Origin of the sequence: Caldicellulosiruptor sp. DIB 104C, assembly GCF_028198085.1 — a bacterium.
GTDB classification, from domain to species: Bacteria; Bacillota; Thermoanaerobacteria; order Caldicellulosiruptorales; family Caldicellulosiruptoraceae; genus Caldicellulosiruptor; species Caldicellulosiruptor saccharolyticus.
Genome location: NZ_CP116337.1, coordinates 2598552 through 2656222, shown reverse-complemented (window position 1 = coordinate 2656222; position 57671 = coordinate 2598552). Strand labels below are relative to the sequence as shown.

59 protein-coding genes, 4 pseudogenes and 1 riboswitch are annotated in these 57671 nt (G+C 35.7%); of the genes and pseudogenes, 18 read left to right on the top strand and 45 right to left on the bottom strand.

Annotated elements, in window-relative coordinates:
- Positions 1-154: 154 nt before the first annotated feature.
- Genes PGC14_RS13030 through PGC14_RS13020 form a run of 3 tightly spaced genes read left to right on the top strand, consistent with a single transcriptional unit; the run spans position 155 to position 2416 of the window.
- The gene (locus tag PGC14_RS13030; protein WP_039767408.1) at positions 155-934 is read left to right on the top strand and encodes a DeoR/GlpR family DNA-binding transcription regulator; all 780 of its coding nucleotides are present in this window, start codon (positions 155-157) and stop codon (positions 932-934) included.
- A gap of 7 nt (positions 935-941) precedes the next feature.
- Complete coding sequence (locus tag PGC14_RS13025; RefSeq protein WP_271629164.1) at positions 942-1496, top strand: ATP-binding cassette domain-containing protein; 555 nt, start codon at positions 942-944, stop codon at positions 1494-1496.
- 35 nt (positions 1497-1531) lie between these two features.
- Entirely contained in the window at positions 1532-2416 is an 885-nt protein-coding gene (locus PGC14_RS13020; protein ID WP_271629163.1) for an ATP-binding cassette domain-containing protein, read from the top strand.
- 117 nt (positions 2417-2533) lie between these two features.
- On the opposite strand, the gene PGC14_RS13015 is transcribed toward PGC14_RS13020, so the two are convergent.
- From PGC14_RS13015 to PGC14_RS13005, 3 genes and pseudogenes are all read right to left on the bottom strand, one after another.
- Positions 2534-3385 (bottom strand): DNRLRE domain-containing protein, encoded by an 852-nt coding sequence (locus tag PGC14_RS13015; protein WP_271629162.1) that lies wholly within the window; start codon positions 3383-3385, stop codon positions 2534-2536.
- Positions 3386-3445: 60 nt separating this feature from the next.
- A complete protein-coding gene (locus PGC14_RS13010; RefSeq protein WP_271629161.1) occupies positions 3446-4198 on the bottom strand; it encodes a DUF6385 domain-containing protein in 753 nt (250 codons plus the stop codon).
- 494 nt (positions 4199-4692) lie between these two features.
- Positions 4693-5193 (bottom strand): annotated as a pseudogene (locus tag PGC14_RS13005) (VanZ family protein).
- A 333-nt stretch (positions 5194-5526) separates the two neighbouring features.
- On the opposite strand from PGC14_RS13005, the pseudogene PGC14_RS13000 reads away from it, so the two are divergent.
- A pseudogene (locus PGC14_RS13000) lies at positions 5527-5700 on the top strand (IS256 family transposase); the annotation flags it as partial.
- Between the two features lie 320 nt (positions 5701-6020).
- Here the strand turns inward: PGC14_RS13000 and PGC14_RS12995 are convergent.
- From PGC14_RS12995 to PGC14_RS12975, 5 genes are all read right to left on the bottom strand, one after another.
- Positions 6021-6971, bottom strand: a complete 951-nt coding sequence (locus PGC14_RS12995; RefSeq protein WP_271629160.1) for a transposase — start codon at positions 6969-6971, stop codon at positions 6021-6023.
- An 89-nt stretch (positions 6972-7060) separates the two neighbouring features.
- The gene (locus PGC14_RS12990; protein WP_271629159.1) at positions 7061-7384 is read right to left on the bottom strand and encodes a YveK family protein; all 324 of its coding nucleotides are present in this window, start codon (positions 7382-7384) and stop codon (positions 7061-7063) included.
- Positions 7385-7586: 202 nt separating this feature from the next.
- Positions 7587-8807, bottom strand: a complete 1221-nt coding sequence (eam, locus tag PGC14_RS12985; protein ID WP_271629158.1) for a glutamate 2,3-aminomutase — start codon at positions 8805-8807, stop codon at positions 7587-7589.
- A 152-nt stretch (positions 8808-8959) separates the two neighbouring features.
- A riboswitch (cyclic di-AMP (ydaO/yuaA leader) is annotated at positions 8960-9111 on the bottom strand.
- Between the two features lie 38 nt (positions 9112-9149).
- On the bottom strand, positions 9150-9431 hold the full coding sequence (locus tag PGC14_RS12980; RefSeq protein ID WP_039767422.1) for a type II toxin-antitoxin system RelE family toxin: 282 nt from the start codon (positions 9429-9431) through the stop codon (positions 9150-9152).
- Positions 9404-9724 carry a hypothetical protein gene (locus PGC14_RS12975; RefSeq protein WP_039767424.1) on the bottom strand — a complete coding sequence of 107 codons (321 nt, stop codon included), beginning with the start codon at positions 9722-9724 and terminating at the stop codon, positions 9404-9406. Before PGC14_RS12975 ends, PGC14_RS12980 begins: the two co-directional genes overlap by 28 nt.
- Before the next feature lie 183 nt (positions 9725-9907).
- Here PGC14_RS12975 and mntA point away from each other — a divergent pair, with 183 nt between their 5' ends.
- Genes mntA through PGC14_RS12960 form a run of 3 tightly spaced genes read left to right on the top strand, consistent with a single transcriptional unit; the run spans position 9908 to position 11571 of the window.
- A complete protein-coding gene (gene mntA / locus PGC14_RS12970; protein ID WP_039767426.1) occupies positions 9908-10318 on the top strand; it encodes a type VII toxin-antitoxin system MntA family adenylyltransferase antitoxin in 411 nt (136 codons plus the stop codon).
- 15 nt (positions 10319-10333) lie between these two features.
- Entirely contained in the window at positions 10334-10447 is a 114-nt protein-coding gene (locus PGC14_RS12965; RefSeq protein WP_307189060.1) for a HepT-like ribonuclease domain-containing protein, read from the top strand.
- Between the two features lie 44 nt (positions 10448-10491).
- Positions 10492-11571 carry a DUF1646 family protein gene (locus tag PGC14_RS12960; RefSeq protein ID WP_271629890.1) on the top strand — a complete coding sequence of 360 codons (1080 nt, stop codon included), beginning with the start codon at positions 10492-10494 and terminating at the stop codon, positions 11569-11571.
- Positions 11572-11622: 51 nt separating this feature from the next.
- On the opposite strand, the gene PGC14_RS12955 is transcribed toward PGC14_RS12960, so the two are convergent.
- From PGC14_RS12955 to PGC14_RS12920, 8 genes are all read right to left on the bottom strand, one after another.
- Entirely contained in the window at positions 11623-11832 is a 210-nt protein-coding gene (locus PGC14_RS12955; RefSeq protein WP_039767428.1) for a heavy-metal-associated domain-containing protein, read from the bottom strand.
- A gap of 105 nt (positions 11833-11937) precedes the next feature.
- On the bottom strand, positions 11938-12147 hold the full coding sequence (locus tag PGC14_RS12950; RefSeq protein WP_011915840.1) for a heavy-metal-associated domain-containing protein: 210 nt from the start codon (positions 12145-12147) through the stop codon (positions 11938-11940).
- 29 nt (positions 12148-12176) lie between these two features.
- Entirely contained in the window at positions 12177-14636 is a 2460-nt protein-coding gene (locus PGC14_RS12945; RefSeq protein ID WP_271629157.1) for a heavy metal translocating P-type ATPase, read from the bottom strand.
- A 110-nt stretch (positions 14637-14746) separates the two neighbouring features.
- Positions 14747-15166, bottom strand: coding sequence for a DUF134 domain-containing protein (locus tag PGC14_RS12940; protein WP_271629156.1), 420 nt, complete (start codon positions 15164-15166; stop codon positions 14747-14749).
- A gap of 160 nt (positions 15167-15326) precedes the next feature.
- Entirely contained in the window at positions 15327-15713 is a 387-nt protein-coding gene (locus PGC14_RS12935; RefSeq protein WP_271629155.1) for a NifB/NifX family molybdenum-iron cluster-binding protein, read from the bottom strand.
- A 19-nt stretch (positions 15714-15732) separates the two neighbouring features.
- Complete coding sequence (locus PGC14_RS12930) at positions 15733-16167, bottom strand: hypothetical protein (protein WP_271629154.1); 435 nt, start codon at positions 16165-16167, stop codon at positions 15733-15735.
- Between the two features lie 122 nt (positions 16168-16289).
- Entirely contained in the window at positions 16290-16526 is a 237-nt protein-coding gene (locus tag PGC14_RS12925; RefSeq protein WP_271629153.1) for a DUF5320 family protein, read from the bottom strand.
- 207 nt (positions 16527-16733) lie between these two features.
- A complete protein-coding gene (locus tag PGC14_RS12920) occupies positions 16734-17516 on the bottom strand; it encodes an Mrp/NBP35 family ATP-binding protein (protein WP_271629152.1) in 783 nt (260 codons plus the stop codon).
- Between the two features lie 158 nt (positions 17517-17674).
- Between PGC14_RS12920 and PGC14_RS12915 the strand changes: the two genes are divergently transcribed.
- From PGC14_RS12915 to PGC14_RS12905, 3 genes are read left to right on the top strand one after another with little or no spacing between them, the layout of a single operon-like run.
- Complete coding sequence (locus tag PGC14_RS12915; protein WP_271629151.1) at positions 17675-19324, top strand: putative bifunctional diguanylate cyclase/phosphodiesterase; 1650 nt, start codon at positions 17675-17677, stop codon at positions 19322-19324.
- 56 nt (positions 19325-19380) lie between these two features.
- The gene (locus tag PGC14_RS12910) at positions 19381-19704 is read left to right on the top strand and encodes a nucleotidyltransferase domain-containing protein (protein WP_039767445.1); all 324 of its coding nucleotides are present in this window, start codon (positions 19381-19383) and stop codon (positions 19702-19704) included.
- Positions 19691-20086, top strand: coding sequence for a HEPN domain-containing protein (locus PGC14_RS12905; protein ID WP_039767446.1), 396 nt, complete (start codon positions 19691-19693; stop codon positions 20084-20086). The genes PGC14_RS12910 and PGC14_RS12905 overlap by 14 nt, the downstream gene beginning before the upstream one ends.
- Positions 20087-20102: 16 nt before the next feature.
- Here the strand turns inward: PGC14_RS12905 and rimI are convergent, their stop codons facing one another.
- The 10 genes from rimI to PGC14_RS12855 all read right to left on the bottom strand — a co-directional run bounded on the left by rimI (position 20103) and on the right by PGC14_RS12855 (position 29840).
- Complete coding sequence (gene rimI / locus PGC14_RS12900) at positions 20103-20564, bottom strand: ribosomal protein S18-alanine N-acetyltransferase (protein ID WP_039767448.1); 462 nt, start codon at positions 20562-20564, stop codon at positions 20103-20105.
- 2 nt (positions 20565-20566) lie between these two features.
- Positions 20567-21223, bottom strand: a complete 657-nt coding sequence (gene tsaB, locus PGC14_RS12895; protein ID WP_039767450.1) for a tRNA (adenosine(37)-N6)-threonylcarbamoyltransferase complex dimerization subunit type 1 TsaB — start codon at positions 21221-21223, stop codon at positions 20567-20569.
- Positions 21204-21671 (bottom strand): tRNA (adenosine(37)-N6)-threonylcarbamoyltransferase complex ATPase subunit type 1 TsaE, encoded by a 468-nt coding sequence (gene tsaE, locus PGC14_RS12890; RefSeq protein ID WP_039767452.1) that lies wholly within the window; start codon positions 21669-21671, stop codon positions 21204-21206. Before tsaE ends, tsaB begins: the two co-directional genes overlap by 20 nt.
- Before the next feature lie 48 nt (positions 21672-21719).
- Positions 21720-22886, bottom strand: coding sequence for an amidohydrolase (locus PGC14_RS12885; protein ID WP_271629150.1), 1167 nt, complete (start codon positions 22884-22886; stop codon positions 21720-21722).
- Between the two features lie 29 nt (positions 22887-22915).
- Positions 22916-24355, bottom strand: a complete 1440-nt coding sequence (locus tag PGC14_RS12880; protein WP_039767457.1) for a hypothetical protein — start codon at positions 24353-24355, stop codon at positions 22916-22918.
- Between the two features lie 64 nt (positions 24356-24419).
- Positions 24420-25190 (bottom strand): GTP cyclohydrolase FolE2, encoded by a 771-nt coding sequence (gene folE2 / locus PGC14_RS12875; RefSeq protein ID WP_271629149.1) that lies wholly within the window; start codon positions 25188-25190, stop codon positions 24420-24422.
- Complete coding sequence (gene queD, locus PGC14_RS12870) at positions 25183-25548, bottom strand: 6-carboxytetrahydropterin synthase QueD (RefSeq protein ID WP_127351017.1); 366 nt, start codon at positions 25546-25548, stop codon at positions 25183-25185. Before queD ends, folE2 begins: the two co-directional genes overlap by 8 nt.
- Positions 25549-25724: 176 nt before the next feature.
- Positions 25725-25979 carry a hypothetical protein gene (locus PGC14_RS12865; RefSeq protein WP_271629148.1) on the bottom strand — a complete coding sequence of 85 codons (255 nt, stop codon included), beginning with the start codon at positions 25977-25979 and terminating at the stop codon, positions 25725-25727.
- Between the two features lie 73 nt (positions 25980-26052).
- A complete protein-coding gene (locus tag PGC14_RS12860) occupies positions 26053-26301 on the bottom strand; it encodes a hypothetical protein (RefSeq protein ID WP_271629147.1) in 249 nt (82 codons plus the stop codon).
- A 68-nt stretch (positions 26302-26369) separates the two neighbouring features.
- Entirely contained in the window at positions 26370-29840 is a 3471-nt protein-coding gene (locus PGC14_RS12855) for an Ig-like domain-containing protein (protein WP_039767463.1), read from the bottom strand.
- Positions 29841-30751: 911 nt separating this feature from the next.
- Between PGC14_RS12855 and PGC14_RS12850 the strand changes: the two genes are divergently transcribed.
- Genes PGC14_RS12850 through PGC14_RS12840 form a run of 3 tightly spaced genes read left to right on the top strand, consistent with a single transcriptional unit; the run spans position 30752 to position 34751 of the window.
- Complete coding sequence (locus PGC14_RS12850) at positions 30752-32641, top strand: sialate O-acetylesterase (RefSeq protein WP_271629146.1); 1890 nt, start codon at positions 30752-30754, stop codon at positions 32639-32641.
- Positions 32642-32669: 28 nt separating this feature from the next.
- A complete protein-coding gene (locus PGC14_RS12845) occupies positions 32670-33467 on the top strand; it encodes a polysaccharide deacetylase family protein (protein WP_271629145.1) in 798 nt (265 codons plus the stop codon).
- 57 nt (positions 33468-33524) lie between these two features.
- Entirely contained in the window at positions 33525-34751 is a 1227-nt protein-coding gene (locus PGC14_RS12840; RefSeq protein WP_271629144.1) for an endo-1,4-beta-xylanase, read from the top strand.
- A gap of 86 nt (positions 34752-34837) precedes the next feature.
- Here PGC14_RS12840 and PGC14_RS12835 read toward each other — a convergent pair whose 3' ends face one another.
- The 4 genes from PGC14_RS12835 to PGC14_RS12820 form a co-directional block, all read right to left on the bottom strand.
- Positions 34838-36916 (bottom strand): alpha-amylase family glycosyl hydrolase, encoded by a 2079-nt coding sequence (locus PGC14_RS12835; protein ID WP_271629143.1) that lies wholly within the window; start codon positions 36914-36916, stop codon positions 34838-34840.
- Positions 36917-37087: 171 nt separating this feature from the next.
- On the bottom strand, positions 37088-37543 hold the full coding sequence (locus PGC14_RS12830) for a hypothetical protein (protein ID WP_271629142.1): 456 nt from the start codon (positions 37541-37543) through the stop codon (positions 37088-37090).
- Position 37544: 1 nt separating this feature from the next.
- Positions 37545-37859 (bottom strand): toxin-antitoxin system HicB family antitoxin, encoded by a 315-nt coding sequence (locus PGC14_RS12825; protein ID WP_271629141.1) that lies wholly within the window; start codon positions 37857-37859, stop codon positions 37545-37547.
- A gap of 179 nt (positions 37860-38038) precedes the next feature.
- Positions 38039-38575, bottom strand: a complete 537-nt coding sequence (locus tag PGC14_RS12820; RefSeq protein ID WP_271629140.1) for a WG repeat-containing protein — start codon at positions 38573-38575, stop codon at positions 38039-38041.
- 302 nt (positions 38576-38877) lie between these two features.
- Here PGC14_RS12820 and PGC14_RS12815 point away from each other — a divergent pair, with 302 nt between their 5' ends.
- Entirely contained in the window at positions 38878-39432 is a 555-nt protein-coding gene (locus tag PGC14_RS12815) for a biotin transporter BioY (protein WP_127351006.1), read from the top strand.
- Here the strand turns inward: PGC14_RS12815 and PGC14_RS12810 are convergent.
- Positions 39362-41587: an ATP-dependent RecD-like DNA helicase gene (locus tag PGC14_RS12810; RefSeq protein ID WP_271629139.1), complete on the bottom strand. Its 2226-nt coding sequence runs from the start codon at positions 41585-41587 to the stop codon at positions 39362-39364. The two genes, PGC14_RS12815 and PGC14_RS12810, sit on opposite strands and share 71 nt — an antisense overlap.
- 358 nt (positions 41588-41945) lie before the next feature.
- On the opposite strand from PGC14_RS12810, the pseudogene PGC14_RS13530 reads away from it, so the two are divergent.
- Positions 41946-42071, top strand: a pseudogene (locus tag PGC14_RS13530) (stage V sporulation protein AE); the annotation flags it as partial.
- Between the two features lie 68 nt (positions 42072-42139).
- On the opposite strand, the gene PGC14_RS12805 reads toward PGC14_RS13530, so the two are convergent.
- The 3 genes from PGC14_RS12805 to PGC14_RS12795 are packed head-to-tail and all read right to left on the bottom strand — an operon-like array spanning position 42140 to position 44877.
- Entirely contained in the window at positions 42140-42769 is a 630-nt protein-coding gene (locus tag PGC14_RS12805; protein ID WP_039767482.1) for an SOS response-associated peptidase, read from the bottom strand.
- A 1-nt stretch (position 42770) separates the two neighbouring features.
- The gene (locus tag PGC14_RS12800) at positions 42771-43610 is read right to left on the bottom strand and encodes an HAD-IIA family hydrolase (RefSeq protein WP_271629138.1); all 840 of its coding nucleotides are present in this window, start codon (positions 43608-43610) and stop codon (positions 42771-42773) included.
- Positions 43600-44877 (bottom strand): glycosyltransferase, encoded by a 1278-nt coding sequence (locus PGC14_RS12795; RefSeq protein ID WP_271629137.1) that lies wholly within the window; start codon positions 44875-44877, stop codon positions 43600-43602. The genes PGC14_RS12800 and PGC14_RS12795 overlap by 11 nt, the downstream gene beginning before the upstream one ends.
- Before the next feature lie 242 nt (positions 44878-45119).
- Here PGC14_RS12795 and PGC14_RS12790 point away from each other — a divergent pair, with 242 nt between their 5' ends.
- From PGC14_RS12790 to PGC14_RS12780, 3 genes are all read left to right on the top strand, one after another.
- A complete protein-coding gene (locus PGC14_RS12790) occupies positions 45120-45482 on the top strand; it encodes an ArsR/SmtB family transcription factor (RefSeq protein ID WP_127351000.1) in 363 nt (120 codons plus the stop codon).
- Between the two features lie 42 nt (positions 45483-45524).
- On the top strand, positions 45525-47612 hold the full coding sequence (locus PGC14_RS12785) for a heavy metal translocating P-type ATPase (protein ID WP_271629136.1): 2088 nt from the start codon (positions 45525-45527) through the stop codon (positions 47610-47612).
- 108 nt (positions 47613-47720) lie between these two features.
- Positions 47721-48137 carry a bifunctional nuclease family protein gene (locus PGC14_RS12780; protein ID WP_271629135.1) on the top strand — a complete coding sequence of 139 codons (417 nt, stop codon included), beginning with the start codon at positions 47721-47723 and terminating at the stop codon, positions 48135-48137.
- A gap of 5 nt (positions 48138-48142) precedes the next feature.
- On the opposite strand, the gene PGC14_RS12775 is transcribed toward PGC14_RS12780, so the two are convergent.
- The 11 genes and pseudogenes from PGC14_RS12775 to PGC14_RS12725 all read right to left on the bottom strand — a co-directional run bounded on the left by PGC14_RS12775 (position 48143) and on the right by PGC14_RS12725 (position 57551).
- Complete coding sequence (locus tag PGC14_RS12775; protein WP_271629134.1) at positions 48143-49609, bottom strand: PIG-L deacetylase family protein; 1467 nt, start codon at positions 49607-49609, stop codon at positions 48143-48145.
- A gap of 186 nt (positions 49610-49795) precedes the next feature.
- Complete coding sequence (locus PGC14_RS12770) at positions 49796-50947, bottom strand: RNA-guided endonuclease TnpB family protein (protein WP_271629133.1); 1152 nt, start codon at positions 50945-50947, stop codon at positions 49796-49798.
- Positions 50941-51347 (bottom strand): annotated as a pseudogene (gene tnpA, locus PGC14_RS12765) (IS200/IS605 family transposase). Before tnpA ends, PGC14_RS12770 begins: the two are co-directional and overlap by 7 nt.
- Before the next feature lie 485 nt (positions 51348-51832).
- Positions 51833-52429 (bottom strand): TatD family nuclease-associated radical SAM protein, encoded by a 597-nt coding sequence (locus PGC14_RS12760; protein ID WP_011915800.1) that lies wholly within the window; start codon positions 52427-52429, stop codon positions 51833-51835.
- Positions 52430-52471: 42 nt separating this feature from the next.
- Entirely contained in the window at positions 52472-53236 is a 765-nt protein-coding gene (locus tag PGC14_RS12755) for a TatD family hydrolase (protein ID WP_271629132.1), read from the bottom strand.
- Positions 53233-55200: a methionine--tRNA ligase gene (metG, locus tag PGC14_RS12750; RefSeq protein WP_271629131.1), complete on the bottom strand. Its 1968-nt coding sequence runs from the start codon at positions 55198-55200 to the stop codon at positions 53233-53235. The genes PGC14_RS12755 and metG overlap by 4 nt, the downstream gene beginning before the upstream one ends.
- Before the next feature lie 58 nt (positions 55201-55258).
- Positions 55259-55819, bottom strand: coding sequence for a DUF6512 family protein (locus PGC14_RS12745; protein WP_271629130.1), 561 nt, complete (start codon positions 55817-55819; stop codon positions 55259-55261).
- Between the two features lie 2 nt (positions 55820-55821).
- Positions 55822-56550, bottom strand: a complete 729-nt coding sequence (locus tag PGC14_RS12740) for a 2-phosphosulfolactate phosphatase family protein (RefSeq protein ID WP_271629129.1) — start codon at positions 56548-56550, stop codon at positions 55822-55824.
- A gap of 25 nt (positions 56551-56575) precedes the next feature.
- The gene (locus PGC14_RS12735) at positions 56576-57004 is read right to left on the bottom strand and encodes a nucleotidyl transferase AbiEii/AbiGii toxin family protein (protein ID WP_271629128.1); all 429 of its coding nucleotides are present in this window, start codon (positions 57002-57004) and stop codon (positions 56576-56578) included.
- Positions 57005-57032: 28 nt separating this feature from the next.
- A complete protein-coding gene (locus tag PGC14_RS12730; RefSeq protein WP_271629127.1) occupies positions 57033-57215 on the bottom strand; it encodes a nucleotidyl transferase AbiEii/AbiGii toxin family protein in 183 nt (60 codons plus the stop codon).
- A 30-nt stretch (positions 57216-57245) separates the two neighbouring features.
- Positions 57246-57551, bottom strand: coding sequence for a DUF6922 domain-containing protein (locus PGC14_RS12725; RefSeq protein WP_011915794.1), 306 nt, complete (start codon positions 57549-57551; stop codon positions 57246-57248).
- Positions 57552-57671: the final 120 nt, after the last annotated feature.

Below are 57671 nucleotides of genomic sequence, written 5' to 3'. Positions count from 1 at the left end.
TATTTTTTTGAACGTTGTTATCAAAAGTGTTCACCATGTTGACAGACTTGATAAAATATAATACACTGATGGAAAGAAGGATATATAAAAGTTGTACGTGTACAACTTTTTTCAAAACCAAAAATGATACAATCGTAAAAGTGGTGAATATTAAATGCTTGTTGCTGAGAGGTTAAAGAAAATAAAAGAGATCCTGCTGCAAAAAAAACATGTTGACGTTGCAACACTTGCTGAGCTTTTGAATGTTTCTGAGGTGACAATAAGGCGGGATTTAGACAAGCTTGAGAGTGAAGGTTTTCTGATAAAAACCTATGGCGGTGCAATCTTGAAAGAAGAGGCAACAAAGCTCCTATCACCAATTATAGAAGAAAACTCAGAAAAAGAAGCAATTGCAAAGGTCTGTTCATACATGATTGAAGACAATCAGGCAATAATCTTAACAGGTGGTAATATATGTCGCCTTGTACCAAAGTATATAAAAGATAAAAAGAACATAATAGTTTTAACAAATGATCTTCTGGTGGCGTTGGAGTGTGGAAAACTTTCAATCCAAACAATTGTGACAGGCGGATACATTATTGGTAATACATTTATGTTAGCAGGGCCAATGCTTGTAAATCCTAATATGGACATATTTGTGGACAAGGCATTTATTGAGGTTGACGGAGTATCTTTAGAGCGCGGTTTTACCGTCAACAATGTTGAGTTTGCAAATGCATATAAGTATTTTAAGTCAATTGCCAAAGAAACAATTATTGTTGCTGACTCCTCCAAGTTTGATAAAATTTCACTTTTCCAAATTGCAAAGGTTGATGAAATCAAAAAGGTAATAAGCGACACAAATGTGCCTGATGAATATAAATCATTTTTCTTTGAAAACGGCACTCAGATATTTTGCAGTTTTGACTTTTCTGACCTTGAAAGAGAGGTTTGAAGCTGTTATGTCAATTGTTTTAGAAAATGTATCAAAAAAGTTTGATGATTTCTATGCTTTAAAGAGAATAAACCTTGAGTTTTTGGAAGGAGAGGTACATGTAATTCTTGGAAAAAACGGTTCCGGCAAAACGACATTGACAAAGATAATCAACGGAACATATCTGCCCTCTGAAGGAAAAGTTATAGTAAACGGCAAGGTTTTTTCACACCTCAATCCCCTTTTGGCAAAGTCGCTTGGGATTTTCACTGTTCATCAGGAGCTTTTGTACTTCCCGCACCTTTCTGTTGCAGAAAATATCTTCATTGAAAACAAGCCAAAAAATAGCCTTGGATTTATCAGCACTAAAAAGATGATAAAGCTCTCTTCAGAAATTCTTGCTAAAATGGGTGTTAGCATAAATCCAGAGGCAAGTTGCAAAAACCTTGGCACATCTCAACTTCAGGTGATAGAGATTTGTCGTGCACTTGTGCAAGATGCAAAGGCTATTATATTCGATGAGCCAACAGCTGGCCTAACTTCCTATGAGATAGAAAACCTTTTAGAATTATCAAGGATCTAAAGCAAAAAGGAATCATCATAATATTTGTCACAAATATGGTAGAGGAAGCACTCTCCATTGCTGATAGAATAACAATACTGCGCGACGGCGAGGTTGTGGCATCTGATAAGGTAACAAGTTTTAATCTAAACAGGGCAATTTCTCTCATTTTTGGAAAAATAAATAGAACATATCCAAAGCTAAAAGTAGAAAAGGGACCGGTTATTTTTAGCGTCAAAAATTTAACAAAGTCTGGGATAATAGAGGATATATCGTTTGAAGTAAGAAGCGGTGAGGTGTACGGAATAGCAGGGCTTGTTGGCTCTGGAAGAAGTTTCTTGGCAAAAGCACTTTTTGGTGCTGAAAAGATAGACTCGGGAGAGATTTTTATTAAAGGAAATCTTTTGAAGCTTTCAAGCCCATCTGATGCAATCAAAAACGGCATTGCATTTATGAGCGAAGATAGGATTGGCACAGGACTTTTTAAGACTTTAAACATTGCAGATAACATCATCTCGTCTAATATTTGGAATATTGTAAATGGGTTTTTCATTGACTCATCACGTCAAGAGAAGATTGCAAATTTTTTTATAAAGCGGCTTGGGATAAAGCCAAAGGAAATTTCTCAAAAGATAGCAACTCTATCTGGAGGTAATCAGCAAAAGGTCTTGATTGCCAAGTGGTTATTTTCCCAGTCTTTAGTATTTATTCTTGATGAGCCAACAAAGGGTTTGGATTTGGCATCTAAGGTTGAGGTATATAACATCATAAACGAGCTTGCGCGAATTGGCTGTGCAATCATTTTCATCTCCTCTGAATTTTCAGAGCTAATTGGCATGTGCGATAGGATTTTGGTCTTGAGAGAAGGTAAAATGGTTCATGAATTTTCTAAGAAGGAAATGGATTATGATAAAATTCTAAAAAGTGCGATGGGAGTGTAGAACATAGAATAAAAAAAAAGACTGATGAGATACAAAATATAAAAAAGGCAAGGTGCATGAAGAGATTACAAATCAAAGAAAAGAGTTTTGTTTCAATGATAAAAGTTTACATTTAATTTAATGCATGAATTCTTTGTATATATATCTTATCTTAATATTGATATTGCCAATGGCATTTGCCTTAAATCTGATAAATTTGCTATAGTATTTTGGTACAATTATTTTGGTTTGCCCTGCTTCTAAAATCACTGATACATCTTCAATCCAATTCAAATTATCATTACTACATTCCAAAGTTAATTTAGTCAGATTTGCCCCTTCATTTTTAGCAACTACTGTCCCATCCAAAATATAGCTTGTATCGTAACTATTGCTTATAGCTTCTGTGTTTCCTATTAAAATAGCCTCTTCTTCTTTAACTTGAACAGTCTGATTAGATACTATAATATCAGGGATTTGTGGCATAGCATATTCAACCCGCAGTATGGGTCTTAAATAGCTAATTGGAAATCCAAACGATGTAAAAGCCATTAGCGATCTTTTATCTTCATTTAAAAAAAGTATAATACCTTTGTTCTTTAAACTCCCATCTACCCATCTTGCAACAATATCTTTAACATTAACTTCAGCTGTAATTTTACTATTGTCAATTGGTGCTTCAACAAAAAAATTTTCATAAGTTGGTATATTGTCATATGTTGTTTTGAAGCTAAAATAGTCTAACAAAGCATGTATTTTTATTATTTTATCTTGGGTTGGATAAAAATCTTTTACTTTAAACAAAACCAGTTCAGCTTTTGTAATTGTACAGCTTGCTGGTATTGAGGATGTGTCAAAAAACATAAGACTTCTGAAATTGTGTCTACCATCTCTTCCTATGAATATTATCTTCTTATCCACTTTGTTATTTTCATTTTCGTAGTTCGTAACTGATAATGCTAATTTTGCTCTAAGAATAATCTCTGACATTATTTTTTCCTCCTTTTTTAGAAAAAAAGAGTAGCTATGTGCTACTCTGTAAATTCACCCTTACACATGAGCCTGGAAGTATATATTAAGAGTAGTTGATAATAAAGATACAGTGCTTTTATAGCCTAAACGGACATAACGTAAAAATTTATTTGGAACTAAAACATCTTTATCTCCTGCAGGTAATGAAGCCAGCAGTAAAAGATCTACCGTATCATCGGGATTTGTTGTTGGACTAATTTGAAGAACTAAATCAGCTGCGTTTGTTGTTCCAGTATTCTTCACATAGAATGAATATGTGCTATAATTCGAAACATCAATAAAGTCAGTGTATTGGTAACTATCTCCAGTTGTAACATTCAACAATGATAACTCAAAAAATTTTCTCCCGCTATGATTAATATTAATATCCCCACTGGTTGTTGTTGAAATCGCAGTATTTCCTGAATCGCTCAGGCCATATATTAGAATGTTATCTTGAGTATTATTGAGATTGCGAATATCAAGGTCTGTTGCCTGAACTGATAGTACCCCCGTTGAACTTATCACTATTTTGCCATCTGTATCGGTGAGAATGGGTTTGTTTGTTGTACCGTCTGTTCCGTATATCTGTACGCTATCCTGAGTATTGACCAAATTTCTAATATCCAAATCTGTGGCTGTAATTGTGCCTGTTATATTCACAATATCTTCAACTGACTTTATGAATATCTTTCCGTCACTGTTCACAGCAAGGGGGGTATTCAAATCTGAGCCAAACATCTGTACCTTCAGTTCTTCAGGTTTGTTAGTAAATACTGAATAATTAGGCATACAAAAAACCTCCTTTATAGAATAATGTTTGAAGTTTTCAGTTCATTATCATTATATTCTGGTTGACAATTTGATGTGATTATTTTTTTATTACTTATGTATACCAAAAAGTAATTTATTCAAAAGCAGGTGAGTTTTGCCTTTTCATGGTTTATATTAGTAATACAAAACGATCGATGTTTAGCATCTCTTTGATACTGACAAAGTTTAAGCATCAAAGCACCATCTCTGTCTTTATTGTAGTTTACATAAGTATGACATGAGGTAAAGCAAGAAAACGTGTGATAGGAATTTTAGAAAAAAGACAGGGCAGAATGGCATAAAAAACGAAGGGATGAAAGGTTAAGATATTTGAAAAATGAGTATAAACTGCTAAAAGAAGATGAATAATATGTATTAAAGAAAAGTAAGAGGAACAATTCCAGTAATGCCATCGCCCAATTTTTTTAGAGGGTTAAAAAATGGGTTGATAATAAGCATTTTACTGTGGATGGTTATAATTGTTTTGGTAAAGGTTTTGTTTTTACTGCGCAATATATTTTGAAGATGAATTTATAAAGTCCAATTCCTATTAAGGCTCCAATGCCATCAATCAAAACATCAGTAACCTCTGTACCTCTGCCCGGTACAAATAGCTGGTGTATTTCATCAGTTATAGCATAAAGGATGCAAAATATGAGAGAAAAAACAAAAGCTTTATAACCTTTAACTCCACTCATTATAAATGCATTCATCACTAATACGCCCAACACCAACTATACTGCGGCATGGGCATATTCTCGTACAACATCATTGAGTTTGTTGACCAAGTTTGTTTTTGGTTTATTAGAATCATTTAGCATAACTACCTTTTCTGTTGTTTTAATAATCTGTTTGGTTACCTTTTTACTTAGTTCGTTGGACTTTGTACCTGGCTGAGAGGATAAGGAAAATATAACGAGCAACCATAAGATTACGGTTGCCCAGGAAAGGAGTGAAATTATTTTATTATTCATGCTCCTGTAGTACCTCTTTTCTTGTTTAGTTGGATATTAGTCAGAATGTTTAATTTCCTTATTTTTCAAAATATACTTTTAATCCTTGTCAAAAAACTGGATTAAATATTTTTGCCCCATTTAAATGTTTATTTAATTGCTCTCATGCTCATTAGTATATAACTTCTTAGTATTATAAAGATAACTCTATTACTAATACTTTGGCTATTACATTCTATTTATATCCTTTGTATTCCTTTCTCGTTGTATTCATAACTACTTTTATTTAACTCTCATCTATACTGCTTCTCAGAGGTACTAAATCACTTGCACATAGAATTAATAATGTGCTGAATAAACTCTGGTGGATATTTTCAGTCTTTAGATGTTTTAGAAATAAATATTTACTTACAACGTGAGAACCTGCGTCGTACAAAATGGAAAAAAGGAGTACCTAGCATTAAAAAATGTACTAACAATATAATACAGTTCTACAACTTACGTTATAAATTGGAAACACAAAATTCTTGTCAAGTCTGCCTATCTTATTCGTTGATAATGTTTATTATACCACACTATCGATTTTTAAAAAACTATATTTTGTTTTCTCCTCCATTCTAGCATCCTAAAACTAAATATCCTCTATCACACTTTATAAATTAAATAATTAACCATAGCTTATCTCTAAATTTCTCCAGACTATTTCACTTCTTATATATACCTTCATTACTTCAAATATCTTATCAACAACATCATACATTTTTTAGTGGCTATTCTTCTTATCTATCATAATGAAATATAATTGAGCTTGTTGAATAAATATTTTTGCCATAAAAGTATGTATAAGGTTAGCAAAATTGATTCCATACATAAGCAAGAGTAAATTTACGTTTTTCTAATTTCCTAATAAATTCTTCAAATAAGTAAGTTATCAATATCCATTCCACGTGCCTTTTATAAGTTCTAAAGCCTCTTAATCTCACATTTTCTAATTTATATTCCCCTTTAAGTTTACTGAAAAGCTTCTCTATCATCGTTCTTTTTCTGTATACCTTTTTGCCTTCCTCTGTTTCTAAATACTTCATATTCTCTGCCCTCAATTCACTTCTTACATTATCTTTGTTTTTCATATTCCTTTTGTTTATCCCTGCAACAAATTTTATCTCAAGTTCTTGAGCTGCCTTGAACCATTTTTCGCTGTCATATCCTGCATCCGCTATTAAAATCTTCGCTCCATAAATCCATGCCCTGTACAAAAGCTCTATCTTTTGACTATCATGCTCATTCGCACAGGAAAATTCCCACGCCAAAGGTATTATCTCGTCTTTCCCTGTAACAAGTAAGTGTAGTTTATATCCATTGTAAAAACCCAAAACTGCACATACACCTGTTGCTGCTTGTCTGTCATTTTTGCTACTTCTCAATGGTGTTGAATCCACCACACAAATACTTGTGTCTGGATTTATTGCACTTATCAGTATTTCTTTTATATCAGCTAAATATTTTTCTTCTATCATTGCTGCATACTTCGCAAAATAAGAATGATCCGGGCTTTTTTCTATCCCTATCGCTCTTCTAAATTCCCTATCCTCATTTATCTTATACTCAAGTTCTCTAAAACTTGCAATACTATTTTTTACTTTGTAAACCAAACACGCTATTATTTGAGATAGTCCAAATTTTCTCGGCCTTCCTCTTTTATTTGATTTTCTTGAGACTCTTAAGATTTGAGCTATTTTTTCAATAGCAAAAAGGATCTTTAAAAATTTTCTCTTTTGTGGTTTAATATCATTAGTCATGTTTTGTATCCCCCTTGTGGTTGTTGTGTTATTGCACTTTAAAATTTTATCACAAGGGGGATATTTTTTTATTTCTCCTGTGGATATTTTTACTTACAATGGTTATATCTTTTATTCAACAACCTCTTAAGTTCTTTTATTACTCTTTCTAAAACAGTTCGGCTGACAGCAATTTCTCTGTAGTCTTTGACAAGCTGCTGCCCAAGCAAAACATCGCTGTATAGTGCTTGAATGTTATCATTTGAACCATCGCTGTTAGTTGAACGCCCCGCAAAAAGTGTAACAGTTGCTTTGTAAATTGGTGGGAGAATGTAAAAACTTAAAATTGCAGCGATAAGAGTGGATATTAGAGTGGTTGTAACAATAAGTGGTAACCTTCTTCTAATTATAAGTATGTATTCTTTTATTTCCAATCTTAATCATCCCCTGCTTCGAATATTTATGCCAAAAATAATTGCCACCTTTTGGGAGGGTGTACATTGACCATTTATTATTATACTCCCAAAAGCGGCAATTTTTCAACTCATTTTAAGCTTATTCAGCATGTGTGTTAAAAAATTTTCATATTTCAGTAACATTTTTGTAATAATATTTACACAGAATTACAAAATACTATTAATTCTCTACTTCAAAAATCTCACCTTCCCAGTTTCTAAAAACCACTTTGTCTTTGCCAAAGTAAAGAAGATAATTTGGCAAAATTGGGGTTTTTCCTTTGCCTTTTGGAGCATTTATGATGTATGTGGGAATTGCCATGCCTGAGGTTCTTCCTCTGAGGCTCTCAATAATCTCCATGCCTTCCTCAATTGTCACCCAAAAGTGCGAGGTTCCTTTTACTCTTTTTGGATGAAAGATATAATATGGCTTTACTCTGATTTTTAAAAGCTCTTGATTGAGCTTTCGAACAACAAACTTGTCGTTGTTAACTCCATTTAGCAGTACCATTTGGTTGCCAAGGGGAACTCCTGCGTCTGAGAGCATCTCGCAAGCTCTTTTCGACTCTTTTGTTATCTCACGTGGGTGGTTAAAGTGGGTGTTTATATAAATTGGATGATACTTCTTTAGCATATCAACAAGATCTTTTGTAACTCTTTGTGGCAATGTCACAGGTGCTCGTGTGCCAATTCTGATTATCTCAACATGAGGTATTTGCCTAAGTAGCCTTAAAATCCACTCCAAAATCTCATCAGAAAGCATCAGGGCATCGCCACCTGTGATAAGTACATCTCGAATGTGCGGGTTATGTGCCACATACTCTATTGCATCTGTAATATCGTCTAAGGATGCGTGTGTGTCAATCTCTCCAATGAGCCTTCTTCGCTGGCAAAATCTGCAAAACATCCCACATATGTTTGTGACTTTTATTATCAGCCTGTCTGGATAGCGCTGTGTAATAATCTTTGTAGGTGATGTGTGCTCTTCGTCCATTGGGTCAAGCTCGCCTTTTTCTATAAGCTCTGAACTGCTTGGAACAGACTGTCTTTTTATTGGGCAGTTTGGGTCATTTGGGTCAATTAGCGACAAATAGTAAGGTGAGATTGCAAAGCGATAAATCTTTGCTACTTCTTCTATTTGCTGTGCTTCTTTTTCATCAAGGTTTAGAAGATCTTTTAATATTTTGGCTGAGGTAATTCTGTTTTTCAGCTGCCATTTATAATTTTCCCAGTCCTTTTCACTTGCACCAAAGTAAGAAAGTATCTTTTTCTTTTGATATTCAATCTTTTTCTCATCCTCTATACCAGTTTTGATTGTGTCTTTGACATCTAAGTAGTCTTGAATTGCTTCTTTTAGCTTTTCAAACCTTTCCTTGTTGTTAACAACATCTAACCTTTCCATTTGCTTGATACCTCCTTTCAAAATCTTGACACACAGGTTTATCAGCAAAAATAAAAGCAGCCAAACTCCATAACCTCGGAATTTGGCTGCTTTGAAATCAAAGGCAAAAGAACGCCTTCTTTTGCGCCTATTAAAAGGCGTAAAACCTCTTTTGCCTCCCCTTTCAAAGCTTCCGAGGTTAGCTGACGGGTTCGGGCCGAAAGGGTTAGCCCTACAGAAGCCTTTGGCTTCTGATTCACCCCGAGAAAAATTGGGTCCCCCGTATCCCAGGTCTTTTCCCCTGGGAATTCAGCTTTTTAAAAGGAGTGCTATATTTTATATTTATTTTTATATTTTCGGTCTCTACTTTTTATAAATATCCCCTCTTGGACCTATCTCATAGATGTAAACTGTAAGCTGCTCTTTTTCCACCCTATATATTATCCTTAAATCACCTTCTTTGTATCTGTAAAACCCTTCTAATTTGCCATGCAATGGTCTGATTTTAGAGGAACAAAATGGATTCTGTGATAATTCTTCTTCTAAAATAGTTACAATCCTTTTTTTGATATTTTGAGGTAACTTCTGCAGATATTTATATGCATTTTTAGAAAGAATTATGTTGAATTTGTCGGATATTCCCATTTAATACCGCCACCTGATTTAAACTCTTCCTCTGCTTCTTTTAATCTATCCATAAGTTCATCATCAAGACAGATTTCAGCAGTTTCTGCCCATTCAATTAATATATCTTTTAATCTTGCAGGGAATAAATCAAAAGGTATATCTTTTAAGGCATCTAACAAGGAAATAACAAAGGAGAGGAGATTTTCCTTTGTTTCAGTTTCTAAATATTTTTTAATCAATTCTATTTTTGCTTCAATATTTTGCACGTCTGATTCTACAATGTGAATTTTCATTTTTTTTCTTGAAATCAATTTTATACACCTCAAAGAACTAAATTAAATTCTCTTGGTTTTAATTATACCACATTTGAAGCTCTATTAACAATCTTTTAAAGTTTAAAGTTTTTCAACATAAGCTTTGCTGTAAATATCTTGAAATATGTGGTTTTTTCATGGTATTATTAAATAAGATTTTTATGTGGAGTTGAAGCGGCAGTGTTGAATGTAGATAATAAACTCCCTGAGCTTATTAATTTTTTTAAAGCGCGAGATGATATAGTAGCTGTTTGGATAGTAGGTTCGTATGGTACAAAATATCAAACAGAAAATAGTGATATTGACCTTGCGATTTTATTTTCTAAAGAAATTAGCTTTTTTGATGAACTTGATTTAGAAGTGCAGATATCTGACATTCTTCAAACAGACAAAGTGGACATTATAAACCTTAACAAAGCACCGTTAACCTTACAGTTTAAAACTATCAGTGAAGGAAAAGAAATAATTAAAAAAGACCCCGTCAAAGTAGCAGATTTTGAGGAGATAGTTCTGGATTTGTATCAAGATCATGAGTACTTTTACAGGAAATTCTACGAAGAATTAAAGGAAAGAAATCATCATGCTATTTAATATAGATGAAATAGAATTGTTCATTTGTATTTTGAGGTTGATAATTTAGCCCTGTTTGAGATACTTCAAAACAATCTTAGTGACTTTGATAAATTTATAGATGAAATCACTGAAAAGCTTATGTTATAAAATGGAGCGCTATTAAAAATTGTTTAAAGGAGGATCTATTTATGGTGGTTGACATATTGCTGATAATAATCCTGTTGCTTGTCTTCATATTACCTTTCATTTTTCGTAAAATTGAGCACAATTTGGAGTTATTTTTGCTTGTAATGGGTATCTTAGCAACTGTGGTTTCTAAAACTTTATCATTTCACCTTCTGGGACATGTATTTAGCAATTATCTTCTTTATCTTGTTACCGGTGTTGTTCTTGTTATGGGTTTTGTGTTTAACCTCACAGTCAGCAAACTTAAAACTGTAATAAATTCTATTTTGAGTAGAATTAAAATAGAGGCCTTTGTATCTCTTGTAATTTTATTTCTTGGGCTTATATCAAGCATTATCACTGCAATTGTTGCCACACTGATACTTGTTGAAATAATACACCTTCTGCCCATGAAACACAAAACAAAGGTTAAAGTAGCAATAATAGGCTGCTTTTCTATTGGATTTGGTGCAGCTTTAATTCCAGTTGGAGAGCCACTTTCAACAATTGTTGTAAGTTCGTTGAATGCCGAATTTTTGTATATACTTAAAAATCTTGGAATTTATATAATACCCACAATAATTATCTTATCACTTTTAAGCTATTTTATCCTGCTTTATGAAAGAAAAAAAGGGTGTATTCTATCAACCTATGAAGAGCTTCTCACAGAAGAAAAGGCTATTGTGAAAGCCGAAGAGAGAGCCATTTTAGATCTTGAGGCAAGGAAGGATATAATGCTGCGTGCTGGCAAAATTTTTATGTTTATAGTTGCATTGGAACTGTGGGGCAGTGGTTTTAAGCCTTTCATTGATAAATATGTTGTAAAACTAGGAGACAAACTCCTATTTTGGATAAACATCATCTCAGCAGCCCTCGACAATGCAACCGTTGCAGCTGCTGAGATCACACCAAGCCTTTCAACTGGCCAAATTAAAGCAATACTTTTAAGCCTTCTTGCAAGTGGCGGTATTTTAATTCAAGGTGATATTCCAAACATAATTGCGGCAAATAAACTTGAAATAAAGAGTAAGGAATGGGTAAAGCTGGGACTGCCACTGGGATTAATTTCCCTTCTTGCATTCTACCTACTTCTTTTTGTAGTTTAAATGGAAAAAGAAATAGTTTAAAAAACATAGGGGCTGGTAATATCCCAGCCCCTATTCTATTCTTACAACTTCATACCCTGCATCATCAATTGCTCGAACAAACTCGTCGTCCTTCACATCTTTGTGAAGTTCAACAGTAGCAACCTTTTCTTTCAAATCCACTTTAACAGAATGAACGCCATCTAAGGATTTTAAAGTGTTCTCAACTATTTTTGCACAGTGTTCACTTCCCATTCCCTTGATATAAATCTTTTTTGTCATTTCAAAACAACTCCTTTCTTAATTAAATTTTTTATTTTCTTTGATAATTCTTCACAGATGCAACCAAAGTGGTTAGCTCAAAATGCTAATTAGCTTGCCAACTTTTTACTCAATCTTTACTACTTTATAGCCTGCATCATCCACAGCAGCAACAAACTTCTCATCTTCGATGGGGTGGTGAAGTTCAACAATTGCATACTTTTCTGCCAGGTTTACACTTGCTGACATTACCCCATGAAGTTCCTTGAGAGCATTCTCAACAGCTTTCGCACAATGGTCACATGTCATGCCTTCAATATAAATCTTTTTTGTCATTGTAAAGCCCTCCTCTTCAAATAAATTTTTTATTTTGCAGGTCTATATCTTCGCAAACGCAGAGCGTTTGTGACAACCGACACAGACGAGAACGCCATTGCCAAAGCTGCTATTACCGGGTTCAAAAGCGGGCCGCCAAATATGTGCAAAACTCCAGCAGCAATTGGAATACCAGCAGTGTTGTAGAAAAATGCCCAGAAGAGATTCTGTTTTATGTTCCTTATTGCTTTCTTGCTAAGATCAATAGCTGTCACCACATCCATTATATCGCTCTTCATTAGCACAACATCAGCAGATTCAATTGCAACATCTGTACCAGACCCAATTGCAATTCCAACGTCAGCCTGAGTCAATGCTGGAGCATCATTGATTCCATCGCCAACCATTACAACCTTTTTCCCTTCTGTCTGGAGCTTTTTTACTTCTTCAGCCTTATTTTGAGGCAAAACTTCAGCAATAACTTTATCTATGCCAACCTGTTTTGCTATTGCCAGAGCAGTTTGCCTGTTGTCACCTGTTAACATAACAGTGTTAATGCCCATCTTATGCAAAATCTCTATCGCTTTTTTACTTGTAGGTTTGATAACATCAGCAACAGCAATTATTCCAGCAAACTTACCATCAATTGCAATGAACATAGCAGTCTTTCCTTCTTGTGACAATCTCTGAACCTCGTCTGTCAACCAAATGCTTACGTTTCTCTGTTCCATCAACCTCCTATTGCCAAGCAAGATATTTTTGCCATCCACTGTAGCTTCAATTCCAAACCCTGGAATAGCCTCAAACTCTTGTGCATCAACAAGGTCTAAGTTCTTTTCTTTCGCATAGTTTACTATTGCCTCAGCCAAAGGATGTTCTGATGTTTTTTCTGCCGAGGCAGCAAGTCTTAGGACTTCTAATTCATCAAATCCTTCGGCAGTTATGATGTCTGTAACTTTTGGTTTTCCTTCGGTAATTGTCCCTGTCTTGTCGAAAACAATAGTATCAATTTTATGCAATGTCTCAAGCGCTTCACCGCTTTTGAACAGCACTCCAAATTCAGCACCCTTACCTGTTGCAACCATTACTGCAGTCGGTGTTGCTAACCCCAGTGCGCACGGGCATGCAATGATGAGCACAGTTATAAATACTTTCAAGGCAAAGCTACCTGGTTTGCCCCATACATACCAAAGCGTTCCCGAGATTATTGCAATTGCTATCACCGCAGGGACAAAATAGCCAGAAATAATGTCTGCAAGTCGTGCAATTGGTGGTTTTGAAGCTTGCGCTTCCTCTATTAGCTTTATTATCTGCGACAGCACAGTATCTTTACCAACTTTTGTTGCTCTGACTTTTATAGTACCGTTTTTGTTAATTGTGCCACCATATACAGGGCTTCCAACTGTTTTTTCAACTGGAATGCTTTCGCCGGTTAGCATTGACTCATCAACAGAAGTTCTTCCGTCTATTACTTCACCATCAGTTGGAATTTTCTCACCAGGTTTTATTATCAAAATATCTCCAACTTCTATCTCTTCAATTGGAATAACCGTTTCCTGACCGTCACGCAAAATAGTTGCTGTTTTTGGAGCAAGTCCCATCAGTTTTTTGATTGCATCAGATGCTCTTCCTTTTGAAACCACCTCAAAGTATCTGCCAAGAAGAATGAGCGTAATTATTACTCCTGCTGTCTCAAAATACGACTCTTCAACAAAGCTTGTATCACCAGCAGCGATTTTAAACATTCCATAGATTCCATATATATATGCTGCAGCAGTACCAATAGCAATCAACGAATCCATATTTGGGTGGCGTTGTATAAGCCTACTAAACCCCACTGTGTAAAATCGTATACCTGCTATAAAGATTGGTATTGACAGTATCAATTGGATAAAAACAAAGTTGAAAGGATTTTTATCAGGGTCAATTATCTGAGGGAGGGGCAAACCGATAATATTGCCCATCGCAATATACAGTACTGGTACAGCAAAAATAGCTGAAATTACAAATCTTTTGAACCAGTATTGCTCTTCAAGCTTTTTACGATCTGCTTGGCTTTCTGCAGCAGTAGTTTCTTCTACCTCAAGTGGAGTATAACCTGCTTTTTTGATTGCTTCTTTAATCTCTGAAAGCCTTACTTTGGAAGGATCATAAACAACTCTTGCTTTTTCTGTTGCAAAATTAACACTCACTTCTTTAATGCCCGGCAACTTCGAGATAGATTTTTCAATAGCCCTTGCACATGATGCACATGACATACCACTAATTGGTATTATAACATCTTTTGCCGTGTCATCTGGAATGTCTTTTACATCATAACCTGCCTTCTTTACAGCTTCTTTTATCTTCTCCAGGTTAGTTTTGGTTTCGTCATACTCTACAACAAGCTTTTCTGTGGCGAAATTTACAGAAGCCGAATTTACACCTTCTACTTTGCTTACACTCTTTTCAATAGCTCTTGCACATGAAGCACAGCTCATACCCATAACATCTAATATTTTTCTTTCCACTTTATTTCATCCCCCTTTTGGCATATGCCATTTTCAATCATATTATATACTCTACTATTCCTATATGTCAAGTGGGAATTAAAAATAAATAAAAAAATTTTCATCATCAATTATCTTCTTCCATGTCCAAAGCAATAGCATCTTCCTCTGCCTCTTGTGCAACCAATGTCTTTCGAATGGCAATCTGGACATTCATGGTAATCTGAGTCGAAGACTTTTCCACAGTTTAGGCATATATATGAACACTTTCCATATACATAATTCCCGCCTTCTATCCTTATAGCCTTGCCATGGACAAGCGCATCTGCAATCTTTTTCCTTGCCTCTTCTAAAATGAGTTGAAAGGTCTGACGCGAGACTTGCATCTTCTGGGCACACTCTTCCTGCATCAGCCCTTCCAGATCTTTTAGCCTGATTGCCTCTAATTCTTCTACCTTTAATGTTACTTCATCACTGGTCCCTTGAGCAGGAGAAAAATACTTAAATTTTGGTAAAAACTCAACCCTTCGGCACCTAATTGGTCTTGGCAAAACTCAGGCCCCCTTTTTTGTTCTCACCTTTGCTTGAAATTTTTGCGCCAACTTAAATTCTCTCTTTATATAGTTTATTATACCACTATATTTCATTTTTTTAACGCAAAATAGTTTGGCAAGTAAGCATTGTGGGTTTACACATCTTAGAAAAATGGTATCAGGAAGGCATGCCTCGACCATGCCTGTGATGGTGCAACCCCTCTTCATGGTCATGAATTTCTCTTGCAAGCATTTCATCTGATTTTAGCTCACCTTTTAATAGCTTTTCAACTGCTTCATCTGGAGAGCCCAAAACACCGATGAAATACTTAATACCAAGATTGTCAAATATATATCTTGCCCGCTCACCAATTGACCCTGCAATTACAACGTCTGCACCTTTTTCTTTTATAAACTTTGTAAAAAGGCCAGCTCTGTGCTCTGGCATGTCAAAATATTCTTTTCCTACAATAGCACCATTTTCAACTGTATATATGCAAACTTTTTCGCTGCCACCAAAATGAAGGCTTATTTTGTCACCTATTAGCATAACTGCTATTTTCATTGTTTATCTCCTCCTTTTTTTAACTCAATGGATTTGAACTTTTGGACAGCAAGCAATTTTTGCAAACCCCGTGAAATTCGTACAATACAAATTTTGAATCAAAATCATACAGTTTTTTTATCTCTCTTTTAACCTTTTCAAGTGTTGTGTTTCTCAGCTTTAGCCAGAATCTCTGATTACATATATCACATACAAAGAAGGTTAAATTCAAGCTCTTATTGGACCTGTCACCGATATAGGCAATGTATTTATCATTAGCTACATCAAATGCTACTATTAATCCTTTTTTCTCTAATCTGGCTACACCTCTATAGATAGTACTCAAACTTGCAAAGCTTATTAGTTTTTTAACCAAGTCTTCTTTTTTCGCAATGTTGCCATTTTCTTTTAAATTGTCAAGTATCATTTCACATATTTGATTATTTCTTAAAACCCTCTTTTTATACACCACCATATCATTTCACCATATTTTGAAACTGAAGCTCATTCCTTTTCAATCTACACCTAAAAAGGTATTTTAGGGGGGCAACGAGAATTTACCTTTTTGAAAGCCCCCCTTCAAAAAATTTTTAGCTTTTACTCTTGTTTTTGATCCTTTGAAAGAAGCTTGTCAATTAGTTTTAACCTTTGCTCTAAAACCTGCTTTTCATACTCCAAAGCTTCTTTAGCAAAAGGAACTTCACTTGAGCCTGTCAAATATAGCCATTTGCAAATTCCAAGGCCTCTGCCAAAACCAAAACCGCCGCCAAAACCTCTGCCAAAGCCTCTTGCAAATCCTCCTCCTGCCCACGCAGGTCCAAAACCCCAAGGCATCATTTTTCACCTCCGAAGCTGTTTTTGTCTTATTATTGGCATATGCCAATTATAATTATACTCTGTTTTTGGCATATGTCAATAACTTTTTTGAAAAAATTTTACCCTTGTTTTTTCACAAGGGCACTGATCAGCCAAGATAAATTGTTTTGACGCTTAAAAAGCTCTCAAGTTTTTAAAACAAAAAGCCACCTAAAAGCCTTTTCTTTATGCAATCTCTTTCTTCAAAACTTCAATGCAAGAATCCAGGTACAAGTTCCTTGCCTTTTCAATTTCACCTTCATCACAAAGTTTAGTAAGTTCTGGGTCTATTGGAACCTTGCCCAAAATTTTTAAATCTAACTCCTGGGCTATGCTCTCTAATTTGCTTTTGCCAAAGATTTCAATCTCTTTTCCGCAATGAGGACATATTGCATAGCTCATATTCTCTACAATCCCCACAATTGGTATATCCATCTGTTTTGCCATGTTATAGGCTTTTTTGACTATTAAAGATACAAGGTCTTGAGGAGATGTTACAATTATTATCCCATCAATTGGAATTGACTGAAAAACTGTGAGAACAACATCACCAGTTCCAGGTGGCATGTCAATAAGAAGATAGTCCAGTACACCCCAGCCAACCTCTGTCCAAAACTGTTCTATTGTTTTTGCAATGAGCGGTCCTCTCCAAATAACAGGAGCATCCTCTTTATTTAAAAGCAGATTCATTGACATTATTCTTATATCATTATGAGTCCTCACAGGATAAATTGCTTTAGAGTCAGAATCAATCTTTGCGCCAGTTACACCAAAAATCTTTGGAATGGAAGGGCCTGTAATATCAGCATCAAACACCCCTACATCAAACCCTTCTCTTCTCAGTCCCACCGCTAAAAGGGATGTAACAAGGCTTTTTCCAACTCCGCCTTTGCCACTGACAATTGCATAAATCTTTTTAACATCAGTAAATTCATTTTTGGGAATTGGGTGCATTACATTTTCTCTCAACTCAAATCTCTCCTTATCATAAAGTTTTCTTGTGCTTTCATATTTTATATTCATTTTTGGCATATGTCAATAACTTTTAAATTTTAATGTTAATTATTTTTACAAACCGGGTATAAATATTTTTAAAGGTTATGTAAAGTAAATAGTGGAGTAAAAAAATGAAAGAAAAGAACAAAGGTGCGGGTCGAAAAGCGAGTAGTTATGCTGCAAAAATAGCTGGAATTTACATGCTTGTGGGTAGTGTGTGGATTATTTCATCTGACTACATAGCAAGTAAGATGTTTGAAAGCAAACAGCTTTTTTCATTGATTTCTATCTTGAAGGGCTGGATGTTTGTTGTAATCACTGGAATTCTTTTGTACTTTTTAATACGTGGTAAGTTATACACTTTACATCTTTCCGAAAGCAAATTGCAAAATACCTTAGAAGAACTGCAAAAGACAAATGCAGAGCTTTCACAAACACAAGAGAAGTTAGCTGTTCAGTACAAAAAGCTTGCAAAAAATCAAGCAAAGATAAGAGAGCTTTCTTTTTTCGACAGTTTAACAGGACTTCCGAACAAAAACCATTTTCAGCTTGTGCTTGAAAAGGCTGTAAAAGAAGCTTATTTGAAAAATCAGCAGCTTGCTATTATCTATATAGACATTGATAACCTTAACAAAGTCAACAACACTTTAGGACATATAGCAGGAGATTCGGTTTTGAAAAAGATTGCTAATAGACTAAAATCAGTAGTAGCCGACAAAGGTTTTGTTGCCCGTCTTACAGGCGATGAGTTTGCAATAATTTTGTATAACTTTATTGATATCCATTTACTTGACTATTTTATACACAAATTTACCAGCATATTTAACAAACTTTGGAAAATTATGGATTATGAATTCTATATAACAGCCAGCATTGGAATTGCTATATTTCCTAATGATGGCAATGATGCAACAACACTTTTGGAAAATGCTCACAAAGCTTTGAATAGTGCAAAAGAGAAAGGGAAAAACACTTTTTGTTTTTACAATAAAGAAATGGACAAAGCTTTGCAGGAGCAATTTGAATTAGAATGGTCTTTGAGAAAGGCAATTGAACAAAATCAATTTGAATTGTTTTATCAGCCTATTATTGACCTTAAAAGAATGAAAATCTGTGGAGCAGAGGCATTAATTCGCTGGATTCATCCAGAAAAAGGATTTATTCCACCTCTTTCCTTTATTCCAATTGCTGAACAAACAGGTCTGATTTCTAAGATTGGTGAGTGGGTCATTTCAAGGTCGGTTTCCGACTTGAAAGAAATCAAAATGGCGATAAATGACAGTTTCTATGTTTCTGTAAATGTTTCATTGAAGGAGTTTTCAACCTCAAATTTTGTAGACAATGTTCTATATTCTATAAACAGTTTGAAGATCGAACCAACAGCATTTGGCATTGAAATCACAGAATCAGTTGCAATGGTTGACCCCCGAAAGACAATTGAGATTTTGAACTTTTTAAAAGAAAGAGGCATAAAGATCTTGCTTGACGATTTTGGAACAGGTTATTCATCTTTGAACTACCTAAAACAGCTTCCAATTGACATTGTCAAGATTGATAGAAGCTTTATACAAAATATGACCTATGACCAAAAAGAGCAAAAATTAGCAAAAAGCCTGATTAACCTTTCTCATATTTTAGATCTGAAAGTTGTTGCAGAAGGTATAGAAGATAAAAGACAGGCAGAACTTCTAAAAACCTTCTCATGTGACTTTGGGCAAGGGTATCTTTTTGGAAAGCCTATGCCAAAAGAAGAGCTTTTGGAGCTTGCAAAGAGATTTTAAAAGCCGGATAGAATTTGATATAATTAAATAACAAGAAAAATTAAGGGAGATAGCAAATGGAAAAGAACATGACTATATATGAAGAAGTTGAGTACTTAAAAGAACAGATTCTTAAAAAGTATCCTGTTGAGGATATAATTGTATTTGGTTCTGTTGCAAAAAGGGCTGTTAGAAAAAACAGTGATATTGACCTTTGCTTGATTATAGATACATCTGACAAAAGAAAGCTTGTTCAAGAAATCCTACTTAATTTAGACTACTCAAGAGATGTTGACATTATAGTATACACACCGGAAGAGTGGGAAAGACTTAAAAACGACACAACAACGTTTGCAAATTTAATTTATAGAACAGGAGTGAGTCTTCTTGGTAGATTCTAAGAAATTTACAGATTGGATTGAAATGGGAAAAAAAGACTTAAGAGCTGCTCAGATTCTTTATGAGCATGAAGGAGATAATGGCCTTGTTTGTTTTCATTGTCAACAGGCAGTCGAAAAATATTTGAAAGCATTTTTGCTACGTAAGACAGGAATAATTCATGAAGGTCACAATTTGCTTAAACTCTGCAAAAAAGCGATGGAATTTGAACCTTCTTTAAAAGAGTTTATAAAGGACGTTTCTTTTATAAATATGTTCTACATTGAAGTCAGATACCCACCTGATGAACCCATGTATGTAAGCGAGGAAGATACAATTGAGTGTTTAGAAGCAACAAAAAAAATATTAAAGAAAATAGAAGAAGCATTGGAATTTCAAAATTAGCAGTTTTATTGCTTCTTTAGGACTTGAGATTTCTAAAATAAAGCCACATTATTATGGCATCATCGGGCGGATTTGTATAGTAGTTTTTGCGAAGGCCTGCCTCTTTGAATCCAAAGCTTTTGTAAAGCGAGATTGCAGGGATGTTTTTGCTTCTCACCTCAAGTGTAAGGGCAATTATGCCATTTTCTTTTGCATACGAGATCAGAGCAGAAAGAAGCGCTTTGCCAATGCCCTGTCTTCGTTTTTGTGGATGCACTGCGATGTTTGTAATATGCCCCTCATCAACTATATGGTGCATTCCGGCAAATCCCCACACTTTTGCGTCCTCTTCGTATACAAAATAGATAGCATAATCATTTTCGGTCTCTGCCAAAAAGCTTTCTTTGCTCCATGGCACAGAAAAAGAAAGCTTTTCTATCTCATAAACGCTATCAATATCTTCCTTTGTCATACGTCTTACAATACCTTTTTGAGTCATTCTCATTTCCCTTCTGCATACGATTTTTTGAGATACAGCGGGACAAGTTCAAAGTGAGAAAGTAACTTGCCTTTTTCTGCAAGCCTTTTTGCTACAATTGCCACATTTGAAGCTCTTTGATACTGTAAAAACTTTGGTGCTAATCTAAAAGATGAAAAGTCATATACATCTAACCCCTCGCCAAAAAGAATAGGGTTGTATTTTTTGGCCATTTCTTTTGCTCTATCAACATCATAAACTGAGGTTTCTTCATAAGTCACAAGTTCTCCATCCTCAAACCTGAAAACCCCTGCAAATACTTTCTGAGACTTTGCATCCAAAATTGGCATTAAAAAATCTGATGATGAATAAAAGTTGTAACAAAGTGCTTCTAAAGTGTTTACACCAATGCAAGGTTTGTTTAGAGCAAAACAAAATCCTTTTATGGTTGAAACACCGATTCTGAGCCCTGTAAAAGAACCAGGGCCTATTGAGGCTGCAAACAGGTCTATGTCAGAGATGTCAATTGAAGCATTTTTGAGTGCCAAGTCAATTAAGTCAATTAACATAACAGAGTGAACAAGCTTTGTGTTAAGAGTTATCTCTGAGACAATCTTCTCACCGTCAAGTATACAGGCACTTGCCACCTTGCCCGATGTCTCAATCCCCAAAATCCTCATCCTTTTCAACCACATCCTCTATCTTTTTGTATCTATCCCCTATACCTTCTAAAATAATTTTCCGAACATTGCTATCAAGCCTTTCAATGACAATTTTAAGGCACTCTTTTGGATAAAGTCTCTTTAGTTTGTCTGCCCACTCTATCAAAGTTACACCATCATTATAAAAATACTCTTCATAGCCTATATCCTCAAGTTCATCCTCTTCTATTCTGTATATGTCAAAATGGTACACTGGCAATTTTCCATCATAAATATGAAATATAGTAAAGGTTGGGCTGGAAATATCATCTGTCGAAAAAGCCCTTGCAATGCCTTTTACCAAAGCAGTCTTGCCACTTCCAAGATCACCTTGCAACGTCACAATTGCACCTTTAAAAAGGTTTTTCCCTATCTTATAGCCAATTGAAATTGTCTCATCATATGAGTATGAAATTAGTTCTTTCATGGTCATTTACATCCTTTGAAAATTTTTGTTGCTATCTTACCTAAAATATTATTTTCTCTTATAAACAACTTGTCCGTTTATAAGTACATACTCTACCTCAGAGAAAAGCTCAAATGGATGGCCACTATAAATAACAATATCTGCATCCTTGCCCTCTTTTATGCTTCCTACCCTGCTGTCAACCCCTAAAATCTTTGCAGGGTTTATTGTAATTGCCTTTAAAGCTTCCAACTCGTCCATTCCACTTTTGCAAGCAAGCGCTGCACAAAGTGTTAGGTACTTTTGCGGAATTACAGGATGGTCGGTCATGATAGCAACAAGAATGCCGTTTTTAGCTAATATTCCGGGGTTTTTAAAGTCAAGGTTTTTAAGCTCAACCTTTGACCTGTCTGTAAGGTTTGGTCCAACAATACATGGGATGTTCTCTTCTTTCAGCTCATCTACAATCAAATACCCATCTGTCACATGGTCCAAAGTCAGGTTAACATCAAATTCTTTTGCAATCCTGATAGCTGTAAAGATATCATCTGCTCTGTGCGCATGTGCCTTGAGCGGAATCTCTTTATTTAGTACCTTAATCAAACTTTCGCTTTTCATATCAAACTCTGGAGGGTCTTTTTCATCGTCTTTTTCTGCTTCGAGCTTTTTGTTTAAGTACTCTTTAGCTTTAAAAAGAGCTTCTCTTAAGATTGCAGCTGTTGCCATGCGTGTCTGAGGCGCTTGATGCTTTTCATGGTAAACACTTTTTGGATTTTCGCCAAACGCAACCTTCATCGCAGCCGGCTCTTTTATAACCATCTTGTCAACTCTTTTGCCATATGTTTTTATAACACAAAACTGGCCGCCAATGACATTTGCACTCCCAGGGCCTGTTGCAACGCATGTAACCCCGCCTGCTCTCGCCTCTTCAAAACTTCTGTCAAATGGATTTATAGCATCAATTGCGCGAAGATGTGGTGTGACAGGGTCTGAATCTTCATTGCCATCTGCTCCTTCAAAGCCAACAGAGTCCTCCCACATCCCAATGTGAGAATGCGCATCAATAAACCCTGGAAACACAAGTTTTCCAGTTGCATCTATAACCTCTGCACCATTTGCCGTGATTTTCTCATCAATTTTGTGTATTTTACCATCTTTAATTAATATATCTCCTTTTTCGATTATTCCTTTTTCATCCATTGTAAAAATCTTTGCATTTTTAATAAGTATCTCCATCTATGTACCTCATCCCTTTCTATTTTATCTTACTTTGTTGCATTCATAAGATATGTCAGGTCAAACTTTGGCTTTAGCGCCAAGTGTGCATCTACACTCTTTTCAAAAAGATACACCTTGCCATAGTCTTTTGTCAATACATACACCTCTTCAAACCCGCTGGATCTCACAAGTTTTAGGTACTCAGCTGTGTCCTTTACTTCTTTTGCCTTTTCCATGAACTCTGGCTTCAATCCTAAATCAAAATCAACTGTGGTGACCTCGCCAGAAAGCTTGTCAAAGCTGATATTTAGCTTTCCTGCCATAACAAAAGCCCCGCCAATATAGAATTTGTATGAAACAGCATGTTCTTTCTCATTGTCAAAAATATATGATTTAGCAGTGACAAACTTTCCCAAAAGAGTTTGCATGAGCTGCTCTGCCCTGTCGTTCAAAACCTTAGCTTCTACCTTCTTGATATTGCCAGATGCTTTGAGGTTTGCTGTCATCTTGAGGATGTTTCCAAACTTATCCGCCGATATCTCTACCTTGCCATATAAACTATCTTTTTTGTACGAATATCCACCAGATGGCTCAATTTTGAATTCAGATAATGAAAATGGCAATCTTCTTTGCTGAGACGATAGCATGTTTAAAATCTTGCCAAATTTTAGCTTAACATACTCAACTGATGCCTTCTTTTGGACATAATCTACGTAATTGTTGTACTCTTGGAGATTAAATTTATTTGGGTTTAAATTGATCTCTGGGAAGACTTTTCCTTCTACATAGTCAAAGTAGAGGTCTTTTAAGGAGAGAATATTGTTTAATGTCGTATATTTTAAAAAAGAATCGCTGCTGATTGCTGGCACAATCTTTATACTTTTTAAAATTTTTTCCTCCTCATTCCCTTTTTTGCTACCAGTTTTAAAGTTTATATTCGAAAACCAGTTTATTTCAAACTCTAAAAGTTCTCCATTGTCTTTATTTAGAACAATCACTGCTTCATTTGACAGCACCTTTTTGTCCCCTTCAACACGGTAGAAGTTGCAGATGTATTTGTCTTTGGTTTGGGTGACATAAAGCTCAACATTTCCTTTTGTGTACGGTGCAAATTTGTACAGAAGCTTGAATGCTTTTGATTTTACATCATTGAATGAGAAGTCATTTACAACATCTGATGGTTGATACTTTTTGAAGTAAACAACTGACTGGCTCTCTTTCATATAGATTTCATATTTTGACTTATCATCTTCAAATAGGTATTTGTACATAAAAGTCTCATCAGGAAGCTTTTCGAGCTTGATATCACTTTCAACAAGCTGGGCATTTTTAAGACCAAATAGTTTTTTAAGATAGTTTATATTGTCCTCTTGCGGCAGGACATTCCGTACTGTTATATATTTTATCAAGAGAAAGATAAATACAATCCCAAACACCAGCACAGCAATACTGATTCCCAGCCTTTTTGTATATATCTTTATCTTCATTACGTGGCGGTTTTAAAAAACCTTCCCTCGCTTTTTCAAAAGCCGATTTATTACTTTAATTGTATCATTTTGTATTCTCCCCTTCAATATATGCAAATGCGTTGTGGTTATGAATACTCTCTATGCTCTCAACAAAAACCTTGTACCACTTGATTCGCTTGTCACTGTTTATTTTTACAACAACCTCACGCAAAAGGTCTTCAACAAACCTCGGGTTCTGGTAAGCACGTTCTGTAACCCATTTTTCATCAGGTCTTTTTAAGATAGAATACAGCGGGCATGAGGCAGAAGATTCTGCTATTTCAACAAGCTCTTCAATCCACATAAATCGCCTCATTTTAACTTCAATTGTCACATACGCTCTTTGGTTGTGTGCACCGTACTCAGAAATCTCTTTTGAGCACGGGCAAAGTGTGTGGACAGGAACAATTACACCTACTTTTAAATCAAACTTTTCGCCTTTTTCTGCTTCAAAGTAGCAGTCAACTTTTAAAGGTGCAAGGGTCTCGGTTACAGGTGTTCTTTTGTTTATAAAATATGGAAAGTCAAAACGAACGTAGGCTTTTTGAGAGTCAAGCTTCTCCTTTATTCTGTCAAGAAGCCTTTCTATTTCTTTTGGGCCTACCACATTTAGCTCATCTATTGCCTCAATAAATCGTGACATATGGGTGCCTCTCATATCACCTTTTAGCTCTGCAGCTGCAGTGATTTTTGCGATGGTTGTTTGAGTCTTGTTCGCCCTGTCCATCACAACAATTGGCCAATTCAAGTCTTTTATCCCTACTTTTTGAATGCTAATGCCGCGAAGGTCTTTCTGGCTCTGAACATCAATCATCATCTTCACCCCTGTAGACTGCGCCACTGTCTTCTGTTTCCCAGACTTCAATTTCATAAAGGGTACAATTTTGCGCTTTAATTTTATCATAGAGCCTTTGCCAAATCCACTTTGCAATGTTTTCTGCTGTTGGGTTTTCGATTATATCATTCAAATATGCATGGTCCAAAATGTCTATGACCTCTTTTTGGACAATGTCTTTGAGCAGGGCAAAATCTATAACCATGTCTTGCTCATCTAATTTTCCTTTGACTGTGACAACAAGCTTGTACGTGTGCCCATGCAACTTTTCACACTTTCCATGGTACTTTGTGAGGTTGTGCGCTGCATCAAACTTGAAGATTTTTTTGAGAAGCAAGGAAATATCACTCCTTTTTGCAAAAATGTAAAATTTAAAGAGGCTGCCTTTAAAACTAATACAGCCTCTTTTTAAATTTTGAGGTATTTTCAAGTTTTAAGAAGAAAACACCTTTATAAACTCTTCTGGGGTTATTATTCTAATTTTATTACTATGCATTTCTTTATCACGAGTAATCAAGTAATCTGCCTGTATCTTGAGAGCACAAATAATTTGTAATGATCCTCTAAATCATTATAGTCACTTTTTAATGATTTTATTATATCACTTTTTAATACACTTATAATATCTACCTTTTTGAAAATTATAAGAAGTAAATTTCTAATTCTGTCAACTTTCATTGTTTTTTTAGCAACATAGAAGAGGTCAGTCACACTATTTGCAGTCACATATGCCTTTATATCTTTTCTTAAAGTTATAATTTCGAACATTTTCTCAGCAGCATCTTTAAAAGGTTCTCTACCTTATATCCAATCTAAAACCACATTTGTATCAATTACAACCTTAGTCACTCCCCAAAATTCTCTCCTCTCTTACTGTATCTGCATCCATGTTAAGCTCCTTTGCAATACCTGTCAGTTCCTTTATTGCTTTTAAAACTTCTTCTGTATTATCTCTTCTCCTTTTCCTTTTCCTAATTGGAACGATTTTGGCAATTTTCTTGCCATCCTTTTGTAATATTATTTCTTCTTTCTCTATAATTTCCATATATTTGTCTACATCAGAAATTACCTCTTTGGCATCTAATATCATTTTAAACACCTCATCATTTATATAAAATCTTCAAATCTTCAATAAATATAATTATACCACAAACCCAACTACTTCTTCACAGCCTGGGTCAAGACAGAATTTCCTGCCAAATCCTTGACATTTGGTGATATGTTTACAATGCTCCCTGCTGGTAGTGGGTTTGTAAATGTTATTTCAACAACTCTATTGTCAGAAGATTTTACAAAGCTTATTATATTCCCGCCTGCAACGCAGGAGAAGTTCTGAGGGACCAATGTTGCTGGGTCCATTGGTTCTGTAAATGTAAGTTTTACCTTTCTTGTATCAGTTGTAGAAAACTCTGCTGACACATCAGGTGATGTCCTTTCTGTCACATGGTCGACAACCTGAGCTTTTGCAGGAACCACTGGATTGCCATTGTAGTCTATAATCAAATCAGGTCTTTTTATTTCGACAGAAATTGACCTGTCAACAACTCCTGGTTTTTTGACTTTTATATAAAGAACTCCATTTTGAGTGTAAGCTGTATAGTCGATATCAGGCAAAAGTGTTGCAGTTCCATCTTTTAGCTCAATGCCTGCTGCCAAGATTGTATTGTTTATACCAGGCAAAGTTGTAACAGGCTCATCAAACGTAACAATTATGGTATCAGAGTTTTGACCTGTGCCAACAGATACAGAAAGCTGCTGTGGTGAAATTTTGTCCTTCAGTTTTATATTCGGATAAAAGTTTACATCCAATGTAGGCGGAATATTCAGCACCTGGTCAAACTGGTCTTTTATGCCTGAACCTGTTGTATAGATTTTTAGATCTTCAGGTTCCTGGCCCGCGTCATTTGTATCCGCTTTAGCATCAGACGTTAACAGAGCCGCTGTTTTTAGTGTCACTACCTTTTTATCAGGACTAAGTACATAGCTTACAATTCCAAGGCTTACAATTTTGTCGTTATCAGGATTGCCATTGAGGCTGGTTGTGCTTTGGGCATTTCTGAACATTATCGAAGCTGGGTCAAATGATGCAAATATATAGTCATTTAGTACCTTTATCTGGATTGTGTTTTTGTCAATTGCTAAAACCTCAATGTCTTGCGGTGATATACCTTTGAAGTTGGCAAGAATTGAATACGGCATTGCAATTGTTGCATTTGCCAAAAAATTCCCTGCTGTATCAGTTAAAGTAGGTGCTGCAAGCTTGTCAACCACACCACCTGCTACAGACCACTTTCCAGGTGTTTTATCATCAGCACCGGGTATCAAAAGTGTCACCCTGTTTGCAGAAGGTGATATATAGTCAACCTTTGCACCTTTGACGCTTGAAAGTGGTATTGTGGCAGATGTACTACCTATAAAGTAACTGCTAAGGTTCTTTAATTTATCAACATCCATTGCCTCTGAGAAGAAGATGTCTATTTTATCATTGTCAGAGGCAGGGTCATACTTTGCAATGGCCGCTGTAATTGTTGGCGGCAATGTGTCTTTTGCAGCAAATGATAAAGTAGCGTCATCCATTATGTTTTCCCTTACAGACACATCTGGAATACTACTGATTTTTAAGATGTATGTCCCACCGTTTACTTTTTCAAGAGAGCTGAATTCCACCAAATATGTTGAATAGTCATTTTCTTTTAGCCTCTGAACACTTTTTGCAACCTGATCTAAAATTGTTTGTCCATCAGAGGACAGAAGCTTGAACGAAGACACTCTGTCCTGGGCATTGACACTCTCTGAAAATGTAACTTTTATAACATTCCCTTCTAAAACCTCAACAGACTTTACAGAGGGTTTTGTTGTATCATCGTTTGCTTTTGAAGAAACCACTACCCAGTTTGTATCTTTGTTCCCAAGAAGATCCTCAACATTTCTGTACCTTATCTCAAAAGACACAAGCGCTCTGACATCAAGCTTCAAAGCGGAGGCAAGTTCAATGTCAACTGTCTTTCCATCTGATAGCAGTTTCACTTTTGCACCAATTGCATGGTTTGTGTTGTCTGATGCCTGATACACTTCATACTCTCCAGTTGGCGTGCTACCATCAATTGTTCTTATCTCCTCATCAAATACAAGCTGGAGCCTATTGTTTGCAACAAAGTTCAAAGCAACATGCCTTGGTGGTGTTCTGTCAAGGGTTGTGGTGAAGGTTGTTTTATAGTATGCAATCCTGTAGCCTGCAAAGTCTTTGGCATCAGCAATTTCAATCGTGTGGCTGCCATCTGCAAGCGGTGTGTAGTTTTCAATCTCAATTGCATTCTCTTCATACTTTGGTGTAACCTTTGCATAAAGGTAGTTTCCATCAACTTTTATTGTTGCACCTACAGAAGATACATCGCAGATCTTAAAACTTCCATTTGAACTGCTATCAATTGGCTCATTGAATATCACTTTAAACTTTTTGCTGTTAATAACTTTAAAATCAACTACTTTGGGCTGGGTAGCATCAATGCAGGATATCTCTTTTGTGATGCTAAAGCTCTGTCCAGTTTCTGACATAAGGTTTGTAATTACAATTCTTACTTTGTCGCCTTGATTTAATTTGTTTTGAAATATTATACTCACTGTTTTGAAATCTTGTGATACTGCAAACTTTGCTGTTGAGTCCTCTTTGTCGTTGACATACACCTTAATTGGCAACGAGTCAATCTGGCTTTGAGAAATTGCTTTTGTGAATTTTATGTCTATCTTCTTGAGACTTTCAACCTTTATATCCTCACTTAAGCCAAATGGAATGACTTTAGCTGTAAATTTCAAATTGGTTGCTTGTCCTTTGTAAACAAATGTGTATTCTTTTCCTTCCTGCTGGGCAGCTGTCTTTATTTCAACAACCTTCTTTGTAGAGTCGGCAAATTTGACATCTAAGACGTTCAGTCCATTGTCAAACGCAAAGTTAGACTTGTCAAGTGTTTTCAGTTCCTTGTCAAAGGTGACTTTTACAGTTGTATTGTCAATGCTTTCAATTGCAACAGGTTTTGCTTCTTTTAGCGACTCATTCAAAAATGCATTGTATAGAATAACTGCTGTCTGACCGCGTGTAATAAGCTTTCCAACCTCAATCTCAGCCTCAATTCCAAAGTAAATGTTCATATCATAGGCTTTTTTGATGTAATTTAATGGATATTTCCCTTTTAGCTCATTTTCTTTAACGCCCAGAGCCCTTACAACCATTGCAGTGAGTTCTTCCACTTTTAAGTACTGGTCAGGCCTAAATGTTCCATCAGGATATCCTGTTATAAGCCCTATATTCTTTGCTGCTTCAATATATCCTAAAGCCCAGTGTGATACTGGGACATCTTTAAAAGAAGATCTTTTCTGGTTTGCATAAAAATCTGCCAAAGGTTTTTTGCCAAGAAGAATTATCATCATCTTTGCTATTTCTGATCTTTTAAGAGGCTTGTCAAGGTTAAGATTTCCTTTAGTATCTCCTGTCATCACTCCTTTTTGTTTTAACACTGTTGCTGCCTGGTTATAAGCTTGGGTGTTTGCTGCTATGCCAACAAAAGCAACGATATTTACTGTAAAGCAAACCAAAAATACAAAAGTAGCTAATCTTTTTAACAACTTACCCATCCCTTTTCTCTCTCCTCACAAAATATTTGAAAGTTTTAGAAGTAATGCTTGAGTATATTATATCATCTTTGTTGGAAATTGTTTAGTAATTTTTTCTTTATACAAGTCACAAAAAAAATTTACATATTTTTTTAACACTTGTGTAACAAAATCTATCCACTTTGTTCACAAAGGTCTCCAGAATATTTACAAATTACTAAAAGGTTTAAAAGCGCATTTGAATATGCTCTTTGGCGACATTATTCTCTTTGAAGCAAAAGCCTTCTTTCTTTTTTTGTCTCTGCTTGTTTTAAAAAGCTTGGAGACTATAGAGGCTTTGAGAAAGGAGGCTTTAAAAATCAGCTAATTTAATAGTGGTTTTCTCAATTTTTTATTTGTTTTATTTCAAGAAATCTGTAAGCTCAGCAATTTCGTTATCGTCATACTCTTTTTGAATTACTTTCTTTGCCGTCTCCATTTTAGCTTAGTAAATTTTTGCTGAATTGTATCCATATGTATAATAAAAATTAAAATAATAGGCAATTACAATGGAAAAGATATCACTAATTAGGTAGCAGAAAAATATTTTCAATAGAACCTTTTTCACCTCTTGAGAAATTGTTCTGACATTTTTAATTATTCAGTTTTCTTTACCTTTCTTGAGTGATATAATATTTGTAAATTAGTTATCATAATTTAGGTTAATTTTATATTTCAACACTCAAAACTGCAGAAGCTAATCACATTTTAATTTTCTATCTCATTTGGTTTTTACAACCAGAGTTAATGAGGGTATGGGTTTAGGCTTGTATCTTTCTTTGAAATCGTTTTCTTATATTGAAAGGTCCAAAAAATACTAAAATAGTTTCCACTTTGTAGATTCAAACAATCCAAATTTAAAAAACATTAATATTGTTTCGAGGTGATTAATTATGCCATTAAGATTGCCACTTTTACTGAGTGATGGAATGGTACTTCAAAGAGATAAAAAAGTAAAGGTATGGGGCTGCGCTGAGCCAAGAGAAACAGTAACAGTAAACTTTTCAGGCAAATCATATATGACTGCAGCTGATGATGACGGAAAATGGGAAGTTACTCTGCCACCAATGCAGGCAGGAGGTCCTTACTCTATGGAAATAAAGTCCCAAAATTCAGTTATTACTATTAAAGACATACTGATTGGTGATGTATGGGTTTGCTCTGGACAATCGAATATGGTTGTGCCAATGGAAAGAGTAATAGATATCTACAAGGAAGAACTTGACGATTGCGATATTCCTTTAATTAGACAATTTACAGTTCCAGACAGATACCATTTCAAAGGTCCAAAGGAAGATTTAGAGGGGGGAGTCTGGGAGCCTTTGAATAAAGAAACAGTACTTAAATTTTCAGCTGTGGGGTATTTTTTTGCAAAAGCGCTTTACAAAAAATACAACATACCAATTGGACTGATTAAAGCATGTGTTGGTGGAACTCCAATAGAAGCGTGGATGAGCAAAGACATAGTATACAACTTTCTTGAAAATCCTGAAGAACTTGAAAAACTCAAAGACGACGGCTATATAGAATCTGTCAAAAAAGAACAAGAGGCAAAAATAAAGGCATGGTTTGACTATTTAGATGCTTTTGACATTGGACTTAAAAATCAACCTCTACCATTCTTTGATGAAAACTATAGCCCATCTGATTGGAAAATAGTAAACATCCCGGCTACATGGAAGGAAATGGGACTTGACTCAACAATAGGTGTTGTGTGGTTCAGAAAAGAAGTAGACATACCTTCTTACATGGCAGGAAAACCAGCAAAATTATATCTTGGGACAATAGTTGACAGTGACTTTACATATGTCAACGGAAAGCTGATTGGTTCAACTTCATATCGATATCCACCAAGAAAGTATAATATACCTGCAGGTCTTCTAAAAGAAGGAAAAAATACAATTGTTGTAAGGGTTATAAGCAACGATGGAAATGGTGAATTTGTAAAAGGAAAAGAATATAAGCTATTTACAGAAGATTGCAAGCTTGACCTCAAAGGTCAATGGCTGTGCAAGGTTGGAGTTCAAACCAAAGAACCTCTGCCACCACAAACTTTTTGGCAGTACAAACCTACAGGTCTGTTCAATGGAATGATTACACCGCTTCTAAACTACAGTATAAAAGGTATAATATGGTACCAGGGTGAGTCCAATACAGACAGGCCTGAAGGCTACTGCAAAAAGCTATGTAGCCTTGTTGAAGACTGGAGAAAGAAATGGGGTGATAGCAATCTACCATTTTTATATGTGCAGCTTGCAAACTTTATGGAAGCAAAGCCGCAGCCTTGTGAGAGCAACTGGGCAAGGCTGAGAGAAGAACAAAGAAGAGCACTTCTTTCCCTTGACAATGTGGGAATGGCAGTTGTAATTGACCTTGGTGAGTGGAACGACCTTCACCCATCGAACAAAAAAGATGTAGCTCAAAGGCTTGCTCTTCTTGCGAAAAAAGTGGCTTACGGTGAAAAAGACTTGGTCGCATCAGGTCCTCTTTACAAATCCATGAAAATTGAAGGAAACAAAATCATCTTAGAGTTTTCAGAAGTGGGCAGCGGGCTTGTTGCAAAAGGAGGATGTATGCTAAAACACTTTGCAATAGCTGGAAAAGACAAAAAATTTGTATGGGCAAATGCTGCAGTTGAAGGTGACAAAGTGGTTGTGTGGCACGACAGTATTCAAAACCCTGTTTATGTAAGATATGCTTGGGCTGACAATCCAGAAGGTGCAAATCTTTACAACAAAGAGGGTTTGCCAGCATCTCCTTTTACAACTGAAGATGAGATTTAAAATATTTCGCTTAATGGAGGGATTATAAATGAATATATGCTATTTATTCCCAGGTGGCAGATCGAAGGCGCTTACAATGAGCTATGACGATGGACAGGTATATGACAGAAAACTTGTCAGTTTATTTAACGAATACGGAATTAAAGGAACTTTCTTTTTAAACTCAGCAAATCTCGGCAAGGATATCTTTGTTCTTCCTGATGAAGTTTCTAAGCTTTACAGAGGGCATGAAGTTGGAATACATGCAAAAACTCATCCTTTTTTAGACTCAATACCCCTTGAAAGCATAATTGAAGAGATTATTGAAGACAGGAAATACTTAGAGACCCTGGTTGGATATCCAGTCAAAGGAATGTCATATCCATATGGAGTTTACAATGAAGAAGTTGTTAAGATTTTGCCATCGCTTGGCATTGAATATTCAAGGACGGTAAATTCTGATTACAGTTTTAACATACCAACAAATTTTTTTGTGTGGAATCCAACCTGCCATCATAAACAAGATTTGCTCGAAATTACAAAGAGGTTTCTGGAAACAGAAAATAAAAATCATCTACAACTTATGTATGTATGGGGCCACAGTTTCGAGTTTGAACGAGAAAACAACTGGAAGCTTATGGAAGATTTTTGCAAGATGGTTTCAAAAACAACTTCTGTTTGGTTTGCCACAAATATTGAAATTGTAAGATACATCAAAGCGTTGAGAATGCTTGAGTTTTCTGTAAAAAGAGATATTGTTTACAACCCTTCGGCTATTTCTGTATGGCTTTCTGTAAATGGCCGTACTGTGGAAGTAAAAGGAGGTGAAATTGTTGAAATTAAGTAGCTGGTAATACGATTAAACTTGAGTTTTGTGAATATTTGTTTTTAGGAGGTTTTAAAAATGGATAGATACGAACACCGAAAAAGCCAAGTTCTATTGAAAATCACCGCAGCTGATGGCAAACCTTTGAAAAATGTTGAAATCACAGTCAGCCAGAAAAAACACAAGTTTTTATTTGGATGTGCAGAATTTTCAATTGTTCCTTTTGTAAACGGCGAGTTTTCAGGTGACCTGAAAGAAAAAACTGAGATGGCCTTTGAAAAATTTGTTGGCCTTTTCAACTTTGCTACTCTTCCTTTTTACTGGGGCAGGTTCGAACCTGTCAGGGGCAAACCAGATACGCAGCGGCTTAAAAAAGCAGCTGAGTGGTTAAAAAATGGTGGTTTTGTTCTCAAAGGTCATCCACTTTGCTGGCACACAGTTACTGCTGACTGGCTTTTAGAGCTTACCAATGACCAAATTTTAGAAGCTCAGCTTATGAGGATAAAGCGTGAGGTAAGCGATTTTGCCGGTCTTATCGATATGTGGGATGTAATAAATGAGGTTGTTATAATGCCAAACTTCAACAAATACGACAATGGAATCACCAGAATTTGCAGGCAATACGGCAGAATAGGTCTTGTCAAAATGGTCTTTGACGCAGCAAGAGAGGCAAACCCGAAAAGCATTCTGCTTATCAATGACTATGTTGTATCAGACGCCTATGAAATATTGATTGAAGCATTGCTTGATGCAGGTGTGAAGATTGATGCAATAGGAATACAGTCACATATGCACCAGGGTTTCTGGGGAGTGGAGAAAACAGAGGAAGTGCTTGAAAGGTTTTCACGTTTCGGCTTGCCTCTTCACTTTACAGAAGTTACGTTAATCTCTGGAAAGCTTATGCCACCGCATATAAAAGACCTCAACGATTACAAGCCTGAAAGCTGGCCATCAACTCCTGAGGGCGAAGAAAGGCAGGCAATGGAAGCAAAACTTTTCTACAAAATGTTGTTTGCACACCCACTTGTTGAAGCAATTACATGGTGGAATTTCATTGATACTTTCGCTTGGCTTGGCGCACCAGCCGGATTTATTACAAAAGATGGCAGAGTAAAACCTATTTACTCCACCCTTTACCAATTGATAAAGAAAGAATGGTGGACAGATACACAAAGGTTGATTACAGACGAAAATGGCACTGTAAAAGTATCAGGTTTCATGGGCGAATATGAAGTTGTTTGCAAAGACAAAAAAGCTAATTTTGTCCTTGACAGGGCAAATGAAGTTGTAGAAATAACTCTCTAAAAGAAGTTTTTCTATGTAAAACAGTTTCATACATAAAAATAGAAGGGGCTTTTCATCCACCGTTTTTGGAACAAAGCCCCTTCTTTTTATTTTGCTAAAACAATTTTTATATCCAAAGGCTCTAAAAAGATGCTGAGTTTTTGATCTTGAAACTTTACAGGGCTGGTACTTTTAAGAGCAAATAGCGTGCCAACTTCTTTTATTTCTCTTGCCAAACCAAGCTGTGCCTTTTCTAAATTAATTTCTACTCTCTTTGCTCTTAGCAAATCAGCATTTGCAATGACAATCAAATACTTCTCAGCCTTTAGCCCAAGCTTGTAGCCAAATGCTACGACAAATTTGCTGTTGTATGGAAACTTAATATAGTTTTCAGGTTTAATAAAATCAACATACCTTTTTCTTATTTTTGACACAGCAGAAATTATTTCTATCATCTCTTGAGCGCCGTCATTTGTCCAGTGAAGAGCATATCTGTCAAAGAATGCAAGCTTGCCGTAAAGCGGGTCAGACTTAAGTAACTTAAACCTTCCATCTGGCTGTGGGTCAAGTCCTAAGTTCATCGGCTGGACCTCAAAAACCTCTTGCCCTGATGTCAAGAAGAAAACTGCATTTGGCAAAAAGTTGTTGAGAACAACAGAAAACCTTGAAAAATTTTTGCCGCCTACCCTTGAGGCCGCCCGCGGACTGTCTGGAATCTCAGATGCTGCAAAAACAGGAAGTTTTAATTTCAAAAGCTTGTCTATCATCTTTTTGAGATTTCCCTCATAATACCTTGGCTCTCTTGCCCAAACATCTCCAATTATCATGTCATAGCCTGACTCTTTTGCTTTCTTGTCGCCGCTCAAACTTAGCTCTTCTGCAATAAAGCAAAAATCAGGATCCACTTCTTTTGCCTTGGAGATTATCATGTCTTCCAACTCTTTTGGCAGCGCATGACCCATATCTATTCGTGCACCATCAATCCCAAACTTCTGCTGGTAATGTACAATGATGTTTGAAATCCTTTCCCAAAGTTCTATGTTTGGCTTTTTACCTTTGAAAATATTTGCCCTTATAGTATCAAAAAGAATATAAGGTGGCTGGTCTTGATCTACATATTTTGCAGACTGCACAGGATGGTCTAAATAAAGCCTCAAATACGTAACATCTGTCCAGGGCGGCTGTGGGTCGTTCAGACAGTCAGAAAACGCAGGTGCAGTTGTAAGCCCTATTTCCTTTTCTATCAGCTCAAAAAAGTCTATATCTGGATTTTTCTTGCAACTTTCTTTTATTTTTTCCCACTTTTCAGGTGCGTACTTGTCAGGTGAGGGCATAAAAAGCTTTAGATGCTCCTTTACAGCGGGGTCTTTGTAGATAAGTTCAATGTTAGACTCATCTGCCTTTGTGAACTCTTTTATCAGTGTTAGCTTTGGTAGGCTGTATTTTTCTCTGTCTGAGACTTTTATCCAGTAAAACCAATCAGGATGTTCTAAGATAAAATCTGAATCCCTTGCAGATGTTCGCGGTATTATGTCTATAACAAATCTTATTCCAAGTATGTGGCAAGCCTCAATAAGAGCTGCAAACTCTTCTTCTATTGAAAGTTCATCTGTCATAGGGTCTTTCAAAACAGGGTCAAGTTCAAAAAAGTTCTTGACTGCATATGGTGAGCCCATCTCACCCTTTTTGTATCTTGTGCTGTTTTTGGTAATAGGAAGTGTGTAAATGGTGTCAAACCCCATCTTTTTGATAAGAGGCAAAAGCGCAATTGTTTTAACGAAAGTTCCAGTGTCTTTAAGTGCAAATTCATTTTCAAGTTTTAACTCTCCATCGCTGTCATGGTCCCAAGCAGAGCTTGTTCTTATCTGCATTCCATAGACGCTGCTTTTTTTAATCCAATTGCCTTGAGCAGATAAAAAAACTCCTTTTTTTCTTTCAATTTGTGCTAACGATTGCAGGTAATTAGTATTTGAATCTGCATAGGGTAAAATAGCTTTTGTTATGCATTCATAGAGAAAGTTATAAGGATTTACCGAAATTGTGCCATCAAAATTTTCTCTTTTTTCCTCACCTGAATAGTTGAAACTATCCCATATCTTTGGTATTCTATAGTCATTTGTTTTGCTCCACTTCTCAGATTTTTCTTTGAGAATCTGCAGCAGGTTCAGAAGACTGGAATTTTGCAAAAGAACTCTCCCCTTTCTGCTTTTTTTAGTCCATGCAAAATCAATTCTTAATCAGCAAACGTTTGCATTTTGTTGAGAATATTATATCATATTGTCACACAATTGGATAGAAGAAATTTTATTAAAAAAAGTAACTTCCTTACATAGAAAAATTTGCGCAAAAGCTCTATGTTAGATGGAGGCTTTTGTATTTTTCTTTTTTGTGTCTTTTGGAACATCCAGCTCAAGTGAAATTATAGGCGGGATAATGTATGGCTGTTTTAACATTCTGTCTGTCAAAAAACTCACTATATAGCTTACTTCAGGTGCAAGTGCATCAAGTAAAAAAGGAACATCATTTAAAACTATCTCTTCATTAATGGCTTCTTTAAACAAGTATTTTCCTATTACCTCTAATTTTATCTTAAAAAGATTTTCAGGTATACTTTCAATATTTATCACTAATTTAATGTTTACTTGGTTATTTTCAATGTTTACAATTTTATAATCATAGTTTAGTGTATGATCTATTGATTTAGGGGGATTCGATAAATCTAACATGCTTTTTGCTTCCACATCCTGCAAAAATACTGCAACTCCTTTTATTAAATCTTTAAATGATGAACTATGTCTTTTCTTTTTGGGCAAATTAATCCCTCCTATCTTTTTGTTGGAAATTACCCAGCTGTAAAACGGGAGGAACGTAACGCTCCTTTTTTATAAAGATATTCCGGATCGATCCTTTAAGAGTAGAACCAGGAATATATGGAATAGTCAATTCTTGCGTTTTATTTTCTCTACATCCCAAAGCGTAAGAAATCAAATGTTGAATAAAAGAATTTAAGCTGACACCTTCTTTTTTTGCTTCCTCTGCCAAGCGCTTATGAAGCGACTTTGGAATGCGCAAAACAAGTCTTCCGCTGTACTCTTCTTCTTTATACTCATCTGGCGGTGGAATTTGCATTCCTTTTTCTCCTGCTGTTTCAATCCAGCATTTGATTACATTTTAAGTTTCCCCAATGCTTTAATAGGTACCGCAAAAGCATATTTTTTAAAGTTTGCAGAATGTAAATAGTGGTAAAAACAAATTGAGGGGATTTTGGCATAATTCGCTAAAATCCCCTTTTGTTTTTCTGATACAAATTATTTGCTTTTTACCGGCAGGTTTTTGGTCTTAAGAGGATTTGCAATAATCCCCCACTTGCCGTCCTTTTTAACCCACGCAAGACCTTCTGAAAATTCTCTTACGCTTTCATATATTAAAGGTACAACTTCTTTACCAGTTTTGTCTACAAAACCCCACTTACCTCCCTTCTTAACCTTTGCAATTCCCTCAAGAAAATTATAGTCTATCTCGTCATATATTATAGGCACAACTACTTTTCCTGTCTTGTCTATAAACCCCCACTTGTTTTCTTTCTTTACCTTTGCAAGCCCTTCATGAAAATCCCATACTTCATCATATATAAAAGGCACAATAACTTTACCTCTCTTATCTACAAAACCCCACTTACCTCCTTTTTCCACTGCAGCAAACCCTTCGTGAAAATCTCTTACATCACCAAAATCAAACGACGGTTTTATCACATAAGTAACACTAACTTCATTCTTTGCACCAGCTGTAGGCAAAACACTCAAGCTTAAAAGTATAATAAGTATAACTGACAAAAGTCTTTTCATAATTTATTCCCCTCCAAATTTTTAATAAACTTTTTATGTTTCTTTAAAACCAGAGTTTGGAACCAAAGAAAATTAAAAAATTTGCCCTTTAATATCTATAATAATACAACCATACAAAGTTGTAAATACCTACATTAATTTAAAAAAGCAGTACAGAAATCTTTTTCTTTTCATCTCATTTATTTAAATTCTTTTCATTTTTCCAAACCACCCATCATCCTTCTTGACAATTGTCTATTTCCTTGCTATATTTTTAGTAAACCATTTTTAAATAAAAAGTTTACTTTAAGGGGGCAAAAAATATGGAATATACAAAGAGCACATATACAACAAAAATGCTTGTTCTTTCTGCTCTTTTTGCAGCAGTTGTTGCTGCATGTAGCCAAATTTCAATTCAAATTGGGCCTGTGCCGTTTACTATGCAGGTTTTGGCAATTTTCTTGGCAAGCTTAATTTTGCCACCAAAGTATGCTTTTTTAAGCCTTCTTGTCTATGACCTTTTGGGGGCTGTTGGTATTCCTGTTTTCGCTGGGTTTACTGGTGGGCTTTCTAAGTTTGTTGGCCCAACAGGTGGGTATTTAATAGCTTTTCCAATTGCTGCATTTGTAACAAGCTATATAAATACAAAAAAGCCAATAAAAAATGATATTATTAACGCAGCTTTCGCTCTCATTGTTGGTTTGTGCTTAATTTATACATTGGGATTTTTGTTTTTAGCAGTTGCTGCTCATCTTACTTTAAAAAAGGCTTTTTTGGTAGGTGTTGCACCATTTGTAATACCTGATATTATAAAGCTTGCAATTGCGTATCTTTTAGCTTCCTTTTTAAAAAGTCGTAAAGTGCTGAATATCGCATAGCCTCTTTTTGGTTTGCTATCATGTACTCTAAGGCACTTTTTTTACCCACCAGCACAACAAGTTCCTTTGCGCGCGTAACTGCTGTGTACAGAAGGTTTCTTGTCATTAAAATCGGGTAGGTCTCAACAACTGGCATTACAATGCACCTAAACTCAGACCCTTGGGATTTGTGAACAGTCATGGCATAAGAAAGCTCCAAGTCATCCAAGAGAGAAAAGTCGTAAAATACAAGCTTGTCATCGTCAAATACAATCTCCATTGCACCGCCTGCCCTGTCAATGTCCTTTATAACCCCAATATCGCCGTTGAATATCCCTGTTGAGACCTTGCCCTTCTCTTCACCTTCTATAATTGTAAATTCAAGTGAATAGTTGTTCTTTATTTGCATCACCTTGTCGCCGACTCTGAAAGTGTTTTCTTTGTAGACAACCTCCTTTTTAGACCCATCTTTGGGATTTAAATACTGCTGAAGTACCCTGTTTATATTGTACATCCCCACAACTCCTTTTTTAGATGGACACAAAACCTGAATGTCTGTCAGCGGGTCGGCTGATAAATAGTTTGGCAGCTTTTTTGTTACAAGTTCAACAATGGTTTTTAGTATTTCCTCTTGAGAATTTTTTTGAATGAAATAAAAATCACTGTTTTTCTGAAGGTATGGAAACTCACCATTGTTTATCCTGTGTGCGTTTAAAACTATAAAGCTGTCTTCACTTTGTCTATACACTTCAGTAAGCCTTACATATGGAACAACATCGCTTCGTATCAGGTCTTTTAATATATTTCCTGCACCAACAGAAGGGAGCTGGTCTTTATCGCCAACTAAAACAAGTCTTGTTGTATCTTTTGTCGCAGAAAGAAGATAGTACATAATGTAGCTGTCAACCATGCTCATCTCATCAACTATAATGACATCACATTTCAAGGGATTATTGGGTCCTTTTTGAAAAAACACTTGAGAATCTGTTACAGTCATTTCCAAAAGCCTGTGAATAGTCTTTGCCTCTTTTTCACATTGCTGCTGCATCCTCTTTGCTGCCCTTCCAGTTGGTGCACACAAGAAAACCTTTTTGCCTTCCTGCTCAAATATCTCAATTATACATTTTATAATCGTAGTCTTTCCTGTGCCGGGCCCCCCAGTAATCACACTCACACCTTGAGTTAGGGCCATTTTGATAGCTTTTTTCTGATTCTGAGAAAATACTATGCTGTTTTTCTTTTCAAACTCAGAGATTCTTTCATCTATGTCTAAAATGTCATCATATTCCTTTAGCATTGAGGCAATCTTTTCCGCGATATACCTTTCACACTCAAAAAATCCATATAAAAAAACCATCTCAAGACCGTCAACAGTATCAATAACAACCCTTTTTGCTTTTATAAGACTATCAAGTGCTTCTTCAACCTTCTCTGTATCTTGTTCAAGCGCCTTTGAAACAAACAAAATGAGTTTTTCTTTTGGAAGGCATGTATGCCCTTCATTATTGCTACCCATGTTTAAAAGATTTACAATCTTTGCTGAGATTCTTCTCATATCATCAGGTGAAACTCCCAAGTCAAATGCAAGCCTGTCCACTTTTTTAAAGTCAAGCTCTGGAAACACGTCAAGTAAAAAATAGGGGTTGTCGTAAAGTAGACCCAAAGCTGAAAAACCATATAATTTAAAAAGTCTCATTGCATGGTTTTGTGAAAGTCCATACTGGGAAAATATTGTCATGATGTCTTTTAAAAACTTCTGGAACGAAAACATATTCTTTATTCTCTCAACCTTCTCAGGTGTCATTCCGCGTACAGCCAAAAGCTTTTCAGGTTCTTCCTGCAAAATTCTCATTGTATCGTCGCCAAACATTTCCACAATTTTCTTTGCAGTCTTCTGCCCAATGCCTTTTATGACACCTGAAGAGAGGTAGAGGTAAATCTCATCCTTTGTCTCCGGCAAAAGCTTTTCAAGGTACGACACTTTTAGCTGCTGACCATAGACAGGGTGGACATAAAATTCACCATATACTTTTACTTTCTCACCAATTACAATGTCAGGTACAATTCCAACTGCTGTGAAAACCTCATCATCGCAGAGTATCTCAAATACTGTGTAGTTGTTTTCTAAGTTTCTATATATAATGTCGCTTACCATGCCTTTTATGTCTTGAAGCATCTTATATAAATCCTCTCTTGCTGCAAAAATTTTTCTTTCTCTTGCTACATTATATCTTACTCCAAACCAAAAACATTCTCAAGCTCACATTCTTCTTTTATTGTGCACACTCCCCTTGCCCACATAGACATAAAATAGTGGCTAATGATACTTGCAGCAGTTATCCTGGTTTGTGGGGGAATAAGGATGAATTTAAAAGAAAAAAGTTCAATAATACCAGAGCATGGTAAAATCTATTGAGCCAAGGACAAATACTCTGAAAAACTGCCTTTTAGCGTTTTTTATATGAGCATTCCTGTAATTGTGCATGTACTATCGATTGAAGTTGAATAGATTGTTACCTTTTTAATTCCACAGAGAGGTGAAAAAAATTGGATTTGTTAGGGCATTTACAGGGGGAGTATCAAGGACAGTTGGCGGTATTGCTGCAGCTGTGTTTTTTGGGTATATAATTGCACTTATTTTTAATCCTAAGAGTAAATAGAATTTCTCATACTAGACTTCAAAAGATTCCTAAATCTAATGTTTTAGAACAAATGCAAATTTATCTCCTTACTCATTGATCTTTTCAATTTCCATTTCCCCCTCATATGGTTTTAGCACAGTCTCAAAAAGTTTCCTCAAGATTTTCTCATTACCTTTTTCAAAAAGCCACAAATCCTCATATTCTTTTTTTAGTACCACTGGCATTCTGTCATGAATTGGCTTAATTTGGAAATTTGGTTGCGTTGTGATAATTACAAATGCATCAATTTCAGTGTCATCTCCTAAATTGATTTTCTCGTAAAGCCCCGCCATGTAAAAAAGGCTTCTGTCCTGAGGCTTTATTAAAAGCTTTTGCTTGCCATCATCTTGCTTTTGCCACTCATAAAATCCGACTGCTGGAACAAGACATCTTTGATGAGCTATCTTTTTGAAAGTCCACTTTTCAAGCAAAGTCTCTGCCCTTGCGTTTATTATCACCTGCTTTTTGCCCTCAATAGGAAGACCCCAGCGGGCAATTGTAGCATCTTTCCCATCTTCACTTGCAACAACTACAGGGACAAGCTCTGTTGGGAAAATCTCTCCTATTTTGAGTTTGTCCAAAAATGGTGTACCATAAAATTTTTGATTAATTCTTTGTAAGATGTTTTTTATCTCTTCGATTTGTTCATCTGGCAAAAATAGATATCTTCCACACATTTCACTTTACACCCCTGTAAAGAATTTTCAAATCCTCATAGATATCCTCGATTGAGTTATATATCAAAGTAGGCTTTACCTGGAATTTTTCTATATCCTCATAATTCGTCTCGCCAGATAAAACAAGAATTGAAATCATTCCATTGTCATTTGCCATCTTTATATCTGTATAGAGCCTGTCGCCAATCATAGCCATTTTGCTTTTTTCTACATTCTTAAACCTTGAGATGACCTCAACAATTATTGAAGATGGCTTTCCAATATAAAGAGGCTTTTTCTTTGTGGCATTTTCAAGCATTATACAGATTGAGCCACAATCTGGAATGTACTCACCACCGTCAAGAGGACAAACCAAATCAGGGTTTGTTGCCAAAAAAGGCACTCCTTTTCTTATAAGCTTGCAAGCATCCAGTAGCTTTTTGTAGGTAAGTTCTGTGTCAAACCCAACAATCAGGTAATCTACATCTTCTTTTTCAATGCTATTTACAACATTTATCCCAAAACTTTTGAGTTCATCTTTCAAAGACTGTGTCCCCACAACATATGCACTGACAGCACTTCTTTGGTCAATACTTTTAAGATAAATAGCAGTTGCCTGACCCGATGTGAGAAGGTTTTCTTTTGTAATCTCAATTCCCATTTTTGATAACTTTTTTAAGTAGTCATCAGAGCTTTTTGATGAGTTGTTTGTCAAAAACAAAAACTCTTTATTATTTTCTTTTAAAAGCTGTACAAACTCCTTGCTGCCCTCAAATAACCTGTCGCCAAGATAGATTGTGCCATCCATGTCTAGTAAAAAAAGATCTATTTTCCGTAGCAGCTCAAACTTATTATTTTCCATGTTTTAGCCCAGCTCCTTTTTTTGATTGTGCAAGCTTTATCACAGTATTCACAAACTCCTCATACGCTTTTTGAGCATTGAACTTTTCTTCCCATGTCTTTCTTGCCTCAATACAAAATCTCTGATACTCTATCTCTGGCATTTCAATAAATCTTTTTATTAACGATGAGAGCCTATCTGCTGAAAAATCTTTTTCAAGCAAATAACCATTTGATCCATCTTTTACAATCTCACGCACACCGCCAACGTCTGTTGCCACAACTGGTATTCCAAATGACATTGCCTCCATGATTGAAACTGGAAGACCTTCAGATGAGCTTGTATTTACAAACAGGTTGAAATTCTCTTTGGCATAAAGCTCTGTAATTCTATCGTTCGGCATAAATCCCAGAAAATTGTAGCTAATATTTTCTTTTTTTGAAAGTTTCTCATCTGCATAATTTTTTATGTTTCCAAAAAGATCACCATCACCTATGTGAATCCATGAGATTTCATAGTCTGTAATCTTCTCAAGGCTATCTATTATTTTTTCAACCCTTTTGACAGATACAACCCTTGCACAGCTGACTATCTTAAAAGGCTTTGATCTTTTCTTGTTAAGATTTATTTCATAGTCATTGAAAGTTCCAAGGTATGAAACGACTGCTTTGTCTGTATTATACCTTTTATTTATATATTCTGCACCCATCTTGGAGCATGCAAATACTTTATCAATGTGATTTATTATAAACTCCTTACAGGGCTGAGGGTAAAGTTCTCTATATAGGTCTGAGCGATGCGCTCTTGAGATTTTTAGCGCAACAGGCTTTTTAAAAAGAGAAATAGCAAATGCCAAAAAGTGAAACCAATAGGAATAAAGGATTGTATCTTTTGGGTCAATTCCTTCTTTTTCAAATAGTTTGCTAAGATTTTTCAATGTTATGCTTGTCAAAAAGATCCATCTAAAAATCATCCAAAGATAGAGTATCTTATACCTAATTGTGCTTTTTTGAAAAACTGCCTTGAAGGCTTCTTTTATTGCAAGTCCTATTAGCCTTGGAGAAATAAATAAAACATCCTTTATTGTGTACTCAACATCCCACACTTTTACCTTTTCGTGGGGTTTGTATTTGTCACCATTTTTTAATTTTTTGGGTAAAATCTTGCCCGCTTGAACTGGCAGAATATAGATCGTGTCAAAAGCCTTACAAAGAAAATCTATCTCGTTTCCCACAAACACATCCCTTTTAGGATGGGGATAGCCAATTGTAAGGAGTATAAGGTTCACCTGTCAAACCCCCAAAAAAATTTTTTACAATCCTCTTCTTTTCAAGTGTAGCACTTGAAAAGATTTTGCGTCAAGGATTTCAAAATTATATTGCCATCTTTCAAGCTAAAAATCCTGTGGTGGTTGACAAGACAATACAAAAAGATATATAATGAACATATGAATAATTGTTCATATGTTTTTTAAAATAGAATCTTAATTATTTTTGCTTAACAATCCACCAGTGATTTGAGGTGAAATGAATGTCAAAAAAGCTTGAAATTTGCTCATGCACAGTGATTCATCAGGACATCCTTGAAAAGGTTAAAAAAGATTTACCTGATGATGAGAAGCTATTTGATCTATCTGAGTTTTTTAAAGTGTTTTCTGATTCCACAAGAGTGAAGATTTTAAGCGCACTTTTGATATCAGAGATGTGTGTATGCGATTTAGCAGCGCTGCTTCAGGTAACGCAGTCGGCAATATCTCACCAGCTGCGGCTTTTAAAGGCATTTAGGCTGGTTAAGAGCAGAAAAGAAGGAAAAGTGGTCTATTACAGCTTAAACGATGACCATGTAAAAAGTATATTAGAGCTTGGGCTTTTGCACCTTTCAGAAAAAGCTTGATTTGTTTACAAAAATTAATAACATCAAGAGGGGATGGTAAATTTGAGAAATGGCAAGGTTGAACTCATATTAGAAAATCTTTCCTGTGCAAACTGTGCAGCTAAAATTGAGGAAAGGGTAAATAGCCTATACTTTGTCAAAAGTGCAAATTTGAACTTTGTCACAAAAAAGCTCACAGCTGAAATCTCACCTAACACTTATAAACTCTTTTTGGATAGTGTTGCAAGAATTGTAAATGAAATTGAGCCGAACGTGAGAGTTTTAGAGGCAGAAGCCGAAAAGCCTGTGGTTGATATAAAAGAACTGTCTTTGATAATTCTGTCAATTCTCTTTTTTGTAATTGGACTTTTTATTTACAAAAGAACTTGGTGGGGGCTGATATTTTTTGTTTTGGCATACATTTTAGCGGGAAAAGATGTAATAAAAAAGTTTTTGAAAAATCTACTTCTATTAAAAGTCTTTGATGAAAATTTCTTGATGACAGTTGCAACAATCTCTGCCTTTTTGCTCAAAGAATATCCTGAAGCAGTCCTTGTTATGCTTCTTTACAAAACAGGCGAGCTGCTTGAAGAGACAGCAATCAGAAGGTCAAGGGAGACCATAAATTCCTTGAAAAACCTTGAAATTGAATATGCAAACCTGAAGATTGAAAATGAAATAAAAAGGGTAAATCCAAAAGACATCGTTCCTGGTGACATTGTCATTGTCAAAGCAGGTGAAAGGGTACCTATTGATGGAGTTGTAGCAGCAGGTAGATCTTTTTTGGACACATCTGCAGTCACAGGTGAGTCAAGGCTAATTCCTGTGAAAAAAAACGATGAGGTCTTTGCGGGGTCAATAAATATTGATGGAACGATAGAAGTGCTTGCTAAGAGCTTTTACAAAGACTCTACAATTTCAAAGATAATAGAGATTGTAGAAAATGCAACATCTAAAAAATCACAGACAGAGAGGTTCATTACTTCTTTTGCAAAGGTTTATACCCCTATTGTTACGCTCTTTGCTCTTTTGGTAGCACTCTTACCTCCACTTTTGTTTTCACAGCCATTTGACAAGTGGGTTTATAGGGCACTGATATTCCTGATTATTTCTTGCCCGTGTAGCCTTGTTTTATCTGTGCCTCTTTCCTATTTTGCAGGGGTTGCACGACTATCTAAAGCTTCAATCCTTGTAAAAGGGACAACATACATTGACAAGATGGCAAGGAAAATTTATGCTATTCTTTTTGATAAAACTGGAACTATCACTCAAGGCAGCCTAAAAGTTGACAAAGTTGTGACAAAAGATATATCCCATGAAGAGTTTATAAAACTTCTCTGCCACATAGAAAGTTTTTCAAATCATCCAATTGCTCTTTCTGTTACCAAAGAATTTAAAGTCAAAGTTGATGCCCAGTTAGTAAAAGAAGTAAAAGAGTATCCTGGCAAAGGAATAGAAGGAGTTGTAGATGGCAAAAAAGTCATTGCTGGAACAAAAGAGTTTTTAGAAGAAAATGGTGTTAAGATTGATATAAAAGAAGATTTTATTGCTTCAACAGCAGTATATGTTGGTGTAGATAATAAGTTTTGTGGATATGTGGTTTTGAAGGACTTTCTCAGACAAGATATAAAAGATACATTGAATTTGTTAAAAAAACTGGGGACAAAAACTTATCTTCTCACAGGTGACAAAAAGGAAGCTGCTGAAGAATTAGCAGGTGAACTTGAGTTTGATGGAATTTTTGCAAATCTTCTTCCTCAAGACAAAGCAAAGATTGCTGAAGACATAAAAAAAGTTGCTAAAAATGCAACAGTTGTATTTGTAGGTGACGGGATAAATGACTCCCCTGCCTTGGCTGTATGTGATGTTGGAATTTCGTTTGCACAGAACGCCTCAAGCATTGCAACTGTAGCAGCAGATGTAATACTCCTTGAAAATTCAACTGTTAAAATTCTGGATCTGATCCAGATCTCAAGGTTTGTTCGCAGGGTTGTAATACAAAATATTTCAACTTCGCTATCTATAAAGTTTTTAGTTATGGCTTTGGGTGCACTGGGTTTTGCAAATCTTTGGGAGGCAGTTTTGGCAGATGTCGGCGTTGCTTTAATTGCCATTTTGAACTCACTTAGAATTTTAAAAAACCAAAAATAATTTTTTCTAAAATCTTTATTTGACCCCTTGCTTTGTGTCATAATATTAAAGTAAGGGGTCTTTTGCTTGGTTGTAAATTATTCCAATTTAAAAGAGGTGCTATTCACTATGATTGAGATGTACGTTTTAAACGTTGCATTCTTCCAAGAAGGTGGAGGATTTGCGGTCCTGTTGTGTGACAAGAACAACAAAATGGTACTTCCAATCTTCATTGGGCCTTTAGAAGCACAGTCAATTTCACTCGCCCTTGAAAAGCAGCAACTTCCACGCCCAATCACACATGATTTGATGGTCAACATCTTTCAAAAATTTGGTATTTCAATTCAAAAGGTTGTAATCACCGACATCAAAGATGGAACTTACTATGCAGAGCTTTATCTTAAGGACTACAATAATGTCATATCTGTCATAGACTCAAGACCGAGCGATGCAATTGCACTTGCACTTAGAACAAACAGTCCTATCTATATGGCACCAAAGCTCATTGAATTTACCTACAAGTACGAAGAGCTAATTCCTCAATAAAGGTTTTATTTTAGCAGTATCACCTTCCATGCGCTTCTGTCAAGCTGCCGACCCAAAAATTCTGTCCTGAGGCTCAAGAACAACATATTTGCATTTTGTAAATCTTTCTTTGGCAGAACTATCATCATATAATTTTTGTTTCTTTGAAATTTTGAATTATTCAAAGAAAACTGAGGAGCTGTCATACTTTTTATGCTTTTCATTTTACTTCCTGAAATTTGGATGTACATCCTTCCAAGATATTTTTGGTCTTTGAATGCACGAATGTGAAGGTAATAGTTAATAAGTCTTTTTGCAGACCCAACCATTCTGATACCAATATATATATTTTCGCTATCATGTGCAGCATAAATGCTATCTATGTCCGCACCTTTTTCAAAAATAAGCGACCAGATATCATGCGTTGGCTCTTCTATCACCAGATATTTAGGCGAAAACAGGTTGTCACCCTCATACCTTTTGGCAACGCTATTGCCAAGCTTTGCAAAAAGTTCGTTTTGCCTTATAAAAGCCTCCAAAAACCCTCGCATAACCTTTATCTGAGAATGATAATCTGAAATAGAGTTTGCTTTTTTCTCTATCATAAAACCATCAAGTGGCACCTGATACCACTTAGTGTCTGTAAACGCAAGTTTAAAGGGTGGTACTAAAAACATGTCCGGGTGCTTGCCAAACGGAGTTGGCCAGTCACCTCTGTGGACAAGATATTGCCATTCTTCACCTTTATATCCCAGCTGTAGAAGTGAAAACTTTACAAATGCAGATGTGGCCCAATGGTCAGGATGCTGGTCACGTGAGTATGGGTATATTATCAAATCTGGCTCAAATGACTTTATTATACTCTCTATGTTTTTCACCACGTTTACGCCTTTGTATTGGACATTTTTCTCATAGGAATTTGAATATGGACTATGAAAAGTTCGGGTAAGGGGATTAAAATAGCTCACTTTTGAGTCAAAGTACTTTTCCCAAAGATACCTCAAACCCCTATCAGGGTATCCCAAGAAAATGATATTCTTCCTGTCAACCCCTAAATCCTCAAGCGCATGAATGGTCTCTTTTTGACGAAGGTATCCAAATTTAATATAGTCTTCGGCTTTTAATCTAATCTTGCCAAAGTTTTGACCAGCCGCTCTTGTAAAACCGTCACCGTTTGTCATCACAACAACCTTAACTTTGCTACCTGCTGCAAGTGCTTTTTGAATAACACCTGCAGATGAGAGTGTTTCATCGTCACAGTGTGGTGCAAATATGAGTATTTTTTTGTAATTTTCCGGGGAAAGTTCGGGTAGCTGGGTTGAAAAATAGTAGTTTGAAAGATACTCTTTTACCAAAAATAAAAGTACATTTGCCAAAATCCATGCAGCAAAGATGTAAAGTATATATTTTCTTTTAAACCTTCTTTTCTTCTCTTTTTGAGTTTTCCTAAAAACTACTCCTCTTTTTTCTTGACCCAATCTGTACTTTGCCATGTTGTTTTTAAAATTCCCCTTTGACAAAAAAAATATGCCTTATTCTATTTTACAATATTTTGTGAACTACCATCCACCTGAAGAGGTGGAGGCTTCCTGCTTCATCGACCAGACTTGCTACTGGGATTGTATTCCCAGCAGTAGAGGTCCAGGTCTTTGCAGGCGTAAATTCGGGTGGTCCCCACCCTACTGATTCCTTATATAAGCAATTCCATAGTTTTTCAGGTTTTTTGCAGCATTTTCATCTCTATCATGGACTGCTTTACATTTCGGACATATCCACACTCTATCTTTCAACTTTAGCTCTTTGTTGATGTATCCACATCTGCTACACATTTTCGAAGATGGAAATGACCTGTCTGCCTCTATGACTTTCATGCCATACCAATCTGCCTTGTATTTAAGATATCTCAAAAACTTTGACCATGAACTATCAAGAATGTGCTTTGACAATCTTGTTCTTGATAATCCCTTTACGTTCAAACTTTCGACCACCACGACTTGGTTCTCGTCTATGATGGTCTTAGATATCTTGTGCAAAAAGTCTTCCCTTGAGTTCTTTACATATTCATATTCCTTTGCAAGTCTTTCTCTTGCTTTCTCCCAGTTTTTAGAACCCTCTTTCTTCCTTGATAACTGCCTCTGTAACCTTTTTAATCTCTTCTCAGCTTTAATCAGATACTTTGGGTATTCAATTTTCGAAATCCCTGTATCATTTGCAATCGTAACAAAACTTATAAGCCCTGTATCTATCCCACAGATGAAATTCTCTCGTTTAGTTATCTCATTCTCAAAAATTCGATTTACCTCCTTATTTCTTGGGTCCTGCACATCTACAAGTATGCTTACATAATACCTGCCTGCTTTTGTCTTAACAACTGTTGCCGATTTTATTTTTCCTTCAAACTCCCTGTGAAATACTGCTTTTATTCCACTTTTCACCTTCGGTAAATACAAAAGCCCCTTCTCAAAGTCTACCCTAATTGTTTCGTTTCCGCTCTTTGTTTGTTGGTTATTCGTTGTATATGACTGCTTGTCTTTCTTTCTCTTAAACTTTGGTATTCCAAAATGCTTTGGGTTTTTGAAAAAGTCTTTGAATGCCTTTTCCTGCTTCATTTGAACATTTGCAAGTGCAAGACTATCCACTTCTCTCAAGAAAGGATATTCTTTTTTATACCTTGCTGGAGTTATTCTTGGAACTTTTTTACCTTGTTTCAAAGCTTCCAGTTTTTCCTCTAACATCTTGTTCCATACAAATCTACAGCAACCAAATGCCTTCTCAAAGAATTCTTCCTGTGCTTTAGTTGGATATATTCGATACCTATATGCTTTCAACACTTTCTTTTCTCACCTTGACTTTCAATGTATTTTCTAATCACTTCAACCGGTGCACCACCACTTGTCAGCAAACAATAACTTCTTGATCAAAAATATTCCTTCCACAGTTTTTGCCTAATTTCAGGAAATTCCTTTTTATAAGCCTTGAAGAAGCACTTTTATAAGCATTTATAAACTTGGAAAGTGATGTTGTAGGAGTTGCCTTGAACAAAACATGCACATGGTCTTTATCATGATTCCACTCAACCAGGGTTATGTTGTAATTAGGTTGAATATACTCAAAAATTTCTTTTAGCCTTCTTGAAATTCTCTCATCTATCACATCTTTTCTGTATTTTGTTACCAAAATCAAATGATAGTACAGTAGAAATACTGAATGTTTATTAGTATCAAACTTCATTGTCATCACCAGTTTAATTGTATACCGAAACCAAATATTTATCAACTGCAATTCATCTCCATCTTACAGAAGATGGAGACTTCTTGCAGAATCTTTGTTAAAAAATTCCCCCTAAAATCGCAAGCGGGCAGAAGCTCCTTTGCTTGTAGAGCTCCTGCCCGCTTTCTATATAAAAGGAGGAAATGAATCGGGGGGATTCCACTGTATGTATTTTTTAAAAACTCAAGGGGGTTGTCCGCCGCATTTCTTTGTTGTCTGTCCCTTGCTCCGCTGTTTACAGTTTTAATTATATGTTTTTTGTATACACCAATCAATACCAAAAATAAATGAACTTTTTCAAAGTTTTTATTCTGTTTTTGTAGATGTGGTTATGTGAATAATTGACCGAATTACATAAAAAAATGTGATTTTTTTATATATTCTAAACATAATTTTAAGTTGCGAACGCCGTCAGTTTCATTTTCAGCTCTGAGCAAAATCAAATTTTATCCCTCATACGCTCTCAATTTAAAATTCACACCAAGGTCTCTGGCAATTTCCTTGCACCTGTCTATCTCCTCTTCATCTATGACCGTATCTACACACGAAACCCATACTTCTCTTATGTATTTTTTGCTTTCTTTTATAAACTCAATCACATGGTCATATATGTCTTCATAAAATGGTCTACAAATCTCATTGTACTTTTGTTTGTTTGAAGCGTTAAGACTTATCGAAATTCTGTCAATAAGCCCATGAAGAAGCTGTGGAACATTTTTCTTGTGAATGTAAGAGGCATGTCCATTAGTGTTGACTCTAAGTGGCACAGATGTCTTTTCTTTTAGCCTTTTTGCAACCTCAATCACAGTATCAAGTCTTATAAGAGGTTCTCCATAGCCGCAAAAGACAATCTCATCATACTTTTGTGGGTCTTTTATGCTGTTTAAAATCTCATCTGCTGTTGGATCATGGTCAAGCCACAGGTCATACTCGCTACCGAGCCCTTTTTCAGTGTTTCTTATGCAGAATATGCATGAGTTTGTGCATTTGTTTGTAACATTGATATATAACTTGTTGTCAATTGTGTATGTTACCATTCCCATCTTTACTTTGATTCATCTCCCATCTTTTTTTGTTTTTTAGCTTTATTTAATACCAAACACATCCATGGCATTTTGGGTTGTTTTTTCAATTACCTCATCTTCAGATACTCCCTTTATCTCTGCAATTTTTGTTATCACATACTTTAAATATGTTGAATCATTGCGCTTACCTCTGTACGGATGAGGAGTGAGATAAGGGCTGTCTGTTTCAAGCATCAAAAGTTCAAGCGGGCATTCTTTTACAACCTCTATGAGCTTTTTTGCATTCTGGAATGTCACAACCCCGCCAACAGAGATATATATCCCTTGTTTTCTTAAAATTCTGCTCATCTCAACACTTCCTGAATAGCAGTGAACCAAAATTGGTATTTTGCCAATTGCATGTTCTTGTAAAATATCAAGTGTGTCTTTATGCGCTTCTCTTGAGTGAACAACAATGGGAAGATTTAATTTCTTTGCAACCTCAATCTGGCGAATAAAAACCTCTTTTTGCACATCTCTTGGTGAAAAATCGTAATGGTAATCAAGGCCTATCTCACCGATCGCAACATTTTTTTCAAACTTGGCAAGCTCAAAAAGACCATCTTCAAAATCTTTTGGTGCATCCTTTGCCTCGTGAGGATGAATTCCAACAGTTATATAAATGTTATCATATTTTTTTGCAATCTCAATGTTTTCTTTTGAAGACTCAATAGAAGAAGAGGATGAGATGGCAATTATATTCTCTTCTTTCAGCCTTGCCATCACATCCTCTAAATCGTTCAAAAACGCTTCATCATCATAGTGAGCATGAACATCTATGATCATTTTACTCTTGCTCCCTCTTTGATGTCTTTTTCAGGAGTAATTAGGCAAAGCTCATCATCGATTGATGCTGCCAAAAGCATGCCCTGCGACTCAACACCACGCAGTTTTGCAGGCTTTAAGTTTGCAACAACCACAATCTTTTTGCCAATGAGCTGGTCGGGTGAATAGTGTTTTGCAATGCCTGCAACTATCTGGCGTTTCTCATCACCTAAGTCAACAATGAGCTTAAGCAGCTTGTCTGCACCTTCAATCTTTTCTGCTTCCAAAATCTTGGCAACTTTGAGTTCAATTTTCGAAAAATCTTCTATTGAAATATACTCTTTCTTTTCATCTTCTCTTTTGTCATCTGCCGGAACAGCACCTTCTATTTTGGTAACATCAGTTTTATTTTGCTCTTGCACTTCTTGCTCCTCCTTTTCATCAACTATCCTGGGGAAAAGCGGCTGGTCTCTTTTCACTTTTGTGCCATCTCTAATTAGCCCAAAAGTTGCCGCTGACTCCCAAGATGTTATATCAGGATTTTCATCTTTTGAAATTCCAAGCTGGGCAAGCATCTTTGGTGTTGTCTGTGGCATAAATGGTTCTATCAATATTGCAACAATCCTCAAAACCTCTGCTAAGTTGTACAAAACTGTTTTCAAGCGCGGATGCTTAGATTTATCCCTGCCAAGTACCCACGGCATTGTCTCATCTATATACTTGTTCGCTCTTGCAATCAGCTTCCAGATTTCTATCAAGGCATTTGAAAATTGAAGCTCATCAAGGCATTTGCACACTTTTTTGTATACTTCCTTTGCCAAGGTTATTAGTTCATTGTCAAGATCTTCTTTTACTTCAGGAAGATGGATAATTCCATCAAAATACTTTTCAATCATTGCAACTGTTCTTGACAATAAATTTCCAAGATCGTTTGCAAGGTCGCTGTTGTGCCTTGTCTTTAATGCATCCTCTGAAAAGTACCCATCTGCACCAAATGGAATCTCACGCAAAAGGAAATATCTTAAGCTATCAACCCCATACTTTTGAGCAAGCACTACTGGGTCCACTACATTTCCCTTTGACTTTGACATCTTTCCACCCTCTAAAAGCAGCCAGCCATGGCCAAACACCATCTTAGGAAGAGGAAGCCCCAGTGCCATCAGCATTGCCGGCCAGATAATTGTGTGAAACCTGACAATCTCTTTTCCAACAAGGTGAACATCTGCCGGCCAGTATTTTTTGAACTTGCTGTCATCCTCGCTCATATACCCCAGTGCTGTTATATAGTTTGAAAGTGCGTCTATCCAAACATAGATTACATGTTTTGGGTCAAATGGCACAGGGATTCCCCATTTTAAAGTTGTTCTTGAAACGCATACATCTTCAAGTCCTGGTTTTATAAAGTTGTTTATCATCTCATTTGCGCGCGACTGTGGAACAATAAAATCCGGATGCTCTTCAATATACTTTACAAGTGCATCTTGGTATTTTGAGAGTCTGAAAAAGTAGCTCTCTTCTCTTGCCCTTTCAACAGGTCTGCCACAGTCAGGGCACTTGCCATCAACAAGTTGCCTGTCAAGCCAGAACGACTCGCACGGTGTACAGTACCAACCCTCATATTCGCTTTTGTAGATATCACCTTGCTCGTAAAGTTTTGTGAATATCTTTTGAACGACCTTTTTGTGACGCTCCTCTGTTGTTCTTATAAAATCATCGTATGAGATGTTCATAAGCTTCCAAAGATCTTTTATTGACGCAACTATTTCATCAACATATTCTTGAGGTGTCTTGCCAACCTCTTGAGCTTTTCTTTCTATCTTTTGTCCATGCTCATCTGTTCCTGTTAAGAAAAACACATCATACCCTTGCAGCCTTTTGTATCGTGCTAAAGTGTCGGCTGCAACTGTGCAGTATGTGTGACCAATATGAAGTTTGTCCGATGGATAGTATATAGGCGTTGTTATATAAAATTTTGGCTTTTCCATGAACAATTTTCCTCCCCTTTTTGGAATTCTTTTAAGATTTAGAATATATTTTTTACACCTACATTCCATAACGCTTGTGAGCAAAATCATAAAAAAGTTCTGGAATTTTGGGTGGAAAGTATGTAAATAATGGAAATAAAACCAGCATTATAATTAAAAGTAGTACAAACGGCCCTTTTTTTACCTTTCTATTTGACAGTGTTATTCCAAGTGAAACAAACTGGGCAATTATTACTGCTAAGACAAAAGTGAGTATATCAAGAATTAGGTTGTTTTCTAAAAATGCTGTATAGGTGTAGAAAAACACCGCTGTTAAAAATGGTATTAAAAATAGTGCAACTGATTTTCCTACAATAAAATTGTCAAACTTCTTTCCATAAATAATAAATTCAATTATGTAAAAAATCAACCCTCCGAAAAATCCAATCTTAAGATGCTCCCATACACTATCGTTGACTGCAAAAATCACAGCAGATGCCTTTATTCTGCCGAAAAAGTCAAACCCAAAGTGAAGTAAGCTTGAAATTGCAATGATTACAAATATGCCTACAATAGATGTTATTTTGGCTCTTTTTCTATAAATTCTCTTTGAGTATGAAGAAAGATAGATTTCAAACATTTTTACACCTTCTCTACTACCAAGTTTTTGTACTCACATACACAATCCACAAAGTCTTTTCTGAGACAAAATTCAAGGTCAGCTTCAAAGCCAAGTTTCTTTAAATGATTATAGTGATATGAATATTTTAATATTTCATGAGGGTCATTTTCAAATTTTTTATAAAGCACATGTGATGCAAGAGAAAGATCATCTAAAAACACATCTGGAAGATTCTTTTTAAATAAATCTACAAAATAGCCAGCGCAAAGGATGTCTTCAAGTGTGAACTTCTCTTCTGTTCCGGCACACACAATTGAGATTGTGTCAATGTTATAGTGTAGAGTTTCTTTCATAATATACTCTGCAGTTTTTTTAGCATTTATAAATGAACCAAGAAAGATTCGCTTTGCAAAGGATGCTTTCTTGAGCGCTCTTGTACCGTTTGTTGTTGTCATAACCACAGTTTTGCCAAAAATGGCTTCCTTTTTGTACGAAAGAGGTGAGTTGTCAAGGTCAAAACCTTCAATTTTTAAGCCGCCTCTCTCTCCTCCAAGAAGAACGCTTTCATCTAACCTCTTTAAAAGCCTCGCTTCAGAAATATCCTCAACAGGAATTATTCCTTTTGCACCATTTGAAATAGCCCAAATCATGGTGGATGTTGCCCTGAGAAGATCAATAACAACGGCATATGAATCTTTTAAAACATCATCAGTTACCTCTTTGTAGTGCGAAAATGTAATTATCTTCAAGATGGTACACCTTCTTTCTTGAAAATTATTGTTCTATTAATTTGAGTAATTTCCGACAACTATCTAAGAAAAACCTCTTGACATTATCCCAGTCAAGTCTAATGAACATCTTGGGCATTGCTTCATTTTCAGCATCATCAAAGTAACAGAGACTTATAATGATATGATAAAGATTTACCATTTTGTTTGGAAATTTTTGTGGAAGAAGCTTAACAAGCTCTTCCAACTCTATTCCTGATTGGCATATACAGTACAAATCAATAAAATCTTTTTTTGAGCCTCTTGAAGAAATAGCAACTAATTTCATCACACCTATATCTATTTTTGAAGCAATTTTCAAGCCTTTTATTTCAGTTGGTATTACAAGACTATCTAATAAAGGATTAGGATAATATAGCCATGTTACCCTAACTCCATCTAAAAGCATATGAAGAGTATCTTTTGCTGAGTACAATATGTTTATATCGCCTGCTTTTTCCAATTTATATATTATATAGTCGCTTGAAAATTCTATTGGTGAAAAAGTCGAAGTCCTCTGAAACTCTATGTCCAAGCTGCAAAGCAAGTCCTGTCCCCCCACCTAAGTAAAACTCTCCAATTACATCACTTTTTACAATCTTATTTAGAACTTCATATCTTTGATACTCTAAAACATTAAAAAACATCTTAACGCTAACCTCCATTTTGAAATACCCCTAAAACGGAAACATCCCTTCCATCTTTTTGAAAACCTCAAAACACCTCATTTCATCCTCTTTCAAATTAAAATATAGTTGCCAAAATCTTGCCGGTTTTTTCAAAAGACTTCTGCTATTTTTTACAACATCTTTAATCTCTTCTTTTGAATATGTGCTAAATAGCCACTTTATTGAGTCTTGATCTCCAAAGTTAAGAAGGCGTGTGATGATAAATGCTTTATGCCTCTGAATGTCTAAATCTTCAAATTCAATATCCCAAAAGAATTTTTTAAACTTTTCGGGTATTTGAGTTTGGCTGTCCATCTTAAAATCATAAGCCCCCAAAAAGAGTTTGCTTTAACTTTATATATACCATACTTGAGCAAAAAGATACACATTTTTTTAAACTTTTGAGTAAGAATTGTGGTATAATAAAGATGTGAG

Bases quoted from the DNA above. Each gene is read 5' to 3' on its own strand.
- PGC14_RS13030 (WP_039767408.1), top strand. From the start codon at position 155: ATGCTTGTTGCTGAGAGGTTAAAGAAAATAAAAGAGATCCTGCTGCAA.
- PGC14_RS13025 (WP_271629164.1), top strand. From the start codon at position 942: ATGTCAATTGTTTTAGAAAATGTATCAAAAAAGTTTGATGATTTCTAT.
- PGC14_RS13020 (WP_271629163.1), top strand. From the start codon at position 1,532: ATGGTAGAGGAAGCACTCTCCATTGCTGATAGAATAACAATACTGCGC.
- PGC14_RS13015 (WP_271629162.1), bottom strand. From the start codon at position 3,385: ATGTCAGAGATTATTCTTAGAGCAAAATTAGCATTATCAGTTACGAAC.
- PGC14_RS13010 (WP_271629161.1), bottom strand. From the start codon at position 4,198: ATGCCTAATTATTCAGTATTTACTAACAAACCTGAAGAACTGAAGGTA.
- PGC14_RS12995 (WP_271629160.1), bottom strand. From the start codon at position 6,971: ATGACTAATGATATTAAACCACAAAAGAGAAAATTTTTAAAGATCCTT.
- eam (WP_271629158.1), bottom strand. From the start codon at position 8,807: ATGGAAAGGTTAGATGTTGTTAACAACAAGGAAAGGTTTGAAAAGCTA.
- PGC14_RS12980 (WP_039767422.1), bottom strand. From the start codon at position 9,431: ATGGGAATATCCGACAAATTCAACATAATTCTTTCTAAAAATGCATAT.
- PGC14_RS12955 (WP_039767428.1), bottom strand. From the start codon at position 11,832: ATGACAAAAAAGATTTATATCAAGGGAATGGGAAGTGAACACTGTGCA.
- PGC14_RS12950 (WP_011915840.1), bottom strand. From the start codon at position 12,147: ATGACAAAAAAGATTTATATTGAAGGCATGACATGTGACCATTGTGCG.
- PGC14_RS12935 (WP_271629155.1), bottom strand. From the start codon at position 15,713: ATGAAAATAGCAGTTATGCTAATAGGTGACAAAATAAGCCTTCATTTT.
- PGC14_RS12930 (WP_271629154.1), bottom strand. From the start codon at position 16,167: ATGGTGGTGTATAAAAAGAGGGTTTTAAGAAATAATCAAATATGTGAA.
- PGC14_RS12925 (WP_271629153.1), bottom strand. From the start codon at position 16,526: ATGCCTTGGGGTTTTGGACCTGCGTGGGCAGGAGGAGGATTTGCAAGA.
- PGC14_RS12915 (WP_271629151.1), top strand. From the start codon at position 17,675: ATGAAAGAAAAGAACAAAGGTGCGGGTCGAAAAGCGAGTAGTTATGCT.
- PGC14_RS12910 (WP_039767445.1), top strand. From the start codon at position 19,381: ATGGAAAAGAACATGACTATATATGAAGAAGTTGAGTACTTAAAAGAA.
- rimI (WP_039767448.1), bottom strand. From the start codon at position 20,564: ATGACTCAAAAAGGTATTGTAAGACGTATGACAAAGGAAGATATTGAT.
- tsaB (WP_039767450.1), bottom strand. From the start codon at position 21,223: ATGAGGATTTTGGGGATTGAGACATCGGGCAAGGTGGCAAGTGCCTGT.
- tsaE (WP_039767452.1), bottom strand. From the start codon at position 21,671: ATGAAAGAACTAATTTCATACTCATATGATGAGACAATTTCAATTGGC.
- PGC14_RS12885 (WP_271629150.1), bottom strand. From the start codon at position 22,886: ATGGAGATACTTATTAAAAATGCAAAGATTTTTACAATGGATGAAAAA.
- PGC14_RS12880 (WP_039767457.1), bottom strand. From the start codon at position 24,355: ATGAAGATAAAGATATATACAAAAAGGCTGGGAATCAGTATTGCTGTG.
- folE2 (WP_271629149.1), bottom strand. From the start codon at position 25,190: ATGATTGATGTTCAGAGCCAGAAAGACCTTCGCGGCATTAGCATTCAA.
- PGC14_RS12865 (WP_271629148.1), bottom strand. From the start codon at position 25,979: ATGTTCGAAATTATAACTTTAAGAAAAGATATAAAGGCATATGTGACT.
- PGC14_RS12860 (WP_271629147.1), bottom strand. From the start codon at position 26,301: ATGATATTAGATGCCAAAGAGGTAATTTCTGATGTAGACAAATATATG.
- PGC14_RS12855 (WP_039767463.1), bottom strand. From the start codon at position 29,840: ATGGGTAAGTTGTTAAAAAGATTAGCTACTTTTGTATTTTTGGTTTGC.
- PGC14_RS12850 (WP_271629146.1), top strand. From the start codon at position 30,752: ATGCCATTAAGATTGCCACTTTTACTGAGTGATGGAATGGTACTTCAA.
- PGC14_RS12845 (WP_271629145.1), top strand. From the start codon at position 32,670: ATGAATATATGCTATTTATTCCCAGGTGGCAGATCGAAGGCGCTTACA.
- PGC14_RS12840 (WP_271629144.1), top strand. From the start codon at position 33,525: ATGGATAGATACGAACACCGAAAAAGCCAAGTTCTATTGAAAATCACC.
- PGC14_RS12825 (WP_271629141.1), bottom strand. From the start codon at position 37,859: ATGCAAATTCCACCGCCAGATGAGTATAAAGAAGAAGAGTACAGCGGA.
- PGC14_RS12820 (WP_271629140.1), bottom strand. From the start codon at position 38,575: ATGAAAAGACTTTTGTCAGTTATACTTATTATACTTTTAAGCTTGAGT.
- PGC14_RS12815 (WP_127351006.1), top strand. From the start codon at position 38,878: ATGGAATATACAAAGAGCACATATACAACAAAAATGCTTGTTCTTTCT.
- PGC14_RS12810 (WP_271629139.1), bottom strand. From the start codon at position 41,587: ATGCTTCAAGACATAAAAGGCATGGTAAGCGACATTATATATAGAAAC.
- PGC14_RS12805 (WP_039767482.1), bottom strand. From the start codon at position 42,769: ATGTGTGGAAGATATCTATTTTTGCCAGATGAACAAATCGAAGAGATA.
- PGC14_RS12800 (WP_271629138.1), bottom strand. From the start codon at position 43,610: ATGGAAAATAATAAGTTTGAGCTGCTACGGAAAATAGATCTTTTTTTA.
- PGC14_RS12790 (WP_127351000.1), top strand. From the start codon at position 45,120: ATGTCAAAAAAGCTTGAAATTTGCTCATGCACAGTGATTCATCAGGAC.
- PGC14_RS12780 (WP_271629135.1), top strand. From the start codon at position 47,721: ATGATTGAGATGTACGTTTTAAACGTTGCATTCTTCCAAGAAGGTGGA.
- PGC14_RS12775 (WP_271629134.1), bottom strand. From the start codon at position 49,609: ATGGCAAAGTACAGATTGGGTCAAGAAAAAAGAGGAGTAGTTTTTAGG.
- PGC14_RS12760 (WP_011915800.1), bottom strand. From the start codon at position 52,429: ATGGGAATGGTAACATACACAATTGACAACAAGTTATATATCAATGTT.
- PGC14_RS12755 (WP_271629132.1), bottom strand. From the start codon at position 53,236: ATGATCATAGATGTTCATGCTCACTATGATGATGAAGCGTTTTTGAAC.
- metG (WP_271629131.1), bottom strand. From the start codon at position 55,200: ATGGAAAAGCCAAAATTTTATATAACAACGCCTATATACTATCCATCG.
- PGC14_RS12745 (WP_271629130.1), bottom strand. From the start codon at position 55,819: ATGTTTGAAATCTATCTTTCTTCATACTCAAAGAGAATTTATAGAAAA.
- PGC14_RS12730 (WP_271629127.1), bottom strand. From the start codon at position 57,215: ATGTTTTTTAATGTTTTAGAGTATCAAAGATATGAAGTTCTAAATAAG.
- PGC14_RS12725 (WP_011915794.1), bottom strand. From the start codon at position 57,551: ATGGACAGCCAAACTCAAATACCCGAAAAGTTTAAAAAATTCTTTTGG.